At 67.6% G+C, this 55,924-nt stretch carries 51 protein-coding genes and 1 tRNA gene (1 of these 52 cut by a window edge); 28 read left to right on the top strand and 24 right to left on the bottom strand.

Going from position 1 to position 55,924, the window contains the following annotated elements; all coding sequences use genetic code 11:
- The 3 genes from QLQ86_RS07775 to QLQ86_RS07765 all read right to left on the bottom strand — a co-directional run.
- Positions 1-449: the start of an ABC transporter ATP-binding protein gene (locus QLQ86_RS07775; protein ID WP_326521272.1), read on the bottom strand. 733 nt of this gene lie to the left of the window's left edge; 449 of the gene's 1,182 nt are visible here — the first part of the coding sequence; the start codon lies at positions 447-449; its stop codon lies off the left edge, out of view.
- Positions 446-1,561, bottom strand: coding sequence for a substrate-binding domain-containing protein (locus QLQ86_RS07770; protein WP_282816464.1), 1,116 nt, complete (start codon positions 1,559-1,561; stop codon positions 446-448). The genes QLQ86_RS07775 and QLQ86_RS07770 overlap by 4 nt, the downstream gene beginning before the upstream one ends.
- 160 nt (positions 1,562-1,721) lie before the next feature.
- On the bottom strand, positions 1,722-2,288 hold the full coding sequence (locus tag QLQ86_RS07765; RefSeq protein WP_282816463.1) for an NnrU family protein: 567 nt from the start codon (positions 2,286-2,288) through the stop codon (positions 1,722-1,724).
- A gap of 130 nt (positions 2,289-2,418) precedes the next feature.
- Between QLQ86_RS07765 and QLQ86_RS07760 the strand changes: the two genes are divergently transcribed.
- Positions 2,419-4,350: an alkaline phosphatase D family protein gene (locus tag QLQ86_RS07760; protein WP_282816462.1), complete on the top strand. Its 1,932-nt coding sequence runs from the start codon at positions 2,419-2,421 to the stop codon at positions 4,348-4,350.
- 143 nt (positions 4,351-4,493) lie between these two features.
- Here QLQ86_RS07760 and QLQ86_RS07755 read toward each other — a convergent pair whose 3' ends face one another.
- Positions 4,494-5,057: a type 1 glutamine amidotransferase domain-containing protein gene (locus QLQ86_RS07755; protein WP_282735700.1), complete on the bottom strand. Its 564-nt coding sequence runs from the start codon at positions 5,055-5,057 to the stop codon at positions 4,494-4,496.
- Positions 5,058-5,184: 127 nt separating this feature from the next.
- Positions 5,185-5,655 (bottom strand): phosphatidylglycerophosphatase A family protein, encoded by a 471-nt coding sequence (locus QLQ86_RS07750; protein ID WP_282816461.1) that lies wholly within the window; start codon positions 5,653-5,655, stop codon positions 5,185-5,187.
- Between the two features lie 180 nt (positions 5,656-5,835).
- On the opposite strand from QLQ86_RS07750, the gene QLQ86_RS07745 reads away from it, so the two are divergent.
- The 8 genes from QLQ86_RS07745 (at position 5,836) to QLQ86_RS07710 (ending at position 14,139) form a co-directional block, all read left to right on the top strand.
- Positions 5,836-6,414 (top strand): gamma-glutamylcyclotransferase, encoded by a 579-nt coding sequence (locus QLQ86_RS07745; RefSeq protein WP_282816460.1) that lies wholly within the window; start codon positions 5,836-5,838, stop codon positions 6,412-6,414.
- A gap of 38 nt (positions 6,415-6,452) precedes the next feature.
- Positions 6,453-7,706 (top strand): threonine ammonia-lyase, encoded by a 1,254-nt coding sequence (locus QLQ86_RS07740; RefSeq protein WP_282816459.1) that lies wholly within the window; start codon positions 6,453-6,455, stop codon positions 7,704-7,706.
- A gap of 99 nt (positions 7,707-7,805) precedes the next feature.
- The gene (locus QLQ86_RS07735; RefSeq protein WP_282816458.1) at positions 7,806-9,542 is read left to right on the top strand and encodes an isocitrate/isopropylmalate family dehydrogenase; all 1,737 of its coding nucleotides are present in this window, start codon (positions 7,806-7,808) and stop codon (positions 9,540-9,542) included.
- A 1-nt stretch (position 9,543) separates the two neighbouring features.
- Complete coding sequence (locus QLQ86_RS07730; RefSeq protein WP_282816457.1) at positions 9,544-9,747, top strand: hypothetical protein; 204 nt, start codon at positions 9,544-9,546, stop codon at positions 9,745-9,747.
- Positions 9,744-10,499, top strand: a complete 756-nt coding sequence (locus QLQ86_RS07725) for a phosphatase PAP2 family protein (RefSeq protein WP_282816456.1) — start codon at positions 9,744-9,746, stop codon at positions 10,497-10,499. The genes QLQ86_RS07730 and QLQ86_RS07725 overlap by 4 nt, the downstream gene beginning before the upstream one ends.
- Positions 10,500-10,700: 201 nt before the next feature.
- Positions 10,701-11,255, top strand: a complete 555-nt coding sequence (locus tag QLQ86_RS07720; protein WP_282816455.1) for a hypothetical protein — start codon at positions 10,701-10,703, stop codon at positions 11,253-11,255.
- Positions 11,256-11,963: 708 nt separating this feature from the next.
- Complete coding sequence (sstT, locus tag QLQ86_RS07715; protein ID WP_282816454.1) at positions 11,964-13,187, top strand: serine/threonine transporter SstT; 1,224 nt, start codon at positions 11,964-11,966, stop codon at positions 13,185-13,187.
- A gap of 511 nt (positions 13,188-13,698) precedes the next feature.
- A complete protein-coding gene (locus tag QLQ86_RS07710; RefSeq protein WP_282735708.1) occupies positions 13,699-14,139 on the top strand; it encodes a YybH family protein in 441 nt (146 codons plus the stop codon).
- Here QLQ86_RS07710 and QLQ86_RS07705 read toward each other — a convergent pair.
- Positions 14,132-15,322 carry a GGDEF domain-containing protein gene (locus QLQ86_RS07705; RefSeq protein WP_282816453.1) on the bottom strand — a complete coding sequence of 397 codons (1,191 nt, stop codon included), beginning with the start codon at positions 15,320-15,322 and terminating at the stop codon, positions 14,132-14,134. The two genes, QLQ86_RS07710 and QLQ86_RS07705, sit on opposite strands and share 8 nt — an antisense overlap.
- Positions 15,319-15,807 carry a molybdopterin-binding protein gene (locus QLQ86_RS07700; protein ID WP_282816452.1) on the bottom strand — a complete coding sequence of 163 codons (489 nt, stop codon included), beginning with the start codon at positions 15,805-15,807 and terminating at the stop codon, positions 15,319-15,321. The genes QLQ86_RS07705 and QLQ86_RS07700 overlap by 4 nt, the downstream gene beginning before the upstream one ends.
- A 201-nt stretch (positions 15,808-16,008) precedes the next feature.
- Here QLQ86_RS07700 and QLQ86_RS07695 point away from each other — a divergent pair, with 201 nt between their 5' ends.
- Positions 16,009-16,326, top strand: coding sequence for a monooxygenase (locus QLQ86_RS07695; protein WP_282816451.1), 318 nt, complete (start codon positions 16,009-16,011; stop codon positions 16,324-16,326).
- Between the two features lie 41 nt (positions 16,327-16,367).
- Here the strand turns inward: QLQ86_RS07695 and QLQ86_RS07690 are convergent, their stop codons facing one another.
- The gene (locus tag QLQ86_RS07690; RefSeq protein ID WP_282735712.1) at positions 16,368-17,270 is read right to left on the bottom strand and encodes a LysR family transcriptional regulator; all 903 of its coding nucleotides are present in this window, start codon (positions 17,268-17,270) and stop codon (positions 16,368-16,370) included.
- Positions 17,271-17,427: 157 nt separating this feature from the next.
- Between QLQ86_RS07690 and QLQ86_RS07685 the strand changes: the two genes are divergently transcribed.
- On the top strand, positions 17,428-17,595 hold the full coding sequence (locus QLQ86_RS07685; protein WP_282816450.1) for a hypothetical protein: 168 nt from the start codon (positions 17,428-17,430) through the stop codon (positions 17,593-17,595).
- 282 nt (positions 17,596-17,877) lie between these two features.
- On the opposite strand, the gene QLQ86_RS07680 is transcribed toward QLQ86_RS07685, so the two are convergent.
- A complete protein-coding gene (locus QLQ86_RS07680; protein WP_282735714.1) occupies positions 17,878-18,333 on the bottom strand; it encodes a PAS domain-containing protein in 456 nt (151 codons plus the stop codon).
- A gap of 34 nt (positions 18,334-18,367) precedes the next feature.
- The gene (locus QLQ86_RS07675; protein WP_282735715.1) at positions 18,368-18,826 is read right to left on the bottom strand and encodes an SRPBCC family protein; all 459 of its coding nucleotides are present in this window, start codon (positions 18,824-18,826) and stop codon (positions 18,368-18,370) included.
- 448 nt (positions 18,827-19,274) lie between these two features.
- Here QLQ86_RS07675 and QLQ86_RS07670 point away from each other — a divergent pair, with 448 nt between their 5' ends.
- Complete coding sequence (locus QLQ86_RS07670) at positions 19,275-19,964, top strand: pirin family protein (protein ID WP_282816449.1); 690 nt, start codon at positions 19,275-19,277, stop codon at positions 19,962-19,964.
- Positions 19,965-20,336: 372 nt separating this feature from the next.
- On the opposite strand, the gene QLQ86_RS07665 is transcribed toward QLQ86_RS07670, so the two are convergent.
- Positions 20,337-20,413 (bottom strand) — tRNA-Ile (locus QLQ86_RS07665).
- Between the two features lie 155 nt (positions 20,414-20,568).
- Between QLQ86_RS07665 and QLQ86_RS07660 the strand changes: the two genes are divergently transcribed.
- Positions 20,569-21,171, top strand: coding sequence for a hypothetical protein (locus tag QLQ86_RS07660; RefSeq protein WP_282733556.1), 603 nt, complete (start codon positions 20,569-20,571; stop codon positions 21,169-21,171).
- A gap of 108 nt (positions 21,172-21,279) precedes the next feature.
- On the top strand, positions 21,280-22,020 hold the full coding sequence (gene fhuF, locus QLQ86_RS07655) for a siderophore-iron reductase FhuF (protein WP_282816448.1): 741 nt from the start codon (positions 21,280-21,282) through the stop codon (positions 22,018-22,020).
- Positions 22,021-22,092: 72 nt separating this feature from the next.
- Here the strand turns inward: fhuF and QLQ86_RS07650 are convergent, their stop codons facing one another.
- Both QLQ86_RS07650 and QLQ86_RS07645 read right to left on the bottom strand, forming a co-directional pair.
- A complete protein-coding gene (locus QLQ86_RS07650; RefSeq protein ID WP_282816447.1) occupies positions 22,093-24,288 on the bottom strand; it encodes a TonB-dependent siderophore receptor in 2,196 nt (731 codons plus the stop codon).
- Positions 24,289-24,491: 203 nt separating this feature from the next.
- Positions 24,492-26,297 (bottom strand): ABC transporter ATP-binding protein, encoded by a 1,806-nt coding sequence (locus QLQ86_RS07645; protein ID WP_282816446.1) that lies wholly within the window; start codon positions 26,295-26,297, stop codon positions 24,492-24,494.
- 148 nt (positions 26,298-26,445) lie between these two features.
- On the opposite strand from QLQ86_RS07645, the gene QLQ86_RS07640 reads away from it, so the two are divergent.
- The 8 genes from QLQ86_RS07640 to QLQ86_RS07605 all read left to right on the top strand — a co-directional run bounded on the left by QLQ86_RS07640 (position 26,446) and on the right by QLQ86_RS07605 (position 36,037).
- Positions 26,446-27,216 (top strand): ATP-binding cassette domain-containing protein, encoded by a 771-nt coding sequence (locus QLQ86_RS07640; protein WP_282816445.1) that lies wholly within the window; start codon positions 26,446-26,448, stop codon positions 27,214-27,216.
- Complete coding sequence (locus QLQ86_RS07635) at positions 27,209-28,093, top strand: iron-siderophore ABC transporter substrate-binding protein (RefSeq protein WP_282816444.1); 885 nt, start codon at positions 27,209-27,211, stop codon at positions 28,091-28,093. The genes QLQ86_RS07640 and QLQ86_RS07635 overlap by 8 nt, the downstream gene beginning before the upstream one ends.
- The gene (gene fhuB, locus QLQ86_RS07630) at positions 28,083-30,059 is read left to right on the top strand and encodes a Fe(3+)-hydroxamate ABC transporter permease FhuB (protein ID WP_282816443.1); all 1,977 of its coding nucleotides are present in this window, start codon (positions 28,083-28,085) and stop codon (positions 30,057-30,059) included. The genes QLQ86_RS07635 and fhuB overlap by 11 nt, the downstream gene beginning before the upstream one ends.
- A gap of 120 nt (positions 30,060-30,179) precedes the next feature.
- Positions 30,180-30,752, top strand: coding sequence for a PRC-barrel domain-containing protein (locus tag QLQ86_RS07625; protein WP_282816442.1), 573 nt, complete (start codon positions 30,180-30,182; stop codon positions 30,750-30,752).
- 256 nt (positions 30,753-31,008) lie between these two features.
- Complete coding sequence (locus QLQ86_RS07620; RefSeq protein ID WP_282733564.1) at positions 31,009-31,884, top strand: AEC family transporter; 876 nt, start codon at positions 31,009-31,011, stop codon at positions 31,882-31,884.
- A 113-nt stretch (positions 31,885-31,997) separates the two neighbouring features.
- Positions 31,998-33,137: a PQQ-dependent sugar dehydrogenase gene (locus tag QLQ86_RS07615; RefSeq protein WP_282816441.1), complete on the top strand. Its 1,140-nt coding sequence runs from the start codon at positions 31,998-32,000 to the stop codon at positions 33,135-33,137.
- A 51-nt stretch (positions 33,138-33,188) separates the two neighbouring features.
- Positions 33,189-34,631 (top strand): sensor histidine kinase, encoded by a 1,443-nt coding sequence (locus QLQ86_RS07610; RefSeq protein WP_282733566.1) that lies wholly within the window; start codon positions 33,189-33,191, stop codon positions 34,629-34,631.
- Positions 34,628-36,037: a sigma-54-dependent transcriptional regulator gene (locus tag QLQ86_RS07605; protein WP_282733567.1), complete on the top strand. Its 1,410-nt coding sequence runs from the start codon at positions 34,628-34,630 to the stop codon at positions 36,035-36,037. The genes QLQ86_RS07610 and QLQ86_RS07605 overlap by 4 nt, the downstream gene beginning before the upstream one ends.
- Positions 36,038-36,191: 154 nt before the next feature.
- On the opposite strand, the gene QLQ86_RS07600 is transcribed toward QLQ86_RS07605, so the two are convergent.
- Together QLQ86_RS07600 and QLQ86_RS07595 are read right to left on the bottom strand one after the other, a co-directional pair.
- Positions 36,192-36,686: a hypothetical protein gene (locus QLQ86_RS07600; protein WP_282816530.1), complete on the bottom strand. Its 495-nt coding sequence runs from the start codon at positions 36,684-36,686 to the stop codon at positions 36,192-36,194.
- Positions 36,687-36,792: 106 nt separating this feature from the next.
- Positions 36,793-37,176 (bottom strand): hypothetical protein, encoded by a 384-nt coding sequence (locus QLQ86_RS07595; RefSeq protein ID WP_282816440.1) that lies wholly within the window; start codon positions 37,174-37,176, stop codon positions 36,793-36,795.
- Positions 37,177-37,555: 379 nt separating this feature from the next.
- Between QLQ86_RS07595 and QLQ86_RS07590 the strand changes: the two genes are divergently transcribed.
- The 5 genes from QLQ86_RS07590 (at position 37,556) to QLQ86_RS07570 (ending at position 43,018) form a co-directional block, all read left to right on the top strand.
- On the top strand, positions 37,556-38,803 hold the full coding sequence (locus tag QLQ86_RS07590; RefSeq protein WP_282816439.1) for a quaternary amine ABC transporter ATP-binding protein: 1,248 nt from the start codon (positions 37,556-37,558) through the stop codon (positions 38,801-38,803).
- Positions 38,804-38,808: 5 nt separating this feature from the next.
- Positions 38,809-39,642 carry an ABC transporter permease gene (locus QLQ86_RS07585; RefSeq protein WP_282733583.1) on the top strand — a complete coding sequence of 278 codons (834 nt, stop codon included), beginning with the start codon at positions 38,809-38,811 and terminating at the stop codon, positions 39,640-39,642.
- A 77-nt stretch (positions 39,643-39,719) separates the two neighbouring features.
- Positions 39,720-40,592, top strand: a complete 873-nt coding sequence (locus QLQ86_RS07580; RefSeq protein ID WP_282816438.1) for a glycine betaine ABC transporter substrate-binding protein — start codon at positions 39,720-39,722, stop codon at positions 40,590-40,592.
- Positions 40,593-40,866: 274 nt separating this feature from the next.
- Entirely contained in the window at positions 40,867-41,295 is a 429-nt protein-coding gene (locus QLQ86_RS07575) for a universal stress protein (RefSeq protein ID WP_282733571.1), read from the top strand.
- 49 nt (positions 41,296-41,344) lie between these two features.
- The gene (locus QLQ86_RS07570; RefSeq protein WP_282816437.1) at positions 41,345-43,018 is read left to right on the top strand and encodes a BCCT family transporter; all 1,674 of its coding nucleotides are present in this window, start codon (positions 41,345-41,347) and stop codon (positions 43,016-43,018) included.
- Positions 43,019-43,110: 92 nt separating this feature from the next.
- Here the strand turns inward: QLQ86_RS07570 and QLQ86_RS07565 are convergent, their stop codons facing one another.
- From QLQ86_RS07565 to dctP, 6 genes are all read right to left on the bottom strand, one after another.
- Entirely contained in the window at positions 43,111-43,836 is a 726-nt protein-coding gene (locus tag QLQ86_RS07565) for a 3'-5' exonuclease (protein ID WP_282733573.1), read from the bottom strand.
- Positions 43,837-43,843: 7 nt separating this feature from the next.
- Positions 43,844-45,754, bottom strand: coding sequence for a DUF294 nucleotidyltransferase-like domain-containing protein (locus tag QLQ86_RS07560; protein ID WP_282733574.1), 1,911 nt, complete (start codon positions 45,752-45,754; stop codon positions 43,844-43,846).
- A gap of 152 nt (positions 45,755-45,906) precedes the next feature.
- Complete coding sequence (locus QLQ86_RS07555) at positions 45,907-46,299, bottom strand: DUF4168 domain-containing protein (RefSeq protein WP_282733575.1); 393 nt, start codon at positions 46,297-46,299, stop codon at positions 45,907-45,909.
- 181 nt (positions 46,300-46,480) lie between these two features.
- A complete protein-coding gene (ltrA, locus tag QLQ86_RS07550; RefSeq protein WP_282816436.1) occupies positions 46,481-47,737 on the bottom strand; it encodes a group II intron reverse transcriptase/maturase in 1,257 nt (418 codons plus the stop codon).
- 657 nt (positions 47,738-48,394) lie between these two features.
- On the bottom strand, positions 48,395-50,593 hold the full coding sequence (locus tag QLQ86_RS07545) for a TRAP transporter large permease subunit (protein WP_282816435.1): 2,199 nt from the start codon (positions 50,591-50,593) through the stop codon (positions 48,395-48,397).
- Positions 50,594-50,737: 144 nt separating this feature from the next.
- Positions 50,738-51,907 carry a TRAP transporter substrate-binding protein DctP gene (dctP, locus tag QLQ86_RS07540; RefSeq protein ID WP_282733577.1) on the bottom strand — a complete coding sequence of 390 codons (1,170 nt, stop codon included), beginning with the start codon at positions 51,905-51,907 and terminating at the stop codon, positions 50,738-50,740.
- Positions 51,908-52,330: 423 nt separating this feature from the next.
- Here dctP and QLQ86_RS07535 point away from each other — a divergent pair, with 423 nt between their 5' ends.
- Entirely contained in the window at positions 52,331-53,254 is a 924-nt protein-coding gene (locus QLQ86_RS07535) for a DMT family transporter (RefSeq protein ID WP_282816434.1), read from the top strand.
- On the opposite strand, the gene mtgA is transcribed toward QLQ86_RS07535, so the two are convergent.
- From mtgA to QLQ86_RS07520, 3 genes are all read right to left on the bottom strand, one after another.
- The gene (mtgA, locus tag QLQ86_RS07530) at positions 53,236-53,937 is read right to left on the bottom strand and encodes a monofunctional biosynthetic peptidoglycan transglycosylase (RefSeq protein WP_282733579.1); all 702 of its coding nucleotides are present in this window, start codon (positions 53,935-53,937) and stop codon (positions 53,236-53,238) included. The genes QLQ86_RS07535 and mtgA overlap by 19 nt on opposite strands.
- A 115-nt stretch (positions 53,938-54,052) precedes the next feature.
- On the bottom strand, positions 54,053-54,907 hold the full coding sequence (gene fghA, locus QLQ86_RS07525) for an S-formylglutathione hydrolase (RefSeq protein ID WP_282816433.1): 855 nt from the start codon (positions 54,905-54,907) through the stop codon (positions 54,053-54,055).
- Between the two features lie 24 nt (positions 54,908-54,931).
- The coding region (locus tag QLQ86_RS07520; protein WP_282816432.1) for an S-(hydroxymethyl)glutathione dehydrogenase/class III alcohol dehydrogenase at positions 54,932-55,924 on the bottom strand (993 nt) is incomplete at its 5' end.

Here is a 55,924-nt window from a genome sequence, read left to right as displayed (position 1 = left end):
TGGCCGCCGGAGAGCTCACCGATCCGCTTCGGCCCGCTGCCCTCCAGGGCCACCAGCGCCAGCAGCCGCTCGGAGGCCTCGCGGCGCGCCTTGCGGTCGATCCCGCGCACCTCCAGGCCGAACTCGATGTTCTCGAACACCGTCATCAGCGGGAAGAGCGCCAGGTTCTGGAAGATCATCGCCGTGGGACGGCGGTTCACCGGCACCCCGGCCATGGGTTCGCCGCCGATCAGCACCTGCCCCTCGCTGGGGGTCAGAAAGCCGCTGATCATGTTGAGCAGGGTGGTCTTGCCGCAGCCCGAGGGCCCGAGGAAGCTGAAGAACTCCCCCGAGCCAATCTCGAGCGTCGTCTTGTCGATGGCGGTGAAGTCGCCGAAGCGCATCACCACCTCTTCCAGGCGGACGCGGCCGTCCATGGTCACCTCGGGGCCGGGGTCACGCGATGTCATGCGGAGAGGTAGCGGTCCTGGTACTCGTTGCGCAGCGCCACGTACCAGGGCTCCTGGATCGGCCACCACCAGAGGTTGGCCAGGTCCTCCTCGGTGTAGGAGTCGGTGAAGAAGTTGCGCGTCGCCTCTGGCAGCAGCTCGGTGGCGCCCTTGGAGGTGGAGTTGTAGCCGGTGGCCTCGACGAACATGGCACCCGCCTCGGGGGTGTAGTACCAGTTGATCAGTTCGTAGACGGCGTCCGGGTTGCGGGCGTTGCGCGGGATCACGAAGCCCTCCATCCACGCCAGCGCCCCCTCCTTCGGCGCCCCGTAGGCGATATCCTCGCCCTCCTGCTGCAGGCGGAAGGCGGTGGAGTCCCAGGTCTGGCCGATGATCGCGCCATTGGTGCGGAAGGCGGCCTGGGCCTCGTTCTCGGTGTTCCAGAACTGCACCAGCAGCTCCTTGTGCTTGACCGCCTCCTCGAGGATGACGTCGAAGTTGGCGCGCATCGCCTCCTCGCTCTGGTAGGAGTCGAGCAGCGGGTGCGGCAGCCGGCCCTCGCGCTCCAGCCACAGGCCGATGCCGACCAGCGCCGAGTGGCCGCGCACCGTGACGCCCTGGCCATGCTCGGGGTTCCACAGGTCGGCATAACTCAGGTTGGCGCGGTCGACGTCGGCGAAGCGGCGGTGCCAGGTGATCGCCTCGGTGCCCCAGTCGCTGGGCGCGAAATAGCGCTTGCCGTCCACCACCCCGCCGGTCTCGGAGCCCTCGATGGCGCTGTCCAGGGCGCCGCTCCAGTTGATGCGCGACTCGTCCAGCGGCTGGATCAGGTCGTAGTCCAGGTAGCCCGGCACTCGATCCACGGTCGGCATGATGACGTCGAAGCCCTCGCCGTCGCTGGCACGCAGGGAGTTCATCAGTTCGTCGTTGGTGCCGTAGGGAGTGAAGGTGGCCTTGATCCCGGTCTTCTCGGTGAAGTCCGCCAGCATCCGGTCATTGAAGTAGCCCGCCCAGGCATAGATGCGCAGCGTCTGCTCCTGCGCCAGCACCGTGTTGACATAGAAGGACGGCACGCTGGCCACGGCCCCGGCGGCCAGGCTGCCCTTGAGGAAACGGCGACGTGTGATCGACATGACGAACTCTCCATGGTGGCTAGGGCGCACCCCGTTATCGCGCGGCGATGTGACGACGGCATGACCCACCGATGACGGTTCAGTGCCGACTCAATCAGCGTAGCACCATATAGGGAAAGGCCCAGCCGCCGGTTCAGGGGCCCGGTTCGTCGGGGCGGGATCACATCACCGGCACGCCGGTGACCCAGACATGCAGGTGGAAGGCGAAGAGGTAGTAGGCCACCAGGCCGATCACCACGGTCGCGACGGTACCGACCATGCCCGGGGCGGCGCTATCGGGCCGGGGCCGACGACGGGCCGCACGGAAGTCGAACACGGCCCACAGCAGGAAGGCCCCGAAGAAGACGATGTCGCCCAGCCGGCCGTTGGCCAGCAGGTGGGCGAAGGCCCACAGCTTCACGGCGATGATCATCGGGTGGCCCAGCCTGGCCTTGAGATGGTTGCCGGGCACATAGGCCGCCACCAGCAGCACGAAGGCGGGAATCATCAGCAGTGAGACGGCATGGCGCAGGCCCACCGGCGGCTGCCACACCCATACCGGGTCCAGGCGCATCTGGCCATAGCCCCAGATCGCCAGGGCCAGGCCGATGATCGAGACCACCGAATAGGCCGCCTTCCAGGGCAGCTCGCCTATGCGCTGGATCTGGGCGGTTCGCCAGTCGTCGGCGACGATGCGCACTGAGTGCACGCCGAGAAAGAGCAACAGGCCGAACAGCATCACGGTCATGGTCAGGGGTCTCCATATAGGGGGAAGGGGAAGGTACAAGGTGGAACGAAACCGCCGCCAGCCTAGTCTGTTGACCTGATCACGACCAGTGCTATCGACCTCAGCGGCACCCGCGACGCAAAGGATTGCCATGTCCCGAGACACCGCTCCCCTGCCCGAGGTCCTCGCCGGCCCCCTCCTGCGGCGCCTGAGCGCGGAGCGCCTGGTGATCTGGCTGGTGGGCTCGCGCCCCCTCGACCTCGGCCTGATGCTGCACCCGGCCGGACATCCGCCGCGCCGCCTGACCCTCAACGAACGCCGCCTGCAGCGCCTGCCGCTGGGCCGGCATGCCTGGCTGCACCTGATCGACGTGGCCCTTGACACCCCTCTGCCCCGCGTCGTGCGCATCGACTACGACCTGAAGATCACCCCGGTCGGGGAGGACAGCGGCATCGCCGACTGGGCCCCCCATCTGCTGCACGAGGGCGCCACGCACCCTTGCTTCGTGCTGGCCGACAGCCACCGCCGACTGCTCCATGGCTCCTGCCGCCGGCCCCACCATGACGGTTCCGACGGCCTGGTGCGCACCGATGCCTGGCTGGCCGAGCGCCGGGAGGCGCCCGAGGCCTGGCCCGCCTGGCTGCTGATGACCGGGGACCAGGTCTATGCCGACGACGTCGCCGGCCCCCTGCTGGTCGCCATCCATACGCTGATCCGCCGCCTGGGCCTCTTCGACGAGACCCTGGAGGGCGCCACCGTGGCCGACAGCCAGGCGCTCTATACGGACACTGCCACCTACTACCGGCGAGAGGCGCTGCTGCCGGACGTCAAGAGCAGTGAGGACCTGCGCGAGCGCTTCTTCGGCGGCGTGCGCAAGCCGGTCTTCACCTCGGTCAACGCCCAAAACCACCTGATGAGCTTCGCCGAGGTCATCGCCATGTACCTGCTGGTCTGGTCGCCGGTGCCCTGGCGGCTGGTCGAGATGACCGAACCGACGCTGGACGAGAAGGACGCGGCACGCTTCGGCGAGCAGCGAGCGGTCATCGCACGCTTCGCCGAGGGGCTGCCCGCCGCCGCCCGGGTGATGGCCCACCTGCCCACGCTGATGATCTTCGACGACCACGACATCACCGACGACTGGAACCTCACGGCGGACTGGGAGCGCACCGCCTACGGGCACCCCTTCTCGCGACGCATCATCGGCAACGCCCTGCTGGCCTACCTGCTCTGCCAGGGCTGGGGCAACGACCCGGACCGCCTGGCCGAGCCGCTGGCGGAGGTCACCGAGCTGCTGGCGTCGGCAGCCAGCCGGGAGGGCTGGCTGCCTGCCGGGGAGCAGGACGCCGTCATCGAGCGGTTGCTGCGCTTCCAGGGCTGGGAGGTGGAGGTCGAGGGGGAGCCGAAGCTGGTGATCCTGGATACCCGTACCCGACGCTGGCGCAGCGAACGCAGCCCGAAACGCCCCTCCGGCCTGATGGACTGGGAGGCGCTCTCGGAACTGCAGCAGCAGATCCTCGGCGCCACGTCGGTGGTGATCGTCTCGCCGGCGCCGATGTTCGGCGTCAAGCTGATCGAGACCATCCAGCGGCTCTTCACCCTGGCCGGCAGGCCGCTGCTGGTCGATGCCGAGAACTGGATGGCCCACCGCGGCGCGGCCAGCGTGATGCTCAACATCTTCCGCCACTCGCGCTCGCCGGGGCACTACGTGATCCTCTCCGGCGACGTGCACTACTCCTTCGCCTACGACATCCACCTCCGCCAGCGCCGCGAGGGGCCCCGGATCTGGCAGGTCACCTCCAGTGGCATCAAGAACGCCTTTCCCGATACCCTGCTCGACTGGCTCGATCGCCTCAACCGCTGGCTCTATGCCCCGCGCTCGCCGCTCAACTGGCTCACCCAGCGCCGGCGCATGGTGATCAAGCCGCGAGACCCGGACCGCGCCAAGGCCGGCGAGCGGCTGTGGAACGGCGCCGGCATCGGCCTGGTGGAGCTCGACGACCAGGGCCGGCCGAGCGACATCCGCCATCTCGATGCCCGCGGCTTCGACGTGGTGTTTCCATTGCCGGCGGCCCCGGGCGACTGAGGCTCCGGCAAGTACCGAACAGCGGGCACAATAGCCTGACAGCACAACGCCTGTCCCGTGAAGGACAGGCGTTGTGCGGCTCACGGCGTTGCTCGCTGACCGCGGCCGAACCCGTGAGGTCTCTTACGTACAGGGTCGCCGTCTCAAGACGCCTGACCGGCATGTCGACCCTCGTGGATCTCCTCGACCATCTTGTGGCAGAAGGCATCCAGGTCCTTCGGTGTGCGGCTGGTGACCAGACCGTTGTCGACGACGACCCGCTCGTCGATCCAGCGCGCCCCGGCGTTCTCAAGATCCTTCCTCACCGAGGGATAGGAGGTCAGGGTCCGCCCTTCGACGACCTCGGCATTGATCAGGATCCAGGGGGCATGGCAGATGGCACCCACCGGCTTGCCGGCCTCGAAGAAGTGCCGAACGAAGCTCAGCGCACGTTCGTCCTGTCGCAGGGCATCCGGATTGAAGAGGCCACCGGGCAACACCAGGGCGTGGTAGTCGGTGGAGTTGGCCTCATCGAGGGACCTGTCGACCTCGTAGGTCTCGCCCCAGTCGCTCTCGGCCCAGGCGCGAATACCCTTGGCCTCGGGAGAGACCACGTCCACCGTGATCCCTTGGGCATCGAGCTTGGCCTTGGGCACGGCCAGTTCCGACTCTTCGAAACCATGGGTGGCCAGGATGGCAACGCGCTTGCCGTCGAGCTGTTGGCTCATGGTGATCTCCTTGCTGTCGGGTAATCGACTGACCCGCATGGACGGGCCAGGTGACACACCCCAGGACCTCGGGGTACCGGCCAGCGAGCACAAGCCCCGGCGTCGTAACGAAATGCATCCCCCTGTATCAGGCAGGCCGGCGACGACGCCACAGGAACAGGCCGGCGGCCACCACCAGCCAGCTCATGGCCGCCGCCACGGTGTCGTCGAGCACGATGCCCACGCCCCCGGGTACCGCCTCGGCCAGGCTCACCGGCGGCGGCTTGGTGGCATCGAGAAGCCGGTAGACCACGAAGGCCCCGGCCAGGGCCGCGGGGTGTCGCGCCGCCGACTGGCCCAGCACCGCCACCGGGAAGGCGACGATCTCGTCGAGCACGATGCGCCCGTCATCCTTGAGGCCCAGCTCCTCCGCGGCCAGGTGGCAGATTGGCACGGCCGCCACCAGCAGCGCAGCCACCAGGGCGAGTTGCAGGCGGCGGGGGCGGCCCAGCAGCCACCAGGCGAGCGGCAGCCCCAGCAGCGACCCGACGGTGCCCGAGGCCCAGGGCGAGAGCCCCGTGCCGAGGCCGGTGGCCAGCCACATCAGTGCGTTCTCCATGTTCCCTGCCCCCTGCGCGATGGATGGCGCGGCGCGCCCCGTGACGCCCCGCCCGCGGCCGGTGTCGGCCGAGCAGCCGCCAAGATACCCGCCGGCCCGACGGACGTCGATGGCGACCGAACCGGCCGCGACCCACCTCCACCCTTCGACATTCGCCGCCGGGCGACGCATCATTCGGGGATGACCCTCGACACGACCCACCGCAACCGGCAGATGACCCACTTCGACGGCCACCACGAGATCTGGCTGTTCGGCTACGGCTCGCTGATCTGGAAGGCCGACTTCCCCTTCCTGGAGCGCCGCCCGGCCTATATCCACGGCTGGGTGCGCCGCTTCTGGCAGGGCTCCCACGACCACCGCGGCACCCCCGAGTCGCCGGGTCGCGTGGTCACCCTGGTGCGCGAGCCCGGCGCGACCTGCCACGGCATGGCCTACCGCATCACCCCCGAGGTGCTCGGCCCGCTCGACGTACGCGAGAAGAACGGCTATCTGCGCGAGGTGACCCGACTGCACTTCGACGACGGTGCCACGCCTTCGAGCGCCGACGGGCTGGTGTATCTCGCCACCGAGGACAACGCCGCCTTCCTCGGCGACGCCCCGCTGGACGCCATCGCCGAGCAGATTGCCGTGGCCCACGGCCCCAGCGGCTCCAACCGCGACTACCTGGTCAACCTGGCCCAGGCCCTGAGCGAACTCGGCGTGGATGATCCCCACGTGTTCGCCCTGGCAGCGCGCCTGCCCCACCCGGCAGACGCCTGATGCCCCGACACCACCTCGGCAACGGAGACGACCCTCCCATGAGCGTGACCCTCGACGACGTCCGACAGGCCGCCACCCGCCTTCAGGGAAGCGTGGAGCGCACCGCCTGCCTGCACTCCACCACCCTCTCGCAGCTCACCGGCTGCGAGCTCTACATCAAGTTCGAGAACCACCAGTTCACCGCTTCCTTCAAGGAACGCGGCGCCCTCAACCACCTGCTCTCGCTCAGCCCCGAGGAGCGCGCCCGGGGCGTGATCGCCATGTCGGCGGGCAACCACGCCCAGGCGGTGGCCTATCACGCCAAGCGGCTGGGCATCCACGCCACCATCGTCATGCCCCGCCACACCCCCAACCTCAAGGTGCGCAACACCCGCAACTTCGGGGCCGAGGTGCACCTGGAGGGCAACGGGGTCGACGAGGCCGGGGCCTATGCGCGGCGCCTGGCCGAGGAGCGCCACCTGGTCTTCGTGCACCCCTACGACGACGAGCGGATCATCGCCGGGCAGGGCACCATCGCCCTGGAGATGCTCGAGGAGGTCCCCGACCTGGAGTGCCTGGTGATCCCCATCGGTGGCGGCGGCCTGATCAGCGGCAACGCCGTGGCGGCCAAGGCGCTGAAGCCCGATATCGAGGTGATCGGCGTGCAGACCAAGCGCTTCCCCGCCATGAAGCAGGCGCTGGCCGGCGACGAGATTCATTGCGGCCTGGCCACCCTGGCCGAGGGCATCGCCGTGAAGCAGCCCGGTGAGTTGACCCGGGAGATCGTCCGCGAGCTGGTCAGCGACATCGTGCTGGTGGACGAGCCCGAGATCGAGCGCGCCATCCTGATGCTGCTGGAGATCGAGAAGAGCGTCGCCGAGGGCGCCGGCGCCGCGGGGCTCGCCGCCCTGCTCACCGACCCGACGCGCTACCGCGGCCGCAGGGTGGGGCTGGTGCTGTGCGGCGGCAACATCGACATGCTGGCGCTCTCCTCGGTGATCCAGCGCGGCCTGGTGCGCTCGGGGCGCATCGTGCGGGTGCGGGTCGGCATCCCCGACGTACCCGGCTCGCTGGCCGAGCTTACCCGCCTGCTCGCCGAGCAGCGCGCCAACGTCATCCAGATCGCCCACCAGCGCACCTTCACCGACCTCTCGCTGCGCGCCACCGAGGTCGAGGCCACCCTCGAGACGCTGGGCAGCGATCACACCCGCGAGGTGATCGCCGCGCTGCGCGCCGAGGGCTACGACCCGGTGCTACCCGCCAACGAGGTGCACCCGGACGAGCGCTGGGCCACCGACCCCGAGGGGCACTGACCTGCACCTTGGCCGCATGGCGCAGGGCCGGTGGCAGGCGTACCCTGTGCGCATTTGATCATCGCAACGGTTTCCATCATCTCAACAAGGGATAGAGTGATGAGCAGCAAGTTGAAAGTGACAGCCCCCCTGGTCATCCTGCATGGCGACGAGATGGCGCAGGTGGCCTTCGAGCGGATCCTCGACACCTTCGTGACCTCCCCGCTGGACATCGAGCTGGTGGAGATCGACCTGACCGCGGAGAACCGCCTGGTCACCAACGGCCAGGCGGTGATCGATGCCATCGAGGCACTCAAGCGCCACGGGGTGGGCGTGAAGAACGCCGGCATGACGGTCAACCGCGCCCAGCTGGGCGAGCTGCTGGCCGCCCATCCCGAGCTCGACGCCACCAGCCTGCACCCGCTGGCCACCAAGTCGCCCAACGGCGCCATCCGCAAGGGCATCGGCGGCAACATCACCCGCGAGGACATCCAGTTCCGCAACCTGCAGTTCAACAAGCCGGAGTGGGTCGGCCGCGACATCGAGGTCGACACCATGGCGACCGGCGGCAGCAAGGACAGCTACAACGAGCTCTCCCGTGCCACCGGCATCGTCAAGCTGATGTTCGTCGGTGCCAGCGGTGACCCGGTGGAGCTGCACCGCCGCGAGGTCAAGAAGGGCGACCCCTGGCTGCTCGCCACCAACGACATCGACGAGATCAAGGCCTGGGCGCACCGCTTCTTCCAGCGCGCCATCGACGAGAAGCGCGACATCTACCTGGGCCTCAAGGACACCGTGATCGCCGGCTACGACGGCGTGATGCGCGCCGCCATCGAGGGCATCTACGAGAGCGACTACCGCGCGCAGGTCGAGGCGCTGGGGCTCGCCTACCACTACGAGCTGATTGACGCCCAGGCCGCGCGCATCGTCGCCAACCCGCCCGAGCGGGCGCTGTGGGGCGTGCCGGACAACACCACCGGCCGCAAGCTCTACAAGCTGGTCGAGCAGCTCAAGGTGCACGGCATCCCCACCCGCAAGGCGCACGTCTCGCTGTCGCGGATGAGCGCCGGCGGAGGCGACCAGTACGGCAGCTACAACGCCCCCGCCACGGAAGACGGCATCCTGAAGGTGATCGTCGACGGCGACGAGAAGCATGCGCGCCACGTCAAGCAGGGCGACCCCATCCTGCTGATGTCCAACGACCACAAGGCCATCAAGGACTGGGTCACGCAGGTGTTCCGCGACGCCTCGCGCAAGCAGAAGGAGGTCTACTTCGGCCTCAAGCGCGAGTACATGGACTACGACGAGGTGTTCAGCACCGTGATCACCGACGTGCGCCGCGAACTGGCCCAGGCCGACACCCCGCCGCCGTCGTTCATGATCATGCGGCCCTCCAGCCAGCTAATCAAGATGATCACCGACCCGCCGCGCAACGCCCTCTACCCGGCGCAGAACCTCGACGGCGACATCTTCTCGGACATCTCCGCGGCGCTCGGCGGCAGCCTGGCCACCGCCAGCTCGATCATCGAGAGCAAGAGCGGCACCATGCTCTTCGAGGCGCCCCACGGCACCGCCCACGACCTCTACCTGAAGTACCTGGAGAGCGACGGCAAGGAGGCGCACTTCAACTCCTCGGCGCTGATCTTCGCCGTGGCCAATGCCCTGGAGACTCTCGGCGAGCGCGAGGACAACACGGCCCTGGTCGACTACGCCACCCGCCTCAAGGCCGCGCTGATCGATACCGTCGCCGACGGCATCATCACCGGCGACCTCAAGGGCAAGACCACCAACCCCGCCTCGGAGACCGTCGTCGACATGCAGGGCTTTCTCGACGCCGTGGCAAGCCGCCTGGGCTGAGGTGGTCGCCGCCAAGGAGCAGCCCGACGAGAGCGTGCCGAGCGAGTGGCGCATCACGGAAGGCCACTACGAGGCGGCAAAGGCAGAGCGCGAGGCGAAGGGACTCGACGCCGATCACGGGGTTCTCGTTGGCGATCCGGCGAGCCAGCTTGTGCAAGCCCGCCATCCGGCAACAGGAGATTTCACGCCAGTGGAGTTGCTATGAAACGCTTCGAGAGGACCGAACGGGTGGGACGCCAAGGCCTTTCCAAGCTGGCTCGACTCGCCCGCTACGAGTTCGGGGCGCTACTGTGCGTCCTGGTCCTGTTCGGCGGGGTCTGGGGGTTCGTCGAGCTGGCCGATGAAGTCTCCGAGGGTGACACCCAGAGCATCGATGAGACCCTGCTGCTCTCCCTGCGCAACCCCGCCGATCACACCGACCCGCTCGGCCCGGGCTGGCTGGAGGAGCTGGGGCGGGACTTTACCGCGCTCGGCGGTGTCGGCGTGCTGGTGCTGGTCTCGCTGGGCGCCCTGGGCTACCTGTTACTCGCCCGACGCTATCGCGCGGCGCTCTTGGCCGCGGTCGCGGTGCCGGGCGGCATACTGCTCAGCACCATGATGAAGGTCGGCTTTGATCGCCCTCGGCCCGACCTTGTTCCTCATGACTCCATCGTCTACACCGCAAGCTTTCCCAGCGGCCATGCGATGATGTCTGCCGTGACCTACCTCACCCTTGCCGCCCTGCTCGTCCGCGTACAGCCCGAGCTGAGGCTGAAGGCTTACATCCTGGTGCTGGCTATACTGCTCACGCTGCTGGTGGGCATGAGCCGTGTCTACCTCGGCGTCCATTGGCCGACGGATGTCCTTGCGGGGTGGACGGCCGGGGCCGCCTGGGCGGCGTTGTGCTGGCTCGCGATGCGCTGGATGCAGCGCCGCGGGCAGGTGGAGACAGAGGAGAACGTGTCAGGCACCCAATAGCGTGACCGCCGGCCTAACCCTGTCGGGTTCGCGCCGTTCTGGTGGCGCTTCGCCAGGCAGGTCCTGAGGCAAGCACCCTCCCCTTCTCGTTGGCAGCGGCCCTGGCATGGCGGATTGCGACGACGATGGTCAGATAGTCGAGGAGCGGGCATCGCACTTCGACTAGGCTTGTCGCATTGGCTCCAGGAAAAGGCTAGCGTCATGCACTCACTCAGCCCCAAGGGACTCGCGGTCGTCGACGAACTCGCCGAACGTCACGATTTCAGTCACGACGCTATTGCGCACATGGTGTCGGCCGTGGCCGACGGCAATGGCCAGATGGCGATGTTTTCACATCCCGAGTTCGGCGGCCCCGGCCAATGGATGCATGGTGGCATGCTGATGCTGAGCGACCCCGTCAACCATGCCTTGAAAGCCCGCGTGGATGCGCTGTGCCACGAGATTGGTGAGATACTTGTCCGACAGCCGGGTCGGCTCGTCGCGGTAGAGAACACAGCCTGGTGGCCGGCGGAACTCGGTACACCCGACGCCACCGGCGAACAGAACGGTTTGCGCTATGCCTACTTTGCGCAGGCTCGACGCCTCGTCGTGCAGACCGACAATATCATCCGGGTCTATGACACCCTCGACCATCGCATCGGTGGCCTTGCCCAGCAGCAGGGAAGCCGTAGCCGATTCACGGTGACCAGCCAGCACGGGGAGGTCGACCTCGGGAGCCTGCCGGTCATATCCACCGGCAGGCAGCCGCCGAGTTAGAGCACAAAGCCACTACCCACGAAGCAACTACCAGTGTGCAGGGACGAAATGCGGCATCAATGAGAGCTCGGCAGCCGCAGCTCCAGGCCGTCGCGAAAAGGGGTAATGCGCAACGTACCCCGGCCCGTTCGGGCCCTGCCGGGCCGGGGCCGCCGCGCGTTACCCGCGAGAGGGCCGGTGCTCAGATCACCCCGCAGTTCTGCAGCGTCAGCGCCACCAGCAGCAATACCCCCAGGCCGATCACCTTGCCGGTGGTCCCCTTCTTGCCCTGTTTCCTGTCCATCGCCTCCGTCCTCTCGTTCTGCGGTCCGGCATTTCGGACATCTCCACATTCCCGCCCGACCAGGCGTTCCTGCCTGATGATAGCGCATCGCGCGTTTCACGCCCCCGCCTCGTCTGCCCCTGCCTGACGGCCTCTCGTCTTCGCGATCTCGCCTTCTTCCTACTGGCCACCCGTCCGGCTCCATGCTGCGCCAGACGAACAAAGCAGCAACGCACCCTGCCTTTATCCTCAAAAGCAGACAAAACATCCAAACGAGTCGAGAATATTGCTAGAATCCCGCGCGCACCTCAGGCGCCCCCTGCCTCGGGCTACCCGCCCGGGGCAGCTCGTCCGGATCGACCAGCCGCTCACCCGCGTCACGGCTCGACCGCCGAGTGACCCGCAGGTGGCGCCTGCCCGCCCATGACAACCCCAAGAGACCCTCCATGTTCGCCACCGTGCACGCCCTCAGCCGCCCGCTGCTTCGCCTGGGGCTGATCCCCCAGATCGCCATCGGCATCGCCTGCGGCATCCTGCTCGCCAGCCTCTCGCCGGCCTCCGCCGAGTCGGTCGCACTGCTCGGCCAGCTGTTCATCTCCGCCCTCAAGGCGGTCGCGCCGATCCTGGTGTTCGTGCTGGTGGCGGCGGCCATCGCCGGTCACCGCCAGGGCCAGCCGCCCCATATCCGCTTGGTGCTGGTGCTCTACGTGATCGGCACCCTGGTCGCCGCGCTGGTGGCCGTGGTGGCGAGCTTCGTGTTCCCCACCACCCTGGCGCTGGAGATGCCCGAGGTCAGCGGCAACCCGCCGGGCAGCATCGTGGAGATCCTCCGCGACCTGCTGCTCAACGCCGTCACGAACCCGGTCACCGCCCTGATGGAGGCCAACTTCATCGCCATCCTGGCGTGGGCGATCGGCCTGGGACTGATGCTGCGCCAGGCCAGCGAGGCCACCCGCACGATGCTCGGCGACCTCTCAGAGGCGGTGTCGAACATCGTCAGGATCGTGATTCGCTTCGCCCCGCTGGGCATCTTCGGCCTGGTGGCCGCCACCCTGGCGGAATCCGGCCTGGGCGCCCTGCTCGACTATGGCCGCCTGCTGGCGGTCATCGTCGGCTGCATGCTGTTCGTGGCGCTGGTCACCAACCCGCTGATCGTCTACTGGCAGACCCGCCGGAACCCCTATCCGCTGGTGTTCACCTGCCTGCGCGGCAGCGCCATCACCGCCTTCTTCACGCGCAGCTCCGCGGCCAACATCCCGGTCAACCTGGAGCTCTGCAAGCGCCTGAAGCTGGACGCCGACACCTACGCCATCTCGATCCCGCTGGGCGCCACCGTCAACATGGCCGGCGCGGCCATCACCATCTCGGTGATCACCCTGGCCGCCGCCCACACCCTCGGGATCAGCGTCGACTTCCCCACCGCCCTTCTGCTGTGCATCGTCTCCGCGCTGGCCGCCTGCGGGGTCTCGGGCGTGGCCGGCGGCTCGCTGCTGCTGATTCCCATGGCCGCCAGCCTCTTTGGCATCTCCACCGAGGTGGCCATGCAGGTGGTGGCGATCGGCTTCGTGATCAGCGTGGTGCAGGACGCCACCGAGACGGCGCTGAACTCCTCCACCGACGTGCTGTTCACCGCGGCCGCCTGCCGCGGCGAACAGCGCCGCCAGGCCTGACGCGACAACGCCGGCCCCGCACGATAGGCGGGGCCGGCGCAGCCTTCTCTGTTGCGCGGTCAGCACGATTGCCCTTGCCGCAGGTGACGGTCATGAACCGGAGTCGGCAGCCAAAAAAGGATTGCCCTAATCTGGCCTGGTTCTATATGACAACCGGCCAGCGCTCAGGTCGCGTGTCAGATGGCCCGATGAGCAGGGCCCATTTCGTGCCGCAAGTGCCGCACTTATTATTTGGGTTCAGGTTTTTATCATTATTTGGTTTTAACCTTCACGAAATCACGGGATAAACTGAAAAAGCCTCCCCAAAGAAGATACCCCACACATGGATCAAGACGCTCTTGTACCGGCGTTTGTACCGGGGACGGGAGACACATTATAAAGGCACACAACGAGCACTCACCTAACGATCAATGAGTTACTACACCACCGCTGTGGGATCTAGCTGAGGCTGGCGTTGCGTCAGGGCTGCCGGTCGGCCATGGCTCCTGCGGCAAAGATGGAGGAACAAGCCATGACACCGTTACGCATCGCGACACTAGCCGTCTGCATCGCACTCCTGATGCCGATCACGGTTCAGGCCGAATCGCTCGAGGAAGACGTCAGCGCCGCCTACGGCAAATGGGACGCCGCCTTCAACGAGACTGATGCCAAGAGCCTTGCGACTTTTTATACCGAAGACACGCTGTTCCTGCCGGCAAGTCACGACATCATCAAGGGCCCCTCGGGAGTCGAGGAGTTCTTCGGTGGTCTGTTCGACAACGGCGTGACTGGGCACAAGCTCGAGCTGATCGAGGCCATCAGCGAAGGCGATCTGGTTGTGTCGACAGCCAAGTGGTCGGCGGAGGGAAAGGATGATGCAGGCGCACCGACGACATTCGGTGGCATAGCCACGCATGTCTTCGAGAAACAGGACGACGGCAGCCTGCGGCTGAAAATGCACACCTTCAATTAGGATCAATTGCTGTTCGTGTCGTGTTGCCGGCGGGACGAGGCGCCGCCTGCCCTTGGCCGGTCACGGCCCGGTCGCGCCCGCCCGCCTTGGCCCGGTAGAGCAGCTCGTCGGCCCGGCTATAGAGCCGGTCGAAGCTCCTTTCCTCCCCGGCCTCGACCACCCCGATGCTCACCGTCAGCCGATGCTCGGCGGCAGGCCCAGGCAGCGACATCGCCCGGGTCGCGCGCAGGATCCGCTCGGCCAGGGCCTCGGCGCCCGCGAGGTCGCTGTCGGGCACCAGGATCGCGAACTCCTCGCCCCCCATGCGCGCCACCCTGTCGACACGCCGCACCTGCCGCTCGAGGACTCGGGAAAAGGCGACCAGCACCGCGTCGCCGACCGGGTGGCCGAACGCGTCGTTGATCCGCTTGAAGTGGTCCAGGTCCAGCAGCATCAGGCTCAGCGACGCCCCGTGGCGTCGGCGCCGCTCGAACGCCTGCTCGGCCGCCTCACGCAGCCAGCGGCGGTTGCCGAGCGCGGTCAGCTCGTCGGTCCGGCTCTGCAGACGCATGGTCTCGCGCTGACGATGCAGCTGGAACAGCATGCGCATCACCGCGGCGATCGCCAGCAGCAGCAGGAGAAGCAGCACGGCCACGGCCAGCGCCAGGCGCTCCATCAGCTGGCGCTGCTCGGCCGAGGCCCGGTGGAGCAGCTCATTCAGTTCGCTGTAGGCCCAGGCCAGCCCCTCCTCGACCTCCATGCCCAGGGCCAGGATGGCCTCGCTGCCGCGCTCGTCGAGCCCTTGCTCGGCGGCGGCGTCGACGGCGGCCTCCAGGGCGGGCAGCCGCGATTCCACATGGGCCAGTTCCTCGACCAGCTCGCCGTAGCTGGCGGGGGCGAGCTCGCTGCGCCGCAGCTGCAGCCGGATACCGTCGATACGGCGGGGAATCCGCCACAGCAACGCATGGATCTGCTCCAGGTGGATGCGATCCTGGCTGTCGATCAGGCTGTCCAGGGTCATGCGCAGGGCGGCGGGGTCCTGCTGGGCCCTCACCACGTCGGTGACCAGCGCCGTGTAGTCGGCCCCCACCTGCTGGCGCGCCTGGGAGACGTAGTAGCCGATCACCAGGGCGCAGAGCGTGGCGATCAGGCTGAACGCCACCACCAGGCGCAGCCCCAGGCCTCGGGAGGATGCCGCCCTCATCTCACGCTGATCTCGCGGATCGCCCAGATCCAGCGCGTCATCGGCTCGCTGCCCTCCTGCGCAGCCTTGGCGTCCTCGGGCACCACCAGCATCAAGGGCCCCAACGACGCCTCCCCGACGGGCTCGTCATCGAGGCGCGTGACCAGCAGGTAGCGCTTCTCCCGCCGCTGCGCCGGGGTGAGGAAGGTGGTGTAGCCGTCCAGCGCGATGAACCTGACGCGGCGCGCCTCCTCGAGGCCCTGGGCGGCGAGGAAGTCATTCAGCCAGACCCCGGAAAAGGTGCCCGCGGGCCCTTCCGGGTGGCGCATCTCCACCGCATGCAGGCCCGGCGCCTCGATCTGCTCGAGGGTCAGTTCGCGGGATTCGGTGCCCTGGGTCAGGGTCAGCACCGGGGCGGCGCCGTCGGCGATGGCAGCACCCGCAACGGCCAGCAGCAGGCAGCCGGCCAGGCACCAGATACGACCGAAGAATGAAGGAACACGCATGGGAACTCCCGTGACGGGATGGGCGATGTAGGATGGCAGCAGTCCCAGGCGGCTGGCCTGGTCAGGAACGCGATCCGGGTGGGGCGCGACTATCGCCAATGCCCCGCCCGGTGTCCACATTTTGCGACACTACCCCACCAACGGTGCATCCACCAGGCTCCGGCGGGGCCGGGGTGGCTATCAACCCGATAAGGAGGCCCTATGGCCGTGATACTGCAGGTGCACTTCCCCTTCCCCGGCCCCTTCGGCGACGAGATGGCCGAGGCTCTCGCCCCGCTGGCCGAATCCATCAAAGAGGAACCCGGCCTGCTGTGGAAGATCTGGACCGAGGACGCCGAGCGCCAGCTGGCCGGCGGCGTCTACCTGTTCGCCACCCGGCAGGACGCCGAGGCCTACCGCCGGATGCACACCGCCCGCCTGGAAGGCATGGGCGTGAGCGGTATCGAGGCGCAGATCCTCGAGACCAACGAGGCGCTCTCGCGGATCAACGGCGGGCCGCTGGCACGCGCCGAGAGCTGATCCGGGACGCTCGGCCACGGATCAGCCGAGCACCGGGCACGCTAGCGGCGCAACTCGTGAAATGCCCTGATCACCTGGCTGGCCAACGCTTCGCTGGCCTCCCCCGCTCCTTCACGGCGCACCAGCACGACTTGATAGTCACCCAGGTCGGGCAGCCCGACCTCGCGGGGTAACTGCCGCAGTGGCGGCTTCACCAGGCTTACGGGAAAGGGCGCCACGGCGATATCGGCGAGCATCGCGGCCTCCTGGCCGGCCCAGTGCTCACTGGTATAGGCGATGCGATACGCCCGGCCGATCGTGTCGAGGGCCGACAGCGCCCTGCCACGCCAGGGCCATCCCTGACTGGCCAGGGCCACCGGCAGCGGTGAGCGCCAGGCCGCCACACCACCGTCGCGTCCGGCCCAGACCAGCGGCTCGGTATGTACCACCTCGCCCTGGTCCCCCTTCTGGCCCGGGGTACCGGCCGTCATCAGGATGAGGTCGAGTTCGCCGGCCTCCAGCTGGCGCTGCATCTCCACACTGCCGCCGACAACGACCTCAACCTGCACCGCCGGGTGCGTGCGCGCGAATTGGGCCAGCACCTCGGGAAGGATGCGCGACCCCTGGTCGTCGGGGGTGCCGAAGCGTACCGTGCCCTCCACCGGCGGAGCGAGAAAACGCGTTACCGCCTCCTCGTTGAGCTTGAGCAGCCGCCGCGCATAGCCCAGCAGCACCTCGCCCTCCGGGGTCAGACGAACCTGGCGCGCCTCGCGCACGAACAGCCTCTGTCCCAGGGTCTCTTCCAGCCGCTTGATCTGCATGCTCAGCGCAGATGGCGTGCGGGACACCTCTCGCGCGGCACGGGTAAAGCTGCCGCGCTCGGCAATCGCCACGAAGGTCCTCAGCACCTCGAGATCCAGCAGCGGCAGCGGGCCTGCATGGACCGTCGGGGAAGAGAATGACATGGCCACACCTTTCAGAATTTCTGAAAGCTCAATGTAATCCTTTTCGTTGGATTCAACAAAGACCATGCACCATGCTGTTCACGAGGCCACGACACACATCCTCGTACCTCGATCCATGGATCGCCTTTGCCGGCGATCGGCCAGAGGAGGCAACGACATGCGTCAACTCCACCCTACTCGCAAGCTCGATACCGCCGCAGAGCGCACCGATCGCACTGCCATGCCGAGGTTCTGCATGCCGGCCATGCCACCACTCGGGCTGGTGGCATCCATCGAGAAGCGGCTGCGGGCCTGGCGGCAGCGCCACCACCCGCGTATCCATTGAGGCGAGCAGGTTGCTCGACGGGATTCACCCCAGGCCTATCTGGGTGGCGCCCCGGCGCCAGGGCGGCGGCAAGGGCGCCCAGCGAGCCCCCTGGCACACCCTGCGCCTGGGGCAATCGCTGACGCGAACCTGGCTGGAAGGGATTGAAGAGGTCATGCACGATGCAGACCTGACGCCAGGGACGTCATCCTGATGCACCGCGCGTCAATAGCAAACTCGAGATTGAAACTCGTTCGACCCGGGAGTGTCGCGAGCAAAAGGAGCGCCTCGATCGAATGAAGATCACTCCTTTGCAGACGCTTTCAGCATGTTTTCAAGACGTTCGATCTCGGCCCTGGCATTGACGAGTTCACTGACGTCATACTGCACGCCGAGATAGTAGATCAGCCGGCCCGAGGCATCACGCAGGGGCTGAATCGACAATCGGTTGTAGAACAGGGTCCCATCCTTGCGATAGTTGCGCAGCGTCACCTCGACGGGGGAATGCGCCTTGAGTGCTGCACGGATCTCATCGAGCGCCGGCTGATCGCGATCCTCACCCTGAAGGAAGCGACAGTTGCGCCCCAGGATTTCTTCCTGGCTGTAGCCCGTCAGTTGTTCAAAGATGGTGTTGGCATAGACAATAGGAGAGTCCGGCTGGTCCGGATCGGAGAGGGTCACGCCATTCACGCAGGTGTCCAGAATCTGTGTCAGGACGTGCGGAATGATGCCGGTGTCTTTGTCGGGAATGAATAGCATGGTGTCTCCAGGCCGAGGGCGCTATACAGGTGAATTAGTCCGTCTTTTTCTGACCGAGTTCCCGTTCGACCAGGAGTCTCAAATCGCGCACGACGCGTTCCGTACCATCCTTGACGGCCAAGCGAATGAGCTTCTCGAATGGCCGCATGGCAAAATTCAGCTTCGCCAGTTCGAAGCTGAAAGTCAGCCGCGTCTGGCCTTCCTGCGGTTCGAAAAAATAGTTGATCACGAACGGATCCTTGATGCCCTTGAAACACACGTGGCGCTGAGGCTCGAGCGCAATAATCCGGAAATCAGCTTCGGAGCGGCGCCCTTGATCAATCCTCACCTGCCGGGCCGTCCAGCCGACAGCCAGCGGCCCACTGCTGAGGGGCGTCAGCTTCTGGACCTCAGGAGACCACCGCGGATAGTTTCGGACAAAATCGGTCACCACGAAGCCATACACATCAGGCAATGGGCAACGAATCAGGGTACTTGACTGGGACTTTACCATCGTTCAAGCGCTTCCCATGAAGACGGTTTACGAGAGTTCGCAACGCAACGGGCATAGGCATAAGAGAAACGTCATCGAGCCTCGCTGCCGACACGGCCAAGCTTGACGATAGCAGCATTTTCCGAGGTGCGCTCCATGGATCATTTGCCCGAGCCTGAGCCGGGTCACTCCGTCAGATGCCTGCCCGGCGCCCAGGATAACGCTCGCACTCCTCATCCCGATCAAACAGTTGGCATCACACGAGGCGCACGATGGTTTCGAGCCAATCCCCGTGGGCGGCGGATTCGACATTGCCACATCAACAGATCTGCATACGACTGTCTCGCGGCGTGCATGAACGCCGTGCAGGACTCAAGCGCGCCGTTGACGGAGCGGGACAGTGGCTGGTGCCATGAAGGTGGGGTACCTTGAAAGCACCGCCATGCTGCCCCCTATAGAGGAAACTTCGATGATCATTCGTCACGCCAACGAGCGCGGCTACGCCGATCACGGCTGGCTGAAGTCTCGTCACACCTTTTCGTTTGCCGATTACGTCGACCCGGACCACATGGGCTTTCGCAAGCTGCGGGTGATCAACGAGGATCGCGTTCAGGGCGGCCAAGGCTTCGGGACCCACCCCCACCGGGACATGGAGATTCTCTCCTATGTGCTGGAAGGCGAGATGGCCCACCGGGACAGCATGGGCAACGGGGCGATCATGCGCCCTGGCGATGTGCAACGCATGTCGGCCGGCACCGGCGTGCTGCACAGCGAGTTCAACAACGACCCCGCCCGTGAGCTGCACTTCCTGCAGATCTGGATCGAGCCGAAAGAGCGGGGCATCGCCCCCGACTACGAGCAGAAGGCCTTTCCCGCCGAGCAGCGCCAGGGGCAGTGGCAGCTGGTGGTGTCAAAGGAGGGGCGCGACGGCTCGGTGAGCGTGAACCAGGACGTCAACCTCTACGCCGGGCTGTTCGATGCCGGAGAGCGAGCGCCTACGCCTGCGGTGCGCCACGCCTGGCTTCACGTGGTACGTGGCGAGGCGGAGATCAACGGTCAGCGACTCTCGGCCGGCGATGCCGCCGCCTTCCAGCCGGGGGAGACCATCGAGGCGGTTGGTGTTGAGGCCTCGGAGATCCTGCTCTTCGACCTGGCCTGAACGGTAATCGGCGTGACAATGGGGGCGGTAACGGAGGTGTGCCCCCATTGCCGCCTGACACCCATTACCGCCTCCATGGCTATCATCCCTGCTGCGTTGGCCAGGCGGCGATATCGGCATCGGCGAAGGCGCGGGTAGGAAGGGAGTACGTCCCCATGACTGTGCGTCCCCGATTAATGTGACACTGTGCTGCTCTGAGATCTCGGGGCGCTGAACAACAACGAGGAGAAGCAGGCACAGGAGGCACGCTTGCTATATGTCGGCATGATGCGGACACGCCGGCGTCTAATGATCACCAGCAGCAGAGACAACTGGTACACCAAAAGGCTGACGGAGCTATCAGCAGATGGACAGCATGCGCTCAGGAAAGGTTGGTGGGCCCAGCTGGACTCGAACCAGCGACCAAGGGATTATGAGTCCCCTGCTCTAACCAACTGAGCTATAGGCCCTTGCAGCGGATGGCGCCGAGCGGCGCCGCCGTATGATAGCGAATGGCGATGAAGGTGACCATAGCCGGCAGACCTTGGCTGGCCGAATCTCCCGCCGCGGCACTTCCTTCCCCGACCGTGGTCTGCAGGTGGCCTGCCCATCTGGAGATCGACCGGTGCGACCTTTCCCCCATCGCCGTTTCCCTGCCCTTGGCACTGCGCTGTTCGCCCTGCTGCTGGCCCTGCCGGCAGCCGCCGCCTGGGAGCTGGACCCCGAACGCTCGCGGGTGGCCGCAACCGTGGTGCAGATCGCCCCGACGGGTCCCATTGCCCATCAGCACGAGGTGCGTCGCCTCGCCGGCACCGCCGAGGCGGACGGCACCCTGCGCCTGCCCCTGCGGCTGGCGCAGAGCGATGTGGTCGAGCGCATGGGGCCGTTGCCGCCCTGGCTCTCCGGCCTCACCGAGCAGCCGCTGGCCACCGTGAGCACGCGTTTCCCGCCCCAGCGCCTGGAGGCGCTGGCCGTGGGCGAGTCGCTGGTGGAGGTGCTCGAGCTCTCGGTGCAGTCCGGCGGCACCACCCACCGCGAGCCGCTGGCGGTGCGCTTCACCCGCGAGTCCGCCGGTCGGGTCCGGGTCACCAACGCCGAGCGCGTGGCGCTGGATGGCCGCGAACTGATGGCCAACCCGACGCTGCGTTCGGTGCTGCTGCTGCTCGGCTACGAGCAGATCGGCGACGAGGTACCGGTCCTTCTCGACGCCATGCTGGTGCGGCGCTGAGGGGCTACCCCGGCAGGCTCTGTCCTTCCCATGATGCCGGCACAGCCCTTTATTGATAATGATTATTGTTTGTATAATGAGGCTTTCCGCGGCTCCGGTGGTCTCGCCATGCCCTCTTCCCTGGCCCGGCTCTACGTCGGCCCCCTGCAGCACCTCGCCGCGCCGACGATCGCGTCGGCAGCGTCCGACGGCATGCCGGTCCGTGACCTGCTCGACCCGGCCTACCTGGACGCGCTGTTGGCACGCTTCGGCGCCCAGTACCCTCAGGGCGACCGCCGGGCGGTGGCCTCGCTGTGGTCCAAGTGGCACTTCAGCAGCCTCTGCGGCCATGGCCTGGCGGCCAACCTGCTGCTCGAGCGCGACCTGCCGCTGGGGCTCGACGAGCTCCATCTCCAGCAATCTCCCGAGGGGCAGACCACCGGCCTGGTGCTGCATCATGCTGGCCGGCCCCTGGCCGAGCTCGACTCCCATTCGCGCTTCGCCACCCTGCTCGACGGCCACCTGACGCCACTGGTCGAGGCCCTGGCCGCGGCCAGCGGCGCCTCACCCAAGGTGTTCTGGAGCAACGCCGGCAACTATTTTGAGTACTTCGCTAGCGCCCTGGCCGACCATCCCATGGCCGCAGCGGACGTCGCTGAGCCCGCCCTGGCGCTGCTGGCGAGTCGCAATCTTCCCGACGGCCGGCGCAACCCGCTCCATCGCCCGGTGCGCTATGTCGAGGGCGATGACGATGCCCCCCGGCGGGTGCGTCGCCTGTGCTGCATTCGCTACCTGATCGACGAGCTGGGCGTCTGCGGGAACTGCCCGCTGACCTGCCGCGACAGGACCCGTGCCGCCGAGACGCCCTGATCGCCACACCCACGCGAGGGCCCACCCCGCTGCCGGGGTGGGCCCTCTTGGTATGACTCGCCGCTGATGGGCTCAGTAGCGCCAGGTCAGGTTGGCCATGACATGGCGAGGGGCGCCATGGAAGGCCTGGTCCCACTTGAGGCTGGTCAGGTACGCCTCGTCGGTGACGTTGTTGAGGTTCAGCGAACCGGTCAGGCTGTCGCTGAAGTCGTAGCTCGCCATCAGGTCGACCAGGGCATAGGCCTCCTGGCGGGTCTTGCCATCGGCGAGGTCACGGTCGCGCTCGATATCGTCCTGCCAGCGCAGCCGTGCGCCCACCTTGAGGGCATCCAGGGCGGCCGGACGATAGCTGGTGGTGGCGCGCACCAGATGGCGCGGGATATAGGTGTTGGTGGCCTCGCCGTCGGCGTCCTCGACCTCCAGGTAGGTATAGCCGACGCTGGCCTGCCAGCCCGGGGCCAGCTCGCCGGCGAGCGTGGCCTCCACGCCCTCGCTGGTGATGCCGTCGCCGCCCGTGAAGAAGGCGGTGCCATCCGGCCGGGTGCCCGCCGGCTGGGCCACGTTGTCCTGTTCGGTGCGGAACAGCGCCAGCGAGGCATCGGCGCCGCCGTCGAACAGCTCGGCCTTGAGGCCCACCTCCTGGCTGACACCGTCGACGGGGTCGAGGTAGTCGCCGTTGCGGTCGATCGCGGTCTGCGGATTGAAGATCTCGGTGTAGCTGGCGTAGAGGGACGCCCGGTCGGTGACGTCATAGATCAGGCCGGCGTAGGGCGTCAGCACCCGGTCGTGGTCACTCGCCTGGGAGACCCCGTACTGCTCGCCGGTCGTGTCGGCCCAGCTCAGCCGGGCGCCGCCCACCGCGGTCCAGCGCTCGGCGAGGTCCAGCTTGGCGGCCCCGTAGACGCTGCGCTCCTTGACCGTGGCATCGCCGTCGGTGCCGGGGAAGGGTTCCCAGGCATCGGGTTCGGGGTAGCGGCCGTTCCAGTCGTCAAGCGGCGGAAGGCCCTGACCGCCCGCATCGAAGCTCGCCGTGGGGTAACGAGAGAGCTGCTGGTTGCGGCTCTGGCTCCAGTCGGTGCCCAGCACCAGCTGGTGGCTGCGCCCGAAGGCATCGACCTCGCCCTTGGCATGCAGGTCGGCCACCCACTGCTCCAGGTGGCGATCGTACTTGCTCAGGGTCAGCTGCTCATCGGCGATGCGCCCCGTCGTGGCATCCGGCGTCCCGTAGATGTAGAGCAGCTGGGTGTCCGAGAGCATGTCCAGGTGGGTCAGGGTCCCCTTCAACGACCAGCGATCGCCGAGTTCCTGCTGCACCTCGAGGAAGCTGCGGTGGGTCTCCACGTCCCAGTAGGACCAGTCGGGCGCCGAGGAGGTCGCGACATCGTAGTCGGTGGGGTTGCCGGCGGAATCATAGAGCGGCAGCGAACCCCACATGTTGCCGTCGGTGTCGTTCTGCTGCCAGGTATGGCCGAGAGTCACCAGGGTGCTGTCGGTGACGTCGGCCTCCAGCACGCCGTAGAGCAGGCCCCGCTCGCGACTCAACCGGTCGAGATAGGAATCGCTCTCCATCCCCGCCGCCACCAGGCGCCCGCGAACGCGCCCCGCGTCATCCAGCGGCCCGGCGACGTCCAGTTCCAGGCGCCGCTGGTCCCAGGAGCCGACGCTCGCCGAGACCGAGGCCTGGGGCTCATAGGTGGGCCGCTTGCGCACGAAGTTCACCGTCGCCGCCGGGTTGCCGGAGCCGGACATCAGGCCGGTAGCGCCGCGCACCACTTCCACCCGGTCGTAGATCGCGGTGTCCATGTCGCCGTGCACGTTGTTGTAGGGCATCGGCACGCGCACCCCGTCGACCTGGAAGTTGGAGATCTCGAAGCCCCGCGCCGTGTAGTAGGTGCGATCCGTCTCGAGGCGCTCCACCGTGACCCCGGGGGCGCTCTCCAGGACGTCGTTGGTGGTGTCGAGGCTAAAGTCATCGATCTGGGCCCGAGTCACGGTTGAGACGGACTGGGGCGTCTCACGGGGCGTCAGGTCGAGCCTGGTCGCGGTGCTGGTGAGCGGCACCCGGTAACGCTCCGTGCCCTCGGTGATGACCGACAGGGCCTCGGCCTCGACGGTCACCGTCTCGAGTTCCTCGGCGGATCCGGCCTCCTGGGCCAGCAGGGCGGGCGAGACCAGCACGAAGGCACCGGCGGTGGCCAGGCCGAGGGCCCGGCGGACGGCCTGGGCCAGGGGATCGTCCCCGATGGGGCGGAAAGCGGGATGGGACATGGTTGAGCAAGCCTTCGGTTCTTATCAAACAGGAATGCGCATGATAATGAGTCGCATTAGCTAAAACAACCAGGCACGCTTAGCTTTTGAGTCTTCAATCAGGGAGGGCTTTCTCACCGGGAGGCGGCGAGAACAAGGCGGTAGACGCCACCGGCGGCCCTGGGGCCACCGGTGGCGAAAGGGATACAGGGAAAGGAAAAAGATCAGGCCAGGGGCGCGTCCGCCGCCTCGATCTCGCCGGTCTGCACCCGCCACTGGGCGGCATAGCGCCCGTTGCGCGCCAGCAGCTCGCCATGGGTGCCGCGCTCGACCACTCGCCCGCCGTGGACCACGGCGATCTGGTCGGCATGGACGATGGTCGAGAGCCGATGAGCGATCATGATCACAGTGCGCTGGTGGGCGATGCGCTTCAGCGAGCGCTGGATGGCCGCCTCGGTCTCGTTGTCCACGGCGCTGGTGGCCTCGTCCAGCACCAGGATCGGCGGGTCCTTGAGCAGCGCCCGGGCCAGCGAGAGGCGCTGGCGCTGGCCGCCGGAGAGGCGCACGCCGCGCTCCCCCACCGGGGTGTCGAGCCCTTGGGGCAGCGCCTGGATGAAGTCCCAGGCCTCGGCGGTCTGCGCCGCGGCGATGATATCGGCATCGGAGGCATCGGGGCGGCCATAGGCGATGTTGTCGCGCACCGGGCCCTCGAACAGGTAGACGTCCTGGCTGACCAGGCCGATGGCCCGGCGCAGCGAGGCCAGCTCGAGCTCGCGGATCGGCTGGCCGTCGATGCGGATCTCCCCCGCCTCGGGGTCGTGGAAGCGCAGCAGCAGCTTGATCAGGGTCGACTTGCCCGAGCCGGTGGCGCCGACCAGGGCCAGGGTATGGCCCGCCGGCACCTCCAGCCGGACCTCGCTGACCCCCTCGCCGCTGCCCGGGTAGCGAAAGCTCACGTCGACGAAAGCCACCTCGCCGCGCACCGGCTCGGCCAGCGCCCGCCCGCCGTCGTCGCGCACGCGGATCGGCGTGGCCAGCAGGTCGAGGATGCGCCGCGTGCTGGCCATGGCGCGCTCGAAGAGGTCGATCACCTGGGCCAGGCCGGTCAGCGGCCACAGCAGCCGCTGGGTGAGGAACACCAGCACGCCGTAGGCACCGACGTTCAGGTCACCCCGCAGGGCCATCATCCCGCCCACGGTGAAGGTGGCCAGGAAGCCGGCCAGGATCGCCATGCGAATCACCGGGATGAAGGCCGAGCTGATGCGGATCGCCCGCCGATTGGCCTCCACGTAGGCTTCGCTTGCCAGGCGCAGCCGCTCGGCCTCGCGGGCCTCGGCGGTGAAGCTCTTGATGGTAGCGATGCCGGCCAGGTTGTTGGAGAGCCGGCTCGAGAGGTCCCCGACCCGCTCGCGCACCTCGGCGTAGAGCGGCCCGGCCTTGCGCTGGAAGTAGAAGGCGCCCCACACGATCAACGGGATCGGCGTGAAGGCGAGCAGCGCGATCAGCGGCGAGAGCACGAAGAACACCGCCCCCACCGCCACCACGGTGACGCCGACCTGAATCATGGCGTTGGCGCCGCCGTCCAGGAAGCGCTCGAGCTGGTTGACGTCGTCGTTCATGGTCGCCACCAGCTGGCCGGAGCTCCTCGACTCGAAGAAGCCCATGTCGAGCCGCTGGGCATGCTCGTAGGCGTCCTGGCGCAGGTCGGCCTGCAGGCGCTGGGCCAGGTTGCGCCACAGCACCTGGAAGAGGTACTCGAACAGCGACTCCCCGGCCCAGATGAAGAAGGTCAGCGCGCCGAGGATCAGGATCTGCTCCCGGGCGGACTCGAAGCCGAGCCCCGCCACGAAGCTCTGCTCCTGATTGACCACCACGTCGATGGCCACGCCGATGAGGATCTCCGGGGCGATGTCGAACAGCTTGTTGATGACCGAGCAGGCGCTGGCGGCGATGATCCGGCGGCGATAGCCGCGGGCATAGCGCAGCAGGCGCGCCAGGGCCCGGAAGCTGGAGGTGGTGGCATCAGGCATGGGGAGCGGGGGTCCTGGAGGGTGAAACGCCACAGCATACCGGGAAGGCGGCCGGCCCGAAACAGATCTTATTGATAACCATTATCACCGGAGGTAAGGTAGCGCCCATCGCCCGCCCCGCCCGGGGCCCGTCGAAGGAGCGTCCTGCATGTTCGAACTGCGCGGAGCCGGTTTCGCCATCGCCGACCGGCTGCTGCTCGCCGCTACCGACCTGACCCTGGAGGGCGGCCGGGTGCACGGCCTGATCGGCCACAACGGCTCGGGCAAGTCGACCCTGCTCAAGCTGCTGGCCCGTCAGCAGCCGGCCAGCCGAGGCGAGCTGGCCTTCGCCGGCCGACCCCTGGCCCGCTGGGGCCAGCGCGCGTTCGCCCGCCGCGTGGCCTACCTGCCCCAACAGCTGCCCGCCACCGAGAACCTGCTCGGCCGCGAGCTGGTGGGCATGGGTCGCTACCCCTGGCGAGGTCTGCTGGGCCGTCACACCCGCGAGGACGCGGCGGCCATCGAGGGGGCCATCGCCGCGACCCACACCGAGGCCTTCGCCGACCGCCTGGTCGACACCCTCTCCGGCGGCGAACGCCAGCGGGTCTGGCTGGCCATGCTGCTTGCCCAGGGCAGCGACTTCCTGCTGCTCGACGAGCCGCTCGCCGCGCTGGACATCGCCCACCAGGTGGAGGTGCTGACGCTGATCCGCGAGCTCAGCGAGACGCTGGGGCTCGGCGTGGTCATCGTGCTGCACGACGTCAACATGGCGGCGCGCTACTGCGACCACCTGGTCGCCCTGCACGGCGGGCGCGTGCTGGCCCGGGGCACCCCGGCCGAGCTGATGGACGAGGCCACCCTGGAGGCCATCTACGGCATCCCCATGCGCGTGATGGCGCATCCCGCCGGCCATCATCCCGTCGCCCTGGTCCATGCCTGACGCGCTCGCCCGGCTGCTCGGCGGTCTCGTCCCTGGGCTGCTGCTGGTCCTGGCGCTGGTGCCGACGACCCGCGCCCAGGCCCAGCCGGCCGTCGCCACCCTCGACTGGACCCTGGCCGAGACCCTGGTGGCGCTGGGCGTCACGCCGGCCGGCATCGCCCAGCGCGACGCCTACCATGCCTGGGTGCGCGCGCCGCGCCTACCCGAGGCCACCGTCGATCTCGGCCTGCGCAGCCAGCCCAACCTGGAGCTGCTGGCGAGCCTCGCGCCCGACCGCCTCCTGATCTCGCCGATGTTCGCCAACCTGGCGCCGCGGCTGTCGCGCATCGCCCCGGTCACGACCCTGCCGCTCTACTCCCCGGGCCGCGAGACCTGGCCACAATTGCGCGAGCTGAGCCGCGAGGTCGGTCGCCTGGCCGAGCGGGAGGCGGCCGCCGAGCGGCTGATCGCCGAGACGGAGACGCGACTGGAGGCCCTGCGGCGGCGACTGCCCGAGCGGGTGTCGCCGCTGCTGGTGGTGCAGTTCATGGACGAGCGCCATGTCCGGGTGTTCGGCGAGGGCGGCCTCTACCAGGCCGTGATGGCCCGCCTGGGGCTGGACAACGCCTGGCACGGCGAGACCAACGCCTGGGGCTTCTCGCTGGTCGGCCTCGAGCAGTTGGCCGGCCTGGAGGCGCGGCTGGTGGTGGTCGAGCCCTACCCGGTGGGCGTCGAGACGGCGCTGGCCGACAGCGGCCTCTGGCAGCAGCAGCCCAGCGTGCGCGATGACAGCCTGATCACCCTGCCCCCGGTATGGAGCTTCGGCGCCCTGCCCTCGGCGCAGCGCTTCGCCGACCACCTGGTCGCCGCGCTGGAGGACGCGCCCCATGGCGACTGAGGCCGCCCGCCGCCACGCGCCCGCCCTCGTCTGCCTGCTGCCGGGCCTGGCGCTGCTGGCCCTGGTGCTGGGATCGCTCGCCGAGGAGGGGCTCCTCGATGGCCTGCGCGCGCTGGCGACGGCGACGCCGGAGAGCGCCGAGGCGCTGGTGCGCCACTACAGCTGGTGGCCGCGCCTGGCCATGGCGCTGCTGGCCGGCGGCGGCCTGGCCCTGGCCGGGGTGCTGATGCAGCAGGTGCTGCGCAACCCGCTGGCCGCGCCCACCACCCTGGGGGTGGCCAGCGGCGCCAACCTGGCGCTGATGGCCGCCACCCTGCTCGCCCCGGGCCTGTTGCTGGCCGGGCGCGAATGGGTGGCCCTGGCCGGCGGCGGCGGCGCCATGGCGCTGGTCTTCGCCCTGACCTGGCGCCGCGGCCTCTCCCCCGCGGTGGTGGTCCTCGCCGGCCTGGTGGTCAACCTCTACGCCGGGGCCCTGGGCATGGTGCTGTTGCTCTTCCACCAGGAGACCCTCAAGGGGCTGCTGATCTGGGGCGCCGGCTCACTGGCCCAGAACGGCTGGGGCGACGCCGCCTTCCTGGCCCCGCGGCTGCTGCTGGGCGGCCTGGCGGCCTGGCTGCTGCTGCGGCCGCTGACGGTGCTCGAGCTCGACGATGCCAGCGCCAGGAGCCTGGGCGTCTCGCTGAAGCACCTGCGCCTGGCGGGGCTGGGGCTGGCGGTCTTCCTCACCGCCTGTGTGGTCAGCGAGGTGGGGGTGGTCGGCTTCATCGGCCTGGCGGCGCCCAACATCGTGCGCCTGGCCGGCGCGCGCCGTCTGGGGGGGCGGCTCGTCTGGTCGACACTGCTCGGCGCCCTGTTGCTCGCCACCACCGACCTGCTGCTGCAGCGCTTCGCCGGCACCCTGCCCACCCTGATCCCCACCGGGGCCACTACCGCCGCCCTGGGGGCGCCGCTGCTGCTGTGGCTGATCCCCCGGCTGCGCCTCGAGGCCGGCCGCCCGCCCGCTGCCGCCACGGCCCTGGCACCGCGCCATCCCACTCCCGGGCGTCTGGTCGCGGGCCTGGCACTGGGCCTTCTCGCCGCGCTTCTGCTGGCGCTGCTGCTGGGCCAGGCGGCCGGCGGCTGGTTCGCGACCCTCGACGAGGCGGTGCTGACGTGGCGCTGGCCACGGCTGCTGGCCGCCGTGGCCAGCGGGATGATGCTGGCCATCGCCGGCACCCTGATCCAGCGCCTCACCGCCAACCCCATGGCCAGCCCCGAGGTGCTGGGCATCAGCGGCGGCAGCGCCATCGCCCTGATCGCGGCGCTCTTCCTGCTGCCCGCCCCCGGCAACCTGACCCTGGTCGCCACCGGCACCCTGGGCGCGCTGGCCAGCCTGGCCGTGCTGGTCATGCTCAACCGGCGCAGCGGCTTCGTGCCCGAACGGCTGCTGCTCAGCGGCGTGGCCATCACCGCCCTGTTCGACGCCGTGCGCGCCATCGTGCTGGCCGGCGGCGACCCCCGCGGCCAGCAGGTCATCGCCTGGCTCTCGGGCTCCACCTACTACATCGACCCCGTCAGCGCGACAGTGGTCGCGGGCCTCGCCGTGGTGCTGTCCCTGGCGGCACGCCCCTTCGCCCGCTGGCTGGATATCCTGCCGCTGGGAGCGGCCACGGCCGCGGCGCTGGGGGTACGGGTCGAGCGAGCCCGGCTGGCGCTGCTGCTGCTGGTCGCGCTGCTGACCGCCTGCGCCACCCTGGTGGTGGGCCCGCTCTCCTTTGTCGGCCTGCTGGCGCCCCACATGGCGCGGCTGGTGGGCTTCTCCCGGGCCCGCACCCACCTGCTGGGGGCCGCGCTGATCGGCGCCCTGCTGATGGTGCTGGCGGACTGGTTGGGCCGCCAGCTGCTGTTCCCCGCGGAGATTCCCGCCGGCCTGGTGGCCTCGCTGCTGGGCGGCGCCTACTTCATGTGGGGCCTCGGGCGCCGATGATCGGACCCCGCGGCGGGCTCGCCATTGAACTCGCCGGCCGCTGGCCACACTAACGTAAGTGAGGCGTCGAAAGACGCTGTTGATCACATGGACCTTACACGGATCACAAGGAGTGAACGCATGGCCCAACGCACACCGCTGAATCACACCATCAAGCAGGCCACCCTCGGAGCGCTGCTCGCCGGCGGCCTGGCCGTCACCGGCAGCGCCCTGGCCGAGCCCCAAGGCCTCTACTCGGCCAACGAACTGCTCGATGCCGATGTCTACGCCACCTCCGGCAGCGAACAGATCGGCGACGTCGAGGACATCCTGCTCGACAACGACATGCAGGTCCGCGCCTTGGTCATCGACACCGGCAATCTGCTCGACTTCCAGGGCAACCAGCAGTTCGTGATCGAGACCGGGAAGTTCACCGTCGCGACCCAGGACGGCAATAGCCTCGAGGAAATCGAGTACCGGGTGAATGTCGACCTGAGCGAGGAGCAGATCGCCCAGCAGCCGCAATACACCAACGACTGGTGGCAGAACGCCCGGGAAGGGGCCCAGCAGGCCTGGGAAGACACCAAGGAGGGCGCCGCCAGCGCCTGGGAATCCACCCAGGAAGGCGCGTCATGGGCCCTGGACAGTATCGGCGAGGCCCTGGAGAACGTCGGCGAACGCACTCAGGAGGCCGCCGACCGCCCCGCCGAGTGACGGCTCGACCGCCATCCCCCCTTCAAGCCCGGTCATCGACCGGGCTTTTTGCGGAGCGAAATAAGGCGCCGCTCGCGTCGACGGCTCTGGCTCTCCGCCAGTTACACGTTCTAACCTGAAGAGGCTGGCTTTTCGATCCTTGGCCCCGGCCCTTGCCGGGGCCCTTTCATGCCGGCGGCACGCCGGAGTTGCCCCGAGGGGCCAGCATTCACGACAATACGCGGCCTGCTCCCACCGCCACGCAAGGATGCCGCCCATGCTCGCCGAACTCTTCGCCGTGATGGCGCCCGTGCTCACCGGCGCGGGGCTCGGCTTCGTCTGGGTGCGCCTCGGCCACGACTTCCCGGTGGCCTTCGTCACCCGACTGGTGTTCAACATCGGCACCCCGGCCCTGGTACTGGCCTCGCTCTCCGGCGCCGAGATCGATGCCGGCAGTTTCGGGCGCACCATGCTGGCCACGGCGCTGGTGCTCACCGCCATGGCCGGCATGGCCTTCCTGCTGGCACGGCTGCTGGGCAAGGACTGGCGGGTGCTGCTGGCCCCCACCATGTACCCCAATACCGGCAACATGGGCCTGCCGGTGGTGCTCTACGCCTTCGGAAGCGCCGGCTTCGCGTTCGGCATCACGGTGATGGTCACGGTCTCGCTGTTCCAGTTCACCCTGGGGACCCTGCTGGCGAGCCGCGGCAACCCGCTGAAGGCGCTGGCGAAGACGCCGGTGGTCTACGCCATCCTGATCGCCCTGGGGCTGCTGCTCAGCGACACCGACCTGCCCCGCTGGCTCGCCAACAGCGTCGATCTGATCTCGGGCTTCACGGTGCCGCTGATGCTGATCACCCTGGGCGTCTCGCTGGCCAGCATCCACGCCCGCAACCTCGGCTCCGGCATCGGCTTCAGCCTGCTGCGCATCCCGGTGGCCGCCGGGGTCGCCTGGGGCATCGGCACCCTGCTGGCGCTACCGCCCATGGCGCTGGCCATCCTGGTGCTGCAGATGAGCATGCCGGTCGCGGTGTTCAACTACCTCTTCGCCCAGAAGGCCGGACGCGAGCCGCAGTACGTGGCGAGCCTGGTGTTCTGCTCCACCCTGCTGTCGCTGGTCTACCTGCCGATCCTGCTGGCGATCCTGATGTAGCACTGCCATCGCCTGTGCCCCCTCGCGGGGAACACCCTCGCCGCGGCAGAGTCCCTGTGTAGGGTCTTTGTGAAGAGTCCCTATGCGGGTACAGCCAACGAGGGGGAAGCCACATGCACTCGCCACGTCATGCACTCTCGACCGCCCTGCTGCTGAGCGGCGCCCTGCTCGCCGCCCCGGCCGTGGCCGCGGAGGTGGTCGAGGAACGCATCGCCACCGACCACCTTGAGCTGCGCCTGGAGCGCGTGGCCTCTGGCCTCACGCATCCCTGGTCGGCCGCCGAGCTGCCCGACGGCCAATGGCTGGTCAGCGAGCGTCCCGGGCACCTGGTGCGCATCGATGCCCAGGGCGAGGTCACTCGTCTCTCCGGCGCGCCCGAGGTCTCCACCCGCGGCCAGGGCGGCCTGCTCGATGTCGCCCTGCATCCCGACTACGGCGAGGGCTGCGACTGGGTCTACCTCACCTGGAGCCAGGCCGGCGATGGAGGCAGCGCCACCACCCTCTCCCGCGGGCGGCTGGAGGGCGACGCCCTGGTGGACCTGGAGACACTGTTCGTCCAGGACCGCTTCTCCCGGCCGGGTCGCCACTACGGCTCGCGGCTGGCCTGGCGCGAGGATGGCACCCTGCTGATGAGCATCGGCGAGCGCGGCAGCCCCGAACGCGCCCAGGACCGCGGCGACCACGCCGGCAGCGTGCTGCGCCTCACCGCCGAGGGCGGAGTGCCGGACGACAACCCCTTCGTCGACGACGATGACGTGCACGACGAGATCTTCACCTACGGCAACCGCAACCCCCAGGGCCTGATCGTGGCCGCCGACGGCACCATCTGGTCCACCGAGCACGGCCCGCGCACCGGCGACGAGCTCAACCGCCTCGAGGCCGGGGTCAACTACGGCTGGCCGGAGGTGAGCCGCGGCAACGACTACGCCACCAACCAGCCCATCGGCCGCGACAGCGCCCCCGGCATGCGCGACCCCGTGCACGTGTTCGCCGGGCGCTTCGCCCCCTCGGGCCTGGCCCAGGTGAGCGGCGACGCCTTTCCCGCCTGGCAGGGCCACCTGATGGCCGGGGGGCTGGCCAGCGAGAGGCTGGTGCGCCTTGCCCTGGACGACGACAGGGTCGTCGAGCGCGAGGTGATCCTCGAGGGCGAGATCGGCCGCATCCGCGACGTGCGCCTGGGCCGCAACGGCGCCCTCTACCTGCTCAGTGACCACGCCGACGGCGGCCTCTACCGCCTGGTGCCCGCCGACTAGCCACGACAGGGGCCGCACCGGACGCGGCCCTGACGACCACAGGGATCCCCCATGCGCCTGCGCAACCTGATCATCGTCACGGTCATCGTGCCGCTCTTCCTGGTGCTGATGGTCTTCAGCCTGGTGGCCATCAAGTCGCTGGAAGACAACGTGCGTTCCAAGCTGGAGACCGAGGTCCAGACCATCAGCCGCGCCATCGGTACCTCTCTGGGCTATGCCCTGACCCGCGAGAGCCCGGAGTCGCTGCAGGAGACCCTGCAGTCGGCCTTCTCCTACAACCGCATCTACGGCGCCTATGTCTTCGACATCAAGGGCAACGAGATCCATGGCCTGGGGCTCGGCGAGGCGCTCTACGAGGCCTCCGAACTGCAGGCGGTGGTCGAGGAGGGGGAGATGCGCAGCGACTATCGCGAGGAAGACGGCTGGACCTACTTCTCGACGCTGATGCCGCTGCAATCCCCCGACGGCAATACCCTCGGCGTGCTGCAGGTCAACCGCCTCAATACCGGCATCGAGAACTACACCGGCTTTCTCAGCCAGGTCGCCCTGGTCGCCTTCGGTATCGGTGCGGCGGGCATCGTGCTGGGCATCTGGTGGATGTTCCGGCGCCATATCGAGCGCCCGCTGAGCCGACTGCTCGAGGTGATGGAGCGGGTCGCCCGGGGCGAGCGCCGCCAGCGGGCAACGATCCGGGGCCTCGACGAGTTCCGCCGGCTCGGCCTGGCCCTCAACCACATGCTCGACGCCCTGGCCGAGAAGGATGCCGACATCGAGGCCCGTCAGCGCCGCGAAATCGAGCTGGAGCGGCGACTGCGCAAGTCGCGCAAGCTGGCCGAGCTCGGCGTGCTGGCCGCCGGGGTGGCCCACGAGGTCGGCACGCCGCTCACCGTCATCGAGGGCCAGGCCCAGCGCCTCGAGCGCCGTGCCGGCATCGGCGACGACGAACGGCGGCGACTGGGACGCATCCGCGGCGAGGTACAGCGCATCGTCGAGATCGTGCGCCAGCTGATGGACCTGGGGCGCCAGCACAGCGTCGACAAGGCGCGGCTCGCCCTGGACGACCTCGTCCACGACGCCCGGCAGCTGGTCGAGGCCGACCTCGAGGCACGCGACATTCGCCTCGAGCCGGTGCTGCCGGACCCGCCGCTGATGCTGCTGGCCAATGGCCAGCAGCTGGTCCAGGTCCTCACCAACCTGCTGCGCAATGCCACCCAGGCCGAGGGCGTCCGGCGGATACGACTGGCGGCCCGCCGCCGCGACGACAGTCTCTGCCTGACCATCGAGGACGACGGCTGCGGCATCCCCGAGGCCGACCGCACCCGGGTCTTCGACCCCTTCTTCACCACCAAGCCCGTGGGCCAGGGCAGCGGCCTCGGGCTCTCCATGGTCCATCGCATCATCAACGACCACGGCGGTTCCATCGGCGCCTTCGACAGCGCGCTGGGAGGCGCCGGCTTCGAGATCGTGCTGCCACTCGAGGACACCACCCCATGAACGGACACGACATGCCAGACACGGAACGCGACACGCCTGCCCTGCCCCTGCTGGTCGTCGAGGACGACCCGGCCATCCTGGAGTTGCTCGAGGAGGAGCTGGCCGACGCCGGCTACGCGACCCTCGCCGCGACCAGTGCCGAGCAGGCCCTGGCCACGCTCAGCCACAGCGAGGTGGCCCTGGTGATCAGCGACGTGCGCCTGCCGGGCATCGACGGCATGCAGCTGCTCGAGCGGCTGCGCCGCGAGGGGAGCACGGTGGGTTTCATCGTGATCACCGCCTTCGGCACCATCGACCAGGCGGTGGAGGCACTCAAGCAGGGCGCCGACGACTTCCTGACCAAGCCGCTGGACCTGGAGGGGCTGCGCGAGGCGGTCTACCGGGTGCTGGAGAGCCGTCGGCTGGCCTCGCGCCTGGCGAGCGACGGGACGGCGAACAGCTTCCACGGCATCGTCGGCGAGAGCGAGGCCATGCAGTCGCTGTTCCACGACGCCGCCCGGCTGGCCGACAGCGACGCGCCCATGCTGCTGCTCGGCGAGAGCGGCACCGGCAAGGAGCTGATGGCGCGGGCCGTGCACGCCGAGAGTCCGCGTCGCGACGGCCCCTTCGTCGCAGTGAACTGCGCCAGCATTCCCGCCGAGCTGATGGAGAGCGAGTTCTTCGGCCATGTGAAGGGTGCCTTCACCGGTGCCGACGAGTCCCGCCAGGGGCTCTTCCAGGCCGCGCGGGGCGGCAGCCTGTTCCTCGACGAGATCGGCGAGATGCCCGTCGCGCTGCAGGCCAAGCTGCTGCGGGCCCTGCAGGAGAAGAGCGTGCGACCGGTGGGCGCCGAACGGGAGGAAGCGGTGGACGTGCGCATCATCGCCGCCACCCATCGCCAGCTGGAGCAGGAGATCGAGGCGGGTCACTTCCGCAGCGACCTCTTCTATCGCCTCGAGACCTTCTCGCTGCGCATCCCGCCGCTGCGCGAACGGGAGGGGGACATCGAGCGGCTGATCCCGGCGCTGATCGACAAGCATGCCGGTCAGCAGGACAAGCACATTGCGCGCATCGAGCCGGCGGCCCTGGAGGCCCTGCTCGGCTATGACTATCCGGGCAACGTTCGCGAGCTGGAGAACGCCATCATGCGGGCGGTGACCCTGGCCGAGGCGGGACAGCTCTGTCACGCCGACCTGCCCCAGCGGATCCGCGATCAGGGCGAGGCCCGGCGTCGTGCCTGCCGCGAGACCCGGGCCGAGGGGGCGCTGGCGAGCACCGCCACCCAGGCGGACTGGCCGAGCCTGGAAGAGGTGGAGAAGCGCTATATCCGCAAGGTGCTGGCGGCCACGGGCGGCAACAAGCGGCGTACCGCCGAGGTGCTGGGGATCGCCCGTCGCACCCTCTACCGTCGCCTCGAGGAGGAGTAGCCACACAAAAAGGACCCCCGCCGCAGCGGGGGCCAGGGGTCACATGCCGGGCCGGCCAGAGGGGAACGCGATACACCGGCCTGGGAATGGCATGGACCGGGAGAACCGTCCATCACGCGAGTGCCGCCCCGCTGAGCGGGGCGGTGGAGCGGGCTTACCAGCCCTGCTCCTCATCCTCGCTCTCGTCGCCCTCCTCGTCCCAGGGCGCCTCCTCTTCCTCGTTCTCATACTCCTCTTCGGCGCCGGGCATCGCCTCGGTGCCTTCACCGAAGCCGGGGTCCTGAGCCGGGTCGCCCTGGGCGTTCGGATCGCCGGCCGGCTCACCCGCCGCGGGGTCCGCCTGCTGGGTAGTGGGATCGGCCGCGGAATCGGTGCCCTGGGTCGCGGGGTCGTCGCCCGGCACCACCGGGTCGCCGCCGGCCGGATCGCCGGTCGTCGGGTCGGCTGCTGCCGGGTCACCCTGGGCATTCGGATCGGCCGCCGGCTCGCCGGGCGCAGGATCCGCCTGCTGGGTGGCAGGGTCGGCCGCGGAGCCGGTGCTCTGGGCGGCGGGGTCCTCGTGCATGTCACCGAAGGCCAAGGGGCTTGCGATCAGGCCGAACGAGACACCGAGAATACCGAGCCTTTTGAGGGTTTCCTTGGACATCATCTTGCACCTCCTTCCTTACATGAAGATCGAGGGTGGATCGGGCGGGGTTTGCCCGTCGGGTGACCGGCGGCTGTCCGGTCGGTCGGTCACCGATGAGAAATGGCGGTCAGGTGCCGCTCTGGTCGTCGTCTTGCTCCTGGTCATCGGATGGCGATTCCGTGGTGGAGGTCGATTCACCGGATGACGCCTGTGAATCCATGGTGGACTCCTGGTCCATGGCCTGGTCCTGCTGCATGGAGGGATCCTGGCTCTCCATGTCCGAGTCCTGTCCCATGGAGGAGGACTCTTCACCCATGGTGGAGGACTCTCCATTCATGGTTGAAGACTCCTCGCCGGCCGGCTCCTCCATCGGCGGCATCTCCTCCTCGCCGTTGCCACAGCCGGCCAGGGCCAGGCTGCCGAGCCCCAGGGCAGCGATCGCGCCGAGGGTCGTCAGTCGGCGCGAACGCTTCCCGCGGGGCCTGTCTCGGTTCAGCTCATGGTCGGTCATCGCTTTCTCCCTGAGTCATCGGGACTTCACCCAACAACGAGCAGCCACCGTGCCAGTCACGGCCAGAAAGTATATAAAAACTTTAAAGTCATCAGGTTAAAGAACCCTTGCAACGCGGAAGGCGCGGCCCACCAAGGGCCGGGCGTTGGTCAGATTCGACACATGGGTCACCCTTGCGCCATCCTGCAGGCCTTCGACACCCCGGGTTTTAATTTGAATGGTCATTCAAAAAACGCTAGGGTAGCGTCCACTCCATCGTCACCCGATGCCGCTGTCAACGCAGCAGCCTGGCATCATGACGTCGTTTTCTTACGTCACGACACTCGACCCTTCGGCGCTTTCCGCCCGATGACGGGGGAGCCGACAAAAGGCAGAGCCAATGAACGAGAACCGAAACGTCAAGATTCGGGTACGCAACCTGAGCAAGGTCTTCGGCAACCAGCCGAAGAAGGCACTCGAACTGCGCAAGCAGGGGCTAAAGCGCCCCGAGATCTTCGACAAGACCGGCCAGACGCTGGGCCTGTCGAACATCGATTTCGATGTCTACGAGGGGGAACTGCTGGTGATCATGGGGCTGTCCGGCTCGGGCAAGTCCACCCTGATCCGCTGCCTCAACCGTCTGATCGAGCCCACCGAGGGCGAGATCGTCATCGACGGCGAGAACATTCCCGAGCTCGGCGACAAGGCGCTGCTGGAGTGCCGTCGTCGCCATTTTTCCATGGTGTTCCAGAACTTCGCGCTCTTCCCTCACCGCACGGTGCAGCAGAATGCCGAGTTCGGCCTGGAGATCCGTGGCGTGGACAAGGAGGAGCGCGCCAAGGTGGCGCGCCATGCGCTTCACCAGGTCGGCCTGGACGGCTGGGAGGATGCCTATCCCAACCAGCTCTCCGGCGGCATGCAGCAGCGCGTCGGGCTGGCCAGGGCGCTGGCCAACGACTCCACGGTGTTGCTGATGGACGAGGCCTTCTCGGCGCTGGATCCGCTGATCCGAGGCGACATGCAACAGGAGCTGCTGGAACTGCAGCACCGCATGCAGAAGACCACGGTGTTCATCACCCACGACCTGGACGAGGCGATCAACATCGCCGACCGCATCATCCTGCTCAAGGATGGCGAGATCGTGCAGATCGGCACCCCGGAGGAGATCCTCACCCATCCCGCGGACGACTATGTGGCGCGCTTCATCGAGGGCGTGGACATGTCCAGGATCCTCACCGCCCAGCATGCCATGCGGCCGGTGCGTGCCACCGCCCGCGAGGAAGACGGCCCGCGCACCACCCTGCGCAAGATGCGCGAGAACGGGCTGGACTCCATCTACGTCACCAGCCGCGACCGCAAGCTGCTGGGTCTCGTGGTGGTGGACGCCGTCGAGCAGGCCGCGAAGGAAGGCAAGGACAGCATCCGTGACATCATGACCCAGGACTTCCGTGCCGTCGGCCCCGTGGAGCCGCTGCACAACCTCTTCGCCATGTTCAGCGAGAAGAGCTTCCCCATCGCCGTGGTGGATGACCACCGCAGGCTGCTGGGCGTGGTGGTCAAGGGCGCCGTCCTCGACGAACTGGCCCAGGCAGCCGAGCCCGCCAAGGTGGGCGAGAACCAGAACATGGCACCGGCAGGAGACGCATGATGGCTATCGAGATTCCGAGCATTCCGCTGGGCGACTGGATCGAGGGCGGCCTCGACTGGCTGACCAGCGAATACTCCATCGTCACCCGCGCCATCTCCCGGGTGACCCAGACCGGCATCGACGTGCTCAACGATGCCCTGATGTGGCTGCCCGAGTGGGGCCTGCTGGCGATCATCGTCGGCCTCTGCTGGTGGGTGGCGAGCCTGCGCCTGGGCATCGGGGCCGCCCTCGGCCTGGCGCTGATCTGGAACCTGGGGCTCTGGGAGCCGATGATCGAGACCCTCACCCTGGTGGTGATCGCCACCTTCGTGGCGGTGGTGATCGCGCTCCCCGTGGGTATCGCCGCGGCGCTCTCGGAGCGGCTCTACAAGACGATCATGCCGGTCCTGGACTTCATGCAGACCATGCCGGCCTTCGTCTACCTGATCCCGGCGATTCCCTTCTTCGGCATCGGCTCGGTGTCGGCGATCTTCGCCACGGTGATCTTCTCCATGCCGCCGGCGATCCGCTTCACGACCCTGGGCATCCGCCAGGTGCCGGTGGAGCTGATCGAGGCCGCCGACGCCTACGGTGCCACCCGCGGCCAGAAGCTGGTCAAGGTGCAGTTGCCGATGTCGCTGCCCACGGTGATGGCCGGCATCAACCAGACCATCATGCTGGCGCTCTCCATGGTGGTGATCGCCGCCATGATCGGCGCCGATGGGCTGGGCAGCGAGGTGTGGCGCGCCATCCAGCGCCTGCGCCCGGGTGACGGCTTCGAGGCGGGCATCGCCGTGGTGATACTCGCCATGCTGCTCGACCGCGTGACCCAGTCCCTGCGCAAGGGCCGCAAGTCCTGATAGTTGAGGCCACCCCTTGAATCCGTCGGGAGGCACCTCCAAGGTAAATGGTTGAACATCAAGAGAAGGGGAACACGATGAACAAGCACCCGCTGAACCGTCGCATCCGTCTCGCCGGCCTGGCCATGGCCGCCGGCACCGCGCTCGCCGCCGGTTCCGCCCAGGCCCAGGACAAGGGCAGCGTGCACCTGGCCTACGTGGAATGGTCCTCAGAAGTGGCTTCCACTAACGTGGTGCGCGCCGTACTGGAGCAGGCCGGCTATGAGGTGGAGATGACCTCGCTCTCCGCCGCCGCCATGTGGCAGTCCGTGGCCACCGGTGATGCCGATGCCATCGTCGCCGCCTGGCTGCCCACCACCCATGCCGACTACATGGAGCGCGTGGGCGACGAGGTCGTCGACCTGGGCGTCAACCTGGATGGCACCAAACTCGGCCTGGTGGTGCCGGCCTACAGCGACGTCGATTCCATCGCCGAGCTCAACGACCACGCCGACGACTTCAACGGCGAGATCATTGGCATCGATCCGGGCGCCGGCCTCATGGGGCTGACCGAGGAGGTGGTCGACACCTACGACCTCGACCTGGCCCTGCGCAGCGGCAGCGGTGCCACCATGACCGCCGCCCTGGAAAGCGCCATCAACAACGAGGAAGACGTCGTGGTCACCGGCTGGACGCCGCACTGGAAGTTCGCCCGCTGGGACCTCAAGTACCTCGAGGACCCCGAGAACGTCTACGGCGGCGCCGAGCAGATCCACACCATCGCCCGCCAGGGCCTCGAGGAGGAGATGCCGGAGGCCTACGCCATCCTGGACGCCTTCGAGTGGACCCCGGAGCAGATGGGTGAGGTCATGTTGATGAACCAGGAGGACGACGCCGACCCCTACGAGAACGCCAAGCAGTGGGTCGAGGAGAACCAGGACGTGGTCGAGGAGTGGCTGCCCGAATCGTGAGGGCATGCCGGGCCGCGCCTGATCGGCGAGGCTGACCGCATCGAGCGCAAGGGGAGGCACCACAGGGTGCCTCCCCTTCTCATTGGGGGGGCTCGAATCTCGACGACCCTGTCGCCCGATGCAGACAGGCCCACTGCAATCAACGGCGAGGACGGGTACCATGCCCGCTCGGGATGCGCAGTGCCGCCGTTGAAATGTCGCCTGGCAAGGTGGCGAGGAACGGTCACACTGAACAGACTCGCAGGACCTCTGCGGCCAACAAGGAGATACAGGCATGTTCCACAAGATCATGGTGCCGGTCGACCTGGCACATATCGAGCTGATCGAGCCGTCGCTACAGGCCGTGGCCGACCTCGCTCGCCACTATGATGCCGAGGTCTGCTACGTGGGCGTGACCGCCAATACGCCCGGCAGCGTGGCGCGCACCCCTCAGGAGTACACGCAGAAGCTCGAGGCCTTCGCCCAGGAGCGGCACAAGGTCCACGGCCAGCCGGTCAGCACCCATACCATCGTCAGCCCCGACCCGATCGCCGATCTCGATGACGACCTGATCGAGGCCATCGACGAGGTGGGCGCCGACCTGGTGGTCATGCCGACCCATCCCCCCAAGCATCTGGACGTGATCATGCCGTCCCATGGCGGCAAGGTGGCGACGCACACCAAGGCATCGGTGTTCCTGGTGCGTCCGGGGGCCGGCAAGTAAGCCGAACCAGCAAACGCAAGCACACCAATAACTGCAAGGGAGATGTCTCGTGGCTCAAGATCCCCAAGACGAGAAACCCCAGGAGGCGAATGCCGGCTCCGAGGGGATTCCCGCCCCGCAGGGGGCGGCGAACCTCATCGATACCGACTATGTGATCGGCCAGGACAACATCACCGCCTCACCGCTGGGCGTGAACGTGGACCTGCATGGCAAGGTCTTCTTGTTCTCCTCGATCGTGATCCTGCTGTTCGTGGTCCTGACGCTGGCCTTGCAGGATCAGATGGAGCCGATCTTCAACAGCATGTTCAGCTTCCTGACCACCAACCTGGGCTGGTTCTTCCTGCTGGGGGCCAACGTCTTCGTGCTCCTGGCGCTGGTGCTGATCTTCACCCCGATGGGCAAGGTGCGCATCGGCGGCGCGGATGCCACGCCGGACTTCGGCTACGCCGGCTGGTTCTCGATGCTGTTCGCCGCGGGCATGGGCATCGGGCTGATGTTCTACGGGGTCTCGGAGCCGCTGGGCCACTATGGCACCGCCATGGGCGGTATCAGCATGGGCGAGGACGGCGTGCGCACCGACTGGGCCCCGCTGGGCGGTGCCGAGGGTGACCAGGCCGGCGCCATCTCGCTGGGCATGGCCGCCACCATCTTCCACTGGGGCCTGCATCCCTGGGGCGCCTATGCCATCGTCGGCCTGTCGCTGGCGATCTTCGCCTTCAACAAGGGCCTGCCACTGACCATGCGCTCGATCTTCTACCCGATCCTGGGCGAGCGCGTGTGGGGCTGGCCGGGCCACGTGATCGACATCCTGGCGGTGTTCGCCACCCTGTTCGGCCTGACCACCTCGCTGGGCATCGGCGCCACCCAGGCGGCCGGTGGCCTCGAGTACCTGTTCGGCATCCCCGCCGGCGACACCACCCTGGTGCTGCTGATCCTGGGGATTACCCTCGTGGCCCTGGGCTCGATCATGCTCGGCGTCGACAAGGGCGTGCAGCGCCTCTCGCAGATCAACATGGTGCTCGCCGCCCTGCTGCTGCTGTTCGTGATCTTCGTCGGCCCGACGCTGATGATCGCTACCGGCGTGCTCGAGAACCTGATCGGCTACGTGACCCACCTGCCGGCGCTCTCCATGCCGTTCGGGCGCGAGGACGCCAACTTCAGCCAGGGCTGGACGGCCTTCTACTGGGCCTGGTGGATCGCCTGGTCGCCCTTCGTCGGCATGTTCATCGCCCGCGTCAGCCGCGGCCGCACCGTGCGCGAGTTCCTGATCTCGGTGCTGCTGGTGCCGTCGATGGCCTCGGTGGTGTGGATGACCGCCTTCGGCACCACTGCCATCGACCAGGTGGTCAATTCCGGCATCACCGACGTGCAGGATGCCGCCCTGGAGCTGCAACTCTTCACCATGCTCGAGCACCTGCCGCTGACCGCCATCACCTCCTTCGTCGGCATCGTGCTGGTGATCGTGTTCTTCATCACCTCCTCCGACTCCGGCTCGCTGGTGATCGACTCCATCACCGCCGGCGGCAAGGTGGACGCTCCCAAGCCCCAGCGTATCTTCTGGGCGCTGATCGAGGGGGCACTGGCCATCGCCCTGCTGCTGGGCGGCGGCCTCGCCGCCCTGCAGACGGCGGCCTTGACCACCGGCCTGCCCTTCACGCTGGTGCTGCTGGTGGGCTGCTACGCCATCGTCAAGGGACTGATGAGCGAACCTCGCGCCAAGTAAGCCCGGCACGCCTCATTGGTGTTCGGCAAGCAACGAAAAGGCGGCCCGTGGGCCGCCTTTTCGCGTGGGGGACTCCCCTGTCGGGCAGGGTCTCAGCTCCAGAGCTCGCCCACCGGGGTCGTCGGGCTATAGTGGCTCGCCACCTGGGCCTGCAGCAGCTCGGCGGTGGCCAGGGCGTCGATAAGCGCATGGTGCCCCGCATAGACGGGCAGGCCGTAGCGCGCGCGGCTGTCGTAGAGGCGGATGGAGGCCGGCGGCCTGCCGATCCAGCGCTTGAAGCGGGCCAGCAGCGACTGGCGGTGGATGCGCGCCTCCAGCGACATGGTATCGATGACCGGGAACATCACGCCCTCCCCCAGCCGCGCCTTCAGTGCGGCGTTCAGGAAGGGCCGCTCGATATGCCGGTAGTGGACCACCACCAGGCGCCCCGTCAGGGCCTCGAGCAACTCGTCGAGGATCTCGCCGAGGTCCGGAGCCCGGGCGATGTCGGCGTGGGTGATGTGATGGAAGGTCACCGACTCCTCGCTCAGCGGGCGCGAGGGGCGCACGACCCAGTAGCGTCGCCGTGACAGGGCGATACGCCCCAGGGTGAAGGGCACCACGCCGATGCTGACGATGGCATGGCGCCGCTCGTCCAGTCCGGTCGTCTCCATGTCCAGGGCCACCATCGGCGCCTCGCCGATGGGGGTCTCGGGGCCCGGTAGCCCGGCGGCGAAATAGCGGGCCAGTCGCGGGTCCCTGGCCGTCTCGGCCCGGCCGGCCAGGTACTCCGGCCAGCCCGGGGTCGGCGGAGACATTCGCGGACGCAGGCGGATCATGGCCACCTCAGCGAGACCGGGAGCGCGACGGCATGGGGTAGCGGAACTTGAGGAACTTCTGGGCGTTGCTCAACACCTGGAAGGCATCCTTGAGGTTGTGGCGCTCGGTGTCGGAGACGTTCTCCGGCTCGATGTTGTTGTCCGGTGCCCGCTCGTGCTCGATATCGATCACGTGATGGCGGATCCGCGACATCGAGAGGAACTCGAGGGCATAGCGCAGCTTCTGGCTCACCCCCGGCGCCAGCAGCTGGGTCCGGTCGATGTCGTCGAGCCGCGCGAAGCTGTTCTGGGCCCGCGACCCGCAGGCCAGGGCATGCACCCGGATCAGGTCCGTCATCGGCGCGGTGCCGCGGCGCTTGAGGTTGATGGAATTGTTGTGCTTGCCGTCCTTTTCCATCACGAAGGTCCGGAAGAAGCCCAGCGGCGGAGTGCGGTTCAGTGCATTGCGCGCCATGGCGGCCAGGAACAGCGGGCTCTTGTGGGCCCGGCTGGCCACCAGGTCCTGGAGCTGCTCGACGAAGGCATTCTCGCCGTGCACGGCGTCCAGGTCGAAGAAGATCGAGCTGTGCAGCAGACGCTCCGGGGAGGGGTGATCGATCCAGTCACGGAAGTACTGCTTCCATACCGACAGGGGCTGGCGCCAGCGGTCGTTGGTGGCCATGATGTCGCCCTTGCAGTAGGGGTAGCCGCAGGCATCCAGGCCGTCGCTGACGCGCTGGGCCAGCGCCAGGAAGTAGGCATCGTGGCGCTCGGGGTCGAAGTCGTCGGCGAGCACCAGGGCATTGTCCTGGTCGGTGACGATGGACTGCTCGTTGCGCGCCATGGAGCCCAGCGCCATGAAGCAGTAGCTCACCGGCGGGGGGCCCAGCTCCTCCTCGGCCAGTTCCAGCAGCCGGCGCGTGAAGCTGCGCCCGATGGTGGAGAGCGCGCTGCCCACCATGCGCGAGTCGGCGCCCTCCTCGACCATGCGCACGAAGGCGGCACGCACGTCGGGCGCCAACCGCGCCAGGCCATCGACGCTGGACTGGTGGAAGATGTTGCTCACCAGGTAGAGGCTGCTGCCAGTCTCGTAGCGGATGATGTCGGAAAGATGCACGATCCCCACCGGGTGGCGACGGTGCATCACCGGCAGGTGATGGATATTGTTGCGCAGCATGCACAACATCGCCTCGTGCACCGACTCATCGGACTGGATGGCGATCAGACGGGGACCGATCACCTCCCCCACCGGCGTCTCGGGGGAGCGCCCCTCGGCCACCACATGCTTGCGGAAGTCGCTGTCGGTGAGGATGCCTCGCACCTGCCAGTGGCGATCCTCGCTGTCGCGGAAGGTGTAGCGAGGGGTATCGCCGGGGGCGTCGAGCACCAGCACCGCCGAGGCGCCGAACTCGGTGATCTGGCGGGCGGCCTCCTGCACCGTGGTGCTGGCCTCGACCATCACCGGGTAGCGGGTCAGCAGCTTGCGCACCCGGGTGATCATCATGTCGCTGTTCTTCTTCTGCTCCTTGACCGTCGACTCCAGGCGCGGCCGCTCGAGCTCGACGAAGTCGGCGAAGTTGTCGTCGGCCTCGCAGAGCCGCTGGAAGGCGGACTCGGGGATGAAGTAGATCAGGCAGTCTTCCATGGCCCGGGCCGGGAAGCGGGTGCGATGATTCCGCAGCAGGCTGAAGTGGCCGAAGATATCGCCCTCGCCGAGGCGATTGTAGAGTTCGCCGCCGCGGCGATAGACCTCCACGGCGCCGCTGCGGATGTAGCAGAACTCATGGACCTCCTGATCGAGCACCAGGATATCGCTGCCGGCCTTGAAGTAGGCCACCTCCACGCTGCCTGCCACCTCGTCGAGCAACTCGTCGGAGAGCCCCTCGAAAGGGGGGAAGCGCCCCAGGTGCTGGCGGATCTCAAGCAGTTCCACGTCCATGCGTCACGCTCCCGCCCGTTACATGTATGGCACCAGTCTGGAATGGCCGCACGGGGCTGTAAAGAGGACAGGGACGAGCGACAGACACGAAGAGGGCCACCCCGTAGGGTGGCCCTCGTCTGCCGATCGAGTCGGCGGGGATCTGCCCGTGCTTAGGACTCGGCCATTTCCTGCACGCGCTGCATCATCTCCGGGTCTTGCTGGATGGCCTGGCCAATGGCGTTGAAGGTATCCACGTCGAGACCGCTGTCCTCGACCACTTCGACCATCTTGTCGTTGGCTTCCATGCGCACTTCCTGCTGGGCTTGCTCATCCTCTGCCGCCTGCAGCTCCTCGGTGTACTCCTGGGAGATCACGGCGATCTCCTGGGAGGCGTCGGCAAACTGCTGCAGTTGCTCATCGGAGAAGTCCTGGGCCGGCGCCTGGGCCTGCGGCTGTTCCGCAGCGGCCGGGTCCTGGCTCTGCTGGGTTTCCTGAGCCTGCACGGCGGCAGCCATACCGAGAGAGAGAAGTGCGGCCGAGAACAGAGCAGTCATCCGTTGCATGAATACCTCCAGGGTGTTGCGTTGTGAATGTGCCCCCCTGTGACGCCCCCCGGAAGCGCGAGTTCAGACTATCTCGTAACCAAATGTAAAACTTAGGGATATTCCCATGCATCAAGTAGGAGGGGGAGTCGCCTCCCCGTCCTCTCACACCACCGGGCATACGGTTCCGTACCACGGCGGTTCATGAAGAACGACTAAGCCCTCTTACCGTCTCTAGTACCGAGACCATTCCCTGCTGACGGAACCAGCGGTTAGGCAAGGCATGGCGCATATGCAGCGCGCCTGCATTCCACCAAGGGCCTCGCCCATTCCCCGCTGATTTCCAGGCACGCTGGTCGTCCAGACCCAGCGCCAGAAGCTTGCGGCGCCGAGTCGCCGGACGTTTCCATTGCCGCCAGATCAAGCAACGCAGTCGGCGGCGTACCCATTGATCTAGCGCTTCCAGCGGGCGCTTCACGTCGACGAGGGCGAAGTAGCTGGCCCAGCCCCGAAGGACCGGGGTCAGTTCGTCGATCACTCGCCGTATGTTGCGCCCTCTTCCGCGTCTGAGGATCTCACGGACACGCAGCATCAGGCGTTGCAGGCTGGCCTTGGCGATGGTCAGCCGTGCCTGCTTATGCCGGGTCAGCGTATAGCCCAGATATCCCCGACGCCATGGCCGGTCCACCGCGCTCTTGTCACGATTGACCGTGAGCCTGAGCGAGCTCTCGAGAAAATCACTCAAGCTGGCCATGACGCGCTCGCCCGCCCGCCGACTCCTGACATACACCTGCATATCATCGGCGTAGCGGCAGAAGCGGTGGCCGCGACGTTCCAGTTCCTTGTCCACGTCGTCCAACAAGATATTGGCCAGCAGCGGGCTCAGTGGCCCGCCCTGGGGCGTCCCCTGTCGGCGTGGCGCGGCCAGGCCGTCCTGGAACATGCCGGCTTCCAGGTAGCGACGGATCAGGCGTAGCACCCGCTTGTCGCGGACGCGACGCGCGATCCGCGCCATCAGCAGGTCATGGTTGACCCGGTCGAAGAAGGCGGCCAGGTCGAGGTCGACCACCCAGCGGTAGCCGGCAGTGACGTGGGCCTTCATGGCCGAGACGGCCTGCTGGGCGCTGCGCTTGGGGCGATAACCGTAGCTCGATGCGGAGAAACCCGGATCGAAGATCGGCGTCAGCACCTGCAGCAGTGCCTGCTGGATCAGCCGGTCGGTGACCGTTGGGATGCCGAGCTGTCGTGTCCCGCCCTTGGGCTTGGGAATCTCGACGGCTCGGATCGGGCTGGGATGGTACTCGCCGGCCAGCAGCCGCTCACGCAGCGTCGGCCAGTGCTGTTTCAGGTGATCCGCCAACTGCTGCACCGTCATGCCATCGGCACCCGGTGCGCCCTTGTTGGCGACCACCCTACGGTAAGCCCGCGCCATGTTGGCCTTCTCTACCACGGCCTCCATGAGCGGGGCGGGCTCCGCTTTTGTCCACGATGACGACGCCGGGACCGTCTCGACGCCCACCGGCCGGGACTCAGGGTTCCGCCCCTGCCCCTCTGGGTGAGTGGCCGTGTCAGGACCAGGCTCTGTCTTCATGATCGATCCTCGAGACGTCATCGCCTACTCGCGGTTCTTCATGTTCGGCCCTTGGTGCCGCGGTGAACCGGCACTTACTATGGCCTCGGCTGACGTCTGGTAGCCCCTCCCGTCGCCTCTCGACGCCGGTAGCACCGTGGCAGACCACCAGACCTCCCAGGGTAAGACGCGCGACCTTCCCGCTTATGCCTGTCGGATATACGTCATGGCGTTCCGTGCAAGTATCGGGCTTTGATGAGTTGGGCCATCTCACCCCGCCATGCCGCCTCGTATCCGCTTCCTGTTCGTCAGGCCAGCGTTTTGCCTCGGGCTGCCTTCAGATTCCCCCTCGCGGGAGACACCCTTGCCGTCGGCTAGCACTTCCCCTTGCCGGGCGTGCAGGGGACTTTCACCCCCAAGTCATCCCGAGGCACCTCCCTCGGGAACAGCGCCAGTCAGGCGCTGCGCGCCATGCCTGGCGCACCCACGAAAAGGCGCTCCCCGCAGGGAGCGCCTCTGGTGGCTTGCCGGGGCGAGCTCCTGGCATCAGCCATAGGCCAGGTTCGGCAGCCAGGTCACCAGCGCCGGGAAGAGGATCACCAGCAGCAGTCCCACCGCCTGGATCCCCAGGAAGGGGAAGGAGGAGCGGAAGATCTGCGCCATGGTGATATGCGGCGGACAGACGCCCTTGATGTAGAAGAGCGCATAGCCGAACGGCGGGCTGAGGAAGGACATCTGCATGTTGACCAGGTAGATGACGCCGAACCACAGCGAGACATCGGCAGGGTCGACGCCGGGCAGGCCGAACACGCCGTCGAAGGTGAGACCCTTGATCAGCGGCACGAAGATCGGCACCGCCAGCAGCAGGATGCCCACCCAGTCGAGGAACATGCCCAGGGCCACCAGCAGCACCATCATCAGGGCCAGCACCGCATAGGGGCCGAGGCCCGCGCCGGAGATCAGCTCCTGCACGAAGGTCTGGCCGCCCTGCAGGATATAGAAGCCGACGAAGATGCTGGCACCGAAGATGATCCACATCACCATCGCCGAGGCGACCAGAGTGGTCATGCAGGCGGCATGCAGGTTGGGCCAGGTGAGGCGCTTGTGCATCGCGGCCACCACCAGGGCGCCGAAGGTACCGATGCCGGCCGCCTCCACCGGGGTGGCGATGCCGGTGAAGATGATGCCCAGCACCAGTACCACCAGGACGATCGGTGCCAGCATATTGCGCAGCAAGCGCAGCTTCTCCTTCATGTCGACCCGGTCCTCGACCGGCATCGGCGGCGCCATCTTGACGTTCAGGGTGCCGCGCATCCAGCAGTAGAAGCCGTACATGAAGGCCAGCAGCAGGCCGGGGATCAGCGAGCCCAGGTAGAGCTCGCCCACCGACTGCTGGGCAATGACGCCGTAGATGATGGCGAGTATCGACGGCGGGATCAGGATACCCAGGGTGCCGCCGGCCATGATCGAACCGATGGCGATCTCCGGGTCGTAGTTACGCTTGAGCATCGCCGGCAGGGCGATCAGGCCCATGGTCACCACCGCGGCCCCGATCACGCCCACCATGGCGGCCAGCAGCGTGGAGGCGATGACGGTGGCGATGGCCAGGCCCGCCTTGAGGCCGCCCATCCACTTGTAGACGACGTCGAACAGCTCCTCGATGATGCCCGCCTTCTCCAGCACCGAGGCCATGAAGATGAACAGCGGGATGGCCGAGAGCTGGTAGTTGGTCATCATCGGGAAGATGCGCGAGGGCATCAGGTTGAGCATGTCCTGGGTGCCGACCAGGTAGAGGAAGCAGACCCCCAGGCCGCCGGTGACGAAGGCCAGGGGCAGGCCCGCCACCAGCACCACCATCAGGGTGCCGAACATCACCAGGGTCAGGCCACCGATGCCCACGTTGGCCAGGGCTCCCTCGAGGCTGCCCGCCAGGCTCTCGTAGTCGGTGGTGGCGATGTTGACCATCTCGAACAGGGTCCACGCCGCCAGGATGGCCCCCGCCGCGACCAGCAGGGTGGAGAAGGTGCGGCTGCCGTCATGCATCCGACGATGGTGCCGGAAGGCCTGGAAGTCGCGGATCAGCTGGGCGATGCCCTGGAGCAGCAGCAGCAGCGCGCCGAAGAAGAGCATGAACTTCACCGGGTAGAACTGTATCGCCCACTCGGTGAAGGAGGTCTCGTTGGCGTAGCTTGAGCCGAAGAAGAAGCGGTCGCTCACCGATTGTGAGAAGAACTTCCATCCGGTCACCAGCAGGGCGAGGGTGAAGATGAAGAAGAACACCGAGGTCAGCAGGTCCAGCGCCGCCTTGTTCACCGGCCTGGCCCGCGTGTAGAGGATGTCCACGCGCACGTGCCCGCCCTCGCGCAGGGCGAAGGCCCCGGCGATCAGGTACTGCATGCCGAACATCAGGGTCATCGATTCGTGGGCCCAGTTGGTCGGCGAGTTGAAGGCATAGCGCATCAGCACTTCGTAGGCGAAGACGAAGGGGGCGATCAGCGCCCAGTAGGCCACGTAGCGGCCGAAGAACCCGGAAATGCGATCGATAACGGCGGTGAACAGGTTGCCGGGGGGCTGGTAGGCGACCTCGGCGGCCTCGCCGGCGGGGATCTCGGCGGTGTCACCGCCGCTGATGGTGCCGCCGCGGCGGAAGCTGCGGTCGACGAGCAACATCACCACGAGGGGCAGGAAGAACAGTACCGCCCAGTAGAGCCAGTGCGGCAGAACGAAATTGATCTCAAGATTCATGGAAACTCCTCCGCGATACCATCGCCTCCCGGCGATGGTGACGGATCATCGAGCCGACGGGATGCGGGATTGAGAGTTGTGCCCTATGCAAACCGGGCGCTGCGGCCCTCGGCCCACAACACCCGGAGTGGTCGAGCAGACGGGTCAGACGTTGAGTTCGTAGTCCTTGATGTCGTCCTCGGTGATCAGCGCCACCGCGGGGTCCATCATGGTGTCGAGATGCACCTTGAAGAGCCGCGCTGCATCCGGGTCCTTGTTGGCCCACTTGAACCACAGCGGGATGGCGACCTCGCGGAAGCGGGTGGCGTCCTCCTCGCTGAGGTGGATGATCTCCACACCCTTCTCGCGGTACTTGGGCCAGGCCTCGGCGTTGGCCTTCTGGATCGCCGCATAGTGCTCGCGGGAGTAGGCCGCCACCAGGTCGTGCATCAGGTCCTGGGTCTGGGAGGACATCCGCTCGAAGATGCGACGGCTGACGGCGATGTCCATGAGGTCGACAGACTGGTGCAGGCAGGGCGTGGAGGGCGGCCCCATGATGATGTAGTCGGCCACCTGCCAGAAGCCCAGCTCGTAGTTGACCGCGGCACCGGTGAAGTCGGCGGCATCGATGGTGCCCTTCTCCAGGGCCGGATAGACCTCGGAACCCGGCAGCAGGGTGGTCCGGGCGCCCACGGCGGCGAAGGTCTCGGCGACGATGCCCCCGGGCATGCGGAGCTTGATACCGTCGAAGTCATCGAAGCTGCGCAGCGGCTTCTTGGAGTGGATCAGGTTCAGGTCATGGTGGACATAGCCCAGCAGTTCCTGGCCCTGCTTGCGGTAGAGGTCCTTGGCGATGTCGAAGCCACCGTAGGCGCCAAACATCATGTCCCACTGGTGGGGCAGCGACAGGCCCATGGGGAAGGCGGTGAGGAACACGCCGGCCGGCATCTTGCCGGCCCAGTAGACGGTGAACCAGTTCTGGCCATCGAGCACGTTGTTGCGCACGGCATCGGCGACCTCGAAGGCACCGGCCACGGCCCCGGCGGGGAAGGGCTCGATGTTGACCTCGCCGCTGGTCGCCTCGGCGACGCCCTTGGCCCAGGCCTCGAAGGTGCGGTAGCCGACGGTACCCGGCTGCCAGGAGGACTGCATGCGGATGCGGATGCCCTCCTGCGCCTGGACGTTGCCGATCCAGGGGGCCGCCACGGCCGCCGCCGACCCGACGGCCGCGGCCTTCAGGAAGTTACGCCGGCTCGGGGTCTTGAACTCCTTGAGGACTTTCGTGTTGTCGTTGTCGACGGAAGAGATGCTTGACGGCTGCTTGTCGTCTTGCATGGCATGGACTCCTGGTTGGGTCGCGAGCCCGCACTCATATGAGCGGGCATCAACGGGATCTTGTTGTTTTCCTCCCTGCGCCATCTCGCGTGCCTGCTCGTTCTGGCGACCGACCGGCACGCAGGGCCCGCTATCCTTATGGGCCTCAGGGAAGATTCCATATATCTGGAAACGTCTTCCATGGCGAAAGCTAGCGAAAAGCCGCCCCCCGGCCAATAGCGACTTTCAACGCAAGCCGCCGTCGGACATTGGTCAGACCAAGCGTTCACGCGTGGCAAGATCCTGTCTATTCAGGCAAAATCATGGTCTTACCAATTTTCCGGCGTCGCCGCGTCTACTACCAAAGCACGAGCCGCGAAGGTGGCATCCCGTGCCACGGGCCGCGATGATGCCCCCACCCCCTGACCCTGGAAGCCCTTTGCCATGACATCGGAACGTCACCGCCAGGCCTGGCTGGCTGCCATGCCCATCCTCTTCGTGGCGCTGTGGAGCACCGGCTTCATCGGCGCCAAGTTCGGCCTGCCCCATGCCGAGCCCTTCACCTTCCTGTTCGTGCGCTTCGTGCTGACCCTGGCCCTGCTGGTCCCGCTGGTCGTGCTGCTGCGAGCGGGCTGGCCACAGGGGCCCCGGCTGTGGGGGCATATCGCCATCTCCGGCCTGCTGGTCCACGGGGCCTACCTGGGCGGCGTCTTCTACGGCATCTACCAGGGCATGCCGGCGGGCCTGGCCGCACTGCTGGTGGGGCTGCAGCCACTGCTGACCGCCGGGCTTGCCGGTCCCCTGCTGGGCGAGCGGCTGGGGCGCCTCCAGTGGCTGGGACTGGTGATGGGGCTCGTCGGCATCGCCCTGGTGCTGGGCGGCAAGCTCGACCCGGGCGAGATGCTGTTCCAGGGGTTCGGTCTCGGGGCGCTGGCCAGCGTAACGGTGGCGCTGGTCGGCATCTCGCTGGGCACCCTCTACCAGAAGCGGTTCTGCACCGGCATGCCGCTGCTCTCCGGCACCGTGGTGCAGTATCTCGGTGCCGGGACGCTGCTGGGCCTGGGCGCCCTGCTGTTCGAGACCAGGGAGATCGACTGGGCGCCCACCTTCCTGCTGACCCTGGCCTGGCTGGTGCTGGTGCTCTCCATCTCCGCCATCCTGCTGCTGATGGCACTGATCAAGCGCGGCGAGGCGTCGCGGGTGGCCAGCCTCTTCTATCTGGTCCCGCCGGTGACGGCGCTGGAGGCGTGGTGGCTGTTCGACGAGCGCCTGCCGCCCTTGTCGCTTGCCGGCATGGCCATCGCCATCGCCGGCGTGGTGCTGGTGGTGAGAAGCGGGCCCGGCAGCCCTCAGAGCCGCTCGAGATAGCCGGTGCCGCCGAGGTTGCGCATCTGCTGGCGGATCCAGGCGCTGCGCCGCTCCACCTGGGGGCCGGGGCGCGCCGCATCACGGCCGCGGGGGTCGGGCAGGATCGCCGCCAGCCGGCTGGCCTGGGCCTCGCTGAGCTGGCCGGCGGCGACGCCGAAGTAGTGGCGTGAGGCGGCCTCGAGGCCGAACACCCCGCTGTCCCACTCGACGATGTTGAGGTAGACCTCGAGGATGCGCTGCTTGGGCCACAGCCCCTCGATCAGCAGGGTGAACCAGGCCTCCAGCCCCTTGCGCACCCAGCTGCGCCCGGTCCACAGGAAGAGGTTCTTGGCGGTCTGCTGGCTGATGGTGCTGGCCCCGCGCAGGCGCCCCCCGTTGCGGCTGGCCTCCCAGGCGCGGCGCATCTCGCCCAGATCGAAGCCGTGATGGAGCGGGAAGCGCTGGTCCTCGGCGGCGATCACCGCCAGCTTGGCGTGGTCGGAGAGGCGTTGCCAGGGCTGCCACTGGTGGCGGATGTCGAGGGATTCCCCGGCGATCCAGGACTGGACCTTGCGCTCCACCATCACCATGGAGCCGAACACCGGCACCACGCGAAGCAGCAGCACCAGCACCAGGGAACACACCACGAAGCCCAGCAGGGTACGCCACAGCACCCGCCAGGCCCGCTGCCGCCACTCCCTCATTGCGTGTCTCGCTCGGCCATGGGCTCCCCTCGCCGCTCGGTGAATGCCGCCAGTATAACGACGCTGCCCCCCCGAAGGGAGGCAGCCTGTCATCCTGGTGCGGGCATGCGCCCGCTCAGCGCTTGTTCAGTCGTTCGGCGTGGTAGCGCAGGTGCTCCTCGATGAAGGTGGCGATGAAGAAGTAGCTGTGGTCATAGCCCGGCTGGCGCCGCAGGGTCAGCGGGTGGTCATGCTCGGCGCATACCGCCTCGAGCCGCTCGGGGCAGAGCTGCTCCTCGAGGAAGTCGTCGGCCTCGCCCTGGTCGATGAACAACGGCTGGCTCGAGGCCCCGCGGGCCACCAGTTCGCAGGCATCGTACTGGGTCCAGAGGCCGCGGTCCTCCCCCAGGTAGCCGGAGAAGGCCTTCTGCCCCCAGGGGCACTCGCTGGGATTGACGACCGGCGCGAAGGCCGATACCGAGCGGTAGTGCCCGGGACGGCGCAGGGCCATCACCAGGGCACCGTGTCCGCCCATGGAGTGGCCGCTGATCGACTCTCGGCCGTTGACCGGGAAGTGCTGGCGCACCACCGAGGGCAGCTCCTCGGCCACGTAGTCATACATGCGATAGTGCTTCTTCCAGGGCTCCCGGGTGGCATTGACGTAGAAGCCGGCGCCGCTGCCGAAGTCGTAGCTGTCATCCTCGCCCGGCAGGTCGGTGCCCCGCGGGCTGGTATCCGGACAGACGATGGCGATGCCGAGCTCGGCGGCAACCCGATGGGCGCCGGCCTTCTGCATGAAGTTCTCGTCGGTGCAGGTCAGCCCGGAGAGCCACCACAGCAGCGGTACCCGACCGGCCTCGGCCTGGGGCGGCAGGTAGATGGAGAAGGTCATCTCGCAGTCCAGTGCCCGGGAGCGGTGGCGATAGCGCTTGTGCCAGCCACCGAAGCTCTTGTTGGCCGAGACCAGTTCGAGGTGTTCGGTCATGGTCATGGTGTCAGGCTCCTGATCGATGGCTCAGTAGTGCAGGACGGTGCGGATGCTCTCGCCGCGGTGCAGCAGCTCGAAGGCTTCGTTGATCTTCTCGAAGGGCATGTCGTGGGTGATGAAGTCGTCGATGTTGATCTCGCCGTTCATGTAGCGCTCCACGTAGCCCGGCAGCTCGGTCCGCCCCTTCACCCCGCCGAAGGCGGAGCCCTTCCAGACCCGCCCGGTGACCAGTTGGAACGGCCGCGTGCTGATCTCCTCGCCGGCGCCGGCCACGCCGATGATCACCGACTCGCCCCAGCCCTTGTGGCAGCACTCCAGCGCCGAGCGCATGACGTTGACGTTGCCGATGCACTCGAAGGAGTAGTCGACGCCGCCATCGGTCAGGTCGACGATCACCTGCTGGATGGGGTCGCTGTACTCCTTGGGATTGACGAAGTCGGTGGCGCCGAACTGCTCGGCCAGTTTGAACTTCTCCGGGTTGACGTCGATGGCGATGATCCGCGCGGCCTTGGCCATCACCGCGCCCTGGATCACCGCCAGGCCGATGGCGCCCAGGCCGAAGACGGCGACGGTACTGCCCGGCTCCACCTTGGCGGTGTTCATCACCGCGCCGATGCCGGTGGTCACGCCGCAGCCCAGCAGGCAGATCTTGTCCATCGGCGCCGCCTTGGAGACCACGGCCAGCGAGACCTCGGGCAGCCCCGTGTACTCGCTGAAGGTGGAGGTGCCCATGTAGTGGTGCAGCATCTGGCCGTCCAGCGAGAAGCGCGAGGTGCCATCCGGCATCACGCCCTTGCCCTGGGTGGCGCGCACCGCGCTGCACAGGTTGGTCTTGCCCGAGAGGCAGAACTTGCACTGGCCGCACTCGGCGGTATAGAGCGGGATGACGTGATCGCCGGGCTTGACGCTGGTGACGCCCTCGCCCACCTCCTGGACGACGCCGGCCCCCTCGTGGCCCAGCACCGCCGGGAAGTTGCCCTCCGGGTCGGCACCGGAGAGGGTAAAGGCATCGGTGTGGCA

The organism is Halomonas rhizosphaerae, assembly GCF_030012485.1.
Taxonomy (GTDB): domain Bacteria; phylum Pseudomonadota; class Gammaproteobacteria; order Pseudomonadales; family Halomonadaceae; genus Halomonas; species Halomonas rhizosphaerae.
This window is presented reverse-complemented; position numbering and strand designations above follow the sequence as displayed.

Excerpts from the sequence above, each read along its gene's own strand:
- QLQ86_RS07555 (WP_282733575.1), bottom strand. The coding sequence starts at position 46,299 with ATGCAACGGATGACTGCTCTGTTCTCGGCCGCACTTCTCTCTCTCGGT.
- QLQ86_RS07725 (WP_282816456.1), top strand. The coding sequence starts at position 9,744 with ATGAAACGCTTCGAGAGGACCGAACGGGTGGGACGCCAAGGCCTTTCC.
- QLQ86_RS07645 (WP_282816446.1), bottom strand. The coding sequence starts at position 26,297 with ATGCCTGATGCCACCACCTCCAGCTTCCGGGCCCTGGCGCGCCTGCTG.
- QLQ86_RS07580 (WP_282816438.1), top strand. The coding sequence starts at position 39,720 with ATGAACAAGCACCCGCTGAACCGTCGCATCCGTCTCGCCGGCCTGGCC.
- QLQ86_RS07610 (WP_282733566.1), top strand. The coding sequence starts at position 33,189 with ATGCGCCTGCGCAACCTGATCATCGTCACGGTCATCGTGCCGCTCTTC.
- QLQ86_RS07635 (WP_282816444.1), top strand. The coding sequence starts at position 27,209 with ATGCCTGACGCGCTCGCCCGGCTGCTCGGCGGTCTCGTCCCTGGGCTG.
- QLQ86_RS07600 (WP_282816530.1), bottom strand. The coding sequence starts at position 36,686 with ATGATGTCCAAGGAAACCCTCAAAAGGCTCGGTATTCTCGGTGTCTCG.
- QLQ86_RS07690 (WP_282735712.1), bottom strand. The coding sequence starts at position 17,270 with ATGTCATTCTCTTCCCCGACGGTCCATGCAGGCCCGCTGCCGCTGCTG.
- QLQ86_RS07695 (WP_282816451.1), top strand. The coding sequence starts at position 16,009 with ATGGCCGTGATACTGCAGGTGCACTTCCCCTTCCCCGGCCCCTTCGGC.
- QLQ86_RS07720 (WP_282816455.1), top strand. The coding sequence starts at position 10,701 with ATGCACTCACTCAGCCCCAAGGGACTCGCGGTCGTCGACGAACTCGCC.
- QLQ86_RS07680 (WP_282735714.1), bottom strand. The coding sequence starts at position 18,333 with ATGCTATTCATTCCCGACAAAGACACCGGCATCATTCCGCACGTCCTG.
- QLQ86_RS07560 (WP_282733574.1), bottom strand. The coding sequence starts at position 45,754 with ATGGACGTGGAACTGCTTGAGATCCGCCAGCACCTGGGGCGCTTCCCC.
- QLQ86_RS07615 (WP_282816441.1), top strand. The coding sequence starts at position 31,998 with ATGCACTCGCCACGTCATGCACTCTCGACCGCCCTGCTGCTGAGCGGC.
- QLQ86_RS07705 (WP_282816453.1), bottom strand. The coding sequence starts at position 15,322 with ATGAGGGCGGCATCCTCCCGAGGCCTGGGGCTGCGCCTGGTGGTGGCG.
- QLQ86_RS07760 (WP_282816462.1), top strand. The coding sequence starts at position 2,419 with ATGTCCCGAGACACCGCTCCCCTGCCCGAGGTCCTCGCCGGCCCCCTC.
- QLQ86_RS07750 (WP_282816461.1), bottom strand. The coding sequence starts at position 5,655 with ATGGAGAACGCACTGATGTGGCTGGCCACCGGCCTCGGCACGGGGCTC.
- QLQ86_RS07545 (WP_282816435.1), bottom strand. The coding sequence starts at position 50,593 with ATGAATCTTGAGATCAATTTCGTTCTGCCGCACTGGCTCTACTGGGCG.
- QLQ86_RS07745 (WP_282816460.1), top strand. The coding sequence starts at position 5,836 with ATGACCCTCGACACGACCCACCGCAACCGGCAGATGACCCACTTCGAC.
- ltrA (WP_282816436.1), bottom strand. The coding sequence starts at position 47,737 with ATGGAGGCCGTGGTAGAGAAGGCCAACATGGCGCGGGCTTACCGTAGG.
- QLQ86_RS07710 (WP_282735708.1), top strand. The coding sequence starts at position 13,699 with ATGACACCGTTACGCATCGCGACACTAGCCGTCTGCATCGCACTCCTG.
- QLQ86_RS07605 (WP_282733567.1), top strand. The coding sequence starts at position 34,628 with ATGAACGGACACGACATGCCAGACACGGAACGCGACACGCCTGCCCTG.
- QLQ86_RS07650 (WP_282816447.1), bottom strand. The coding sequence starts at position 24,288 with ATGTCCCATCCCGCTTTCCGCCCCATCGGGGACGATCCCCTGGCCCAG.
- mtgA (WP_282733579.1), bottom strand. The coding sequence starts at position 53,937 with ATGAGGGAGTGGCGGCAGCGGGCCTGGCGGGTGCTGTGGCGTACCCTG.
- QLQ86_RS07685 (WP_282816450.1), top strand. The coding sequence starts at position 17,428 with ATGCGTCAACTCCACCCTACTCGCAAGCTCGATACCGCCGCAGAGCGC.
- QLQ86_RS07575 (WP_282733571.1), top strand. The coding sequence starts at position 40,867 with ATGTTCCACAAGATCATGGTGCCGGTCGACCTGGCACATATCGAGCTG.
- fhuF (WP_282816448.1), top strand. The coding sequence starts at position 21,280 with ATGCCCTCTTCCCTGGCCCGGCTCTACGTCGGCCCCCTGCAGCACCTC.
- QLQ86_RS07765 (WP_282816463.1), bottom strand. The coding sequence starts at position 2,288 with ATGACCGTGATGCTGTTCGGCCTGTTGCTCTTTCTCGGCGTGCACTCA.
- QLQ86_RS07755 (WP_282735700.1), bottom strand. The coding sequence starts at position 5,057 with ATGAGCCAACAGCTCGACGGCAAGCGCGTTGCCATCCTGGCCACCCAT.
- fhuB (WP_282816443.1), top strand. The coding sequence starts at position 28,083 with ATGGCGACTGAGGCCGCCCGCCGCCACGCGCCCGCCCTCGTCTGCCTG.
- QLQ86_RS07770 (WP_282816464.1), bottom strand. The coding sequence starts at position 1,561 with ATGTCGATCACACGTCGCCGTTTCCTCAAGGGCAGCCTGGCCGCCGGG.
- QLQ86_RS07535 (WP_282816434.1), top strand. The coding sequence starts at position 52,331 with ATGACATCGGAACGTCACCGCCAGGCCTGGCTGGCTGCCATGCCCATC.
- dctP (WP_282733577.1), bottom strand. The coding sequence starts at position 51,907 with ATGCAAGACGACAAGCAGCCGTCAAGCATCTCTTCCGTCGACAACGAC.
- sstT (WP_282816454.1), top strand. The coding sequence starts at position 11,964 with ATGTTCGCCACCGTGCACGCCCTCAGCCGCCCGCTGCTTCGCCTGGGG.
- QLQ86_RS07735 (WP_282816458.1), top strand. The coding sequence starts at position 7,806 with ATGAGCAGCAAGTTGAAAGTGACAGCCCCCCTGGTCATCCTGCATGGC.
- QLQ86_RS07700 (WP_282816452.1), bottom strand. The coding sequence starts at position 15,807 with ATGCGTGTTCCTTCATTCTTCGGTCGTATCTGGTGCCTGGCCGGCTGC.
- QLQ86_RS07620 (WP_282733564.1), top strand. The coding sequence starts at position 31,009 with ATGCTCGCCGAACTCTTCGCCGTGATGGCGCCCGTGCTCACCGGCGCG.
- QLQ86_RS07640 (WP_282816445.1), top strand. The coding sequence starts at position 26,446 with ATGTTCGAACTGCGCGGAGCCGGTTTCGCCATCGCCGACCGGCTGCTG.
- QLQ86_RS07670 (WP_282816449.1), top strand. The coding sequence starts at position 19,275 with ATGATCATTCGTCACGCCAACGAGCGCGGCTACGCCGATCACGGCTGG.
- QLQ86_RS07565 (WP_282733573.1), bottom strand. The coding sequence starts at position 43,836 with ATGATCCGCCTGCGTCCGCGAATGTCTCCGCCGACCCCGGGCTGGCCG.
- QLQ86_RS07740 (WP_282816459.1), top strand. The coding sequence starts at position 6,453 with ATGAGCGTGACCCTCGACGACGTCCGACAGGCCGCCACCCGCCTTCAG.
- QLQ86_RS07625 (WP_282816442.1), top strand. The coding sequence starts at position 30,180 with ATGGCCCAACGCACACCGCTGAATCACACCATCAAGCAGGCCACCCTC.
- QLQ86_RS07675 (WP_282735715.1), bottom strand. The coding sequence starts at position 18,826 with ATGGTAAAGTCCCAGTCAAGTACCCTGATTCGTTGCCCATTGCCTGAT.
- fghA (WP_282816433.1), bottom strand. The coding sequence starts at position 54,907 with ATGACCATGACCGAACACCTCGAACTGGTCTCGGCCAACAAGAGCTTC.
- QLQ86_RS07590 (WP_282816439.1), top strand. The coding sequence starts at position 37,556 with ATGAACGAGAACCGAAACGTCAAGATTCGGGTACGCAACCTGAGCAAG.
- QLQ86_RS07595 (WP_282816440.1), bottom strand. The coding sequence starts at position 37,176 with ATGACCGACCATGAGCTGAACCGAGACAGGCCCCGCGGGAAGCGTTCG.